This is a genomic window from Rubellimicrobium roseum (assembly GCF_006152145.1).
In the GTDB taxonomy this organism is placed as follows: Bacteria; Pseudomonadota; Alphaproteobacteria; order Rhodobacterales; family Rhodobacteraceae; genus Rubellimicrobium; species Rubellimicrobium roseum.
In genome coordinates this window covers 1-43,821 of the sequence record NZ_VDFV01000032.1, presented here as the reverse complement: position 1 = coordinate 43,821, position 43,821 = coordinate 1, and the positions used below count along the sequence as shown (strand labels likewise).

Sequence of the window (43,821 nt, the reverse complement as noted above, 5' to 3'; positions counted from 1 at the left end):
GATGCTGCCCGCCCTTGTCATGATCACCGTTGGTCCGGTCGTTATCCGTTACATGCGATATTTCGGCGGGTAACACCGATTGGATCTGCATGGCGTTCAATTCCATGAATATTTCGCTCAATAATTCTCCCCTGAGTTGTAAATTGTGGCTACTGTAAGGAAATAGAGACATTTTCTTGACGGGATGTAGCGGTCCCGGCAGGTTGGACCCAGGGGAAGTCCGCAAGAGCCATCAGGAAACGTTTGGCGCGCCTTCGAGGGCTCGCTGCGGAGTATTCTTGCTTGGAGTGTGTGTAACATGTCGAACGCCGCCGTTGACGCGGGTCGTTTTCTGGGAAATCCGGCGGCTCCGGCCGCCAGCTTCAACTACATCGAGGCCATCGCGAAATGGTGCGAGGGTCTGCAAGGGCGCCAGCCCCTCGTGACGGCTCTCCGACAGGTGGCCATCGCGTTGGGTGCGCAGTCGGCGTGCCTGTCGCGCCACGCGCGCGCGCCCATCCGGGCCGCGCAGGTGGTGGCGTTCCAAGAGCCCGAGGTCTTCGCCTCCGGTCCGGAGGCAGGCCGGTCCTTCGCGCATTGCGTGCTGGGGGCCTATGTCGACCGGCCCCGACCGGCGTCGGTGTGGCTGTCCTCCCTGGCCGACGAGCGCAACGATCCGGCGCTGCTGGTCTTCCAGGAGAAGGCGGGAATCGCGGAAACCGTGATCATCGCCCTCGCGCTCGAGGAGAAGCGGATCGACTATCTGGAGCTTCACTTCCAGGCGGCCCTGGACGCGGCGACCATCGAGCTTCTCGACGCGGTCGCAAGCGCCCTGAGCCGGATCTGGATCACGCGGAAGCCGGGCCTCTTCGCCGAGGCGATCCTGTCGGGCCGCTCGAAGCGCGCGGTGTCCCCGGTGCAGGGACGGCTGCTTTCGACCGCGAACCCGGCGCGCCTGAGCCGGGCCGAGTTCCGCATCTGCCTGCTCCTCAGTCAGGGGCTCAATCAGGTGGGCATCTGCAACGAGCTGTCGATCAGCCCCGCGACCTATCGGACGCACCTGCGCAACGTCCTGAGAAAGACGGGCGTGTCGACGCTGCCCGAGCTGCTCTATGCGCTCCTATCGCCGGTGCGCCCGGAAGAAGATTTCGTCCCTCTGGCCCGATCGGCCTGAGCGATGCAGATGGTTCCCCTTCTGCTGGCGCTCCCGATCCTGCTCTGGATCGCCTGGACGGACGTGATGGCCCTGCGGATCCGCAACTCGGCCGTGGCGGCCGCGGTCGCGCTCTTCGTGGTGACCCTGCCCCTGGTGGGCTGGCCGGAGGCCGGATGGCGGCTCTTGGCGGCGGCGGTGGTCTTCCTGACCGGCTTCGCCCTGTTCGCGGCCCGGCTCATGGGCGGCGGGGACGTGAAGATGGGGGCGGCGTTGATGCTCTTCGTGCCCTCGGGCACGCATTCGCAGTTCGCCCTGCTCTTCTCCGCCGCCATGCTGATGGGCATCCTGGCCCTGGAGATGCTGCGCCGCCTGCCCGCCCTGCGACGGGCCGGGCCGGTGTCGCTGCGGGCCAGGGGCACCTTTCCCATGGGTCTGGCCTTCGCCCTAGGGGCCGTGCTGCACGTCCTGATGCTGGCCGCCTCGGCCTGAGGTCCGGCCCAGGCACCGGCGGCCCGTTGTCCGATCACGTCTTCGGGCCCGAACGCGTCCCGTGCGCCTTGGAGCGACGCCCGACGGAGTTCGCCGCCCTGTGCGAACATCGGCGGGAGCCCGGCGCAACGGTCATCGACGGCGCCGCCGGCGTGTCTGGCCCGGGCCCCTGCGCCGGGCCGGGTGGCATCAGCTCCGTCACCGGACTAGGTTCTGGATTCCGGCAGGCAGGCCGCGACGCTCGTCACCAGGACCGCCCATGCGCTACTACTTCGATCGGTTCGAGGACCGCATCCCCCCTGAGCCGCTGCCGTACTCTGCGGCGCGGGAGCTGCTGTACCAGTTCCTGGCCACGATCAGCCTCGTTCTCGGGGCCTGGTATCTCTGGTGGCGCTGGACCGAGAGCCTGAACCCCGAGGCGCTGTGGTTCGCCATCCCGCTGGTGCTGGCCGAGACGCTGGCATTCGTGGGGCTGATCCTCTTCACCGCGAATCTCTGGCTCACGCGCGACCCCGCCCTGCGGCCGCCCCCGGCGTCCCTGCGCGACTGCGTGGAAGGGTTCGACGCGCCCGATCGGCCCGTCGCCGTGGACGTGTTCTTCACGACCTACAACGAGGACGTGGAAATCGTGCGCCGCGGCGTGCGCGACGCCAAGGCGATGCGCTACCCCCATGCCATCGACCTGCAGATCCATGTCCTCGACGACGGCCGCCGCCCCGAGATGCGCGCCATGACTGAGGAGGAGGGCGTCGGCTACATCACCCGCGACAACAACGTGGGCTTCAAGGCCGGCAACCTGCGCAACGCCATGGAGAATAGCGCGGGCGACTTCATCATCATCTGCGACGCCGACACGCGCCCGATGCCGACCATGCTGGAGCGCTGCCTGGGTTACTTCCGTGACCCGGACGTGGCCTGGGTGCAGACGCCGCAGTGGTTCTACGACCTGCCCGAGGGCACGCCCTTGCCCGAGGCGATGGGCCGCCGCCTGGGCGGCATGGGGCGTGGGATCGGCCGTGCGGTGGAGGCGGTCTTCGGGCCCATCCGCGTGGGCGAGGACCCGTTCCTCAACGACCCCGAGATGTTCTACCAGATCATCCTGCGGCGGCGGAACTGGGCCAACGCGAGCTTCTGCTGCGGGGCGGGATCGATCCACCGGCGCGAGGCGGTGATGCAGGCGGCGCTGGGCGCCTACGCGGACGACGTGCTGCGCCGCGCGGGCGAGGACGCCGTCGCGGTGCGCAAGCTGACGCGCGAGAAGCAGCTCGGTCCCGAGGTGCAGTCGGCCCTGGTGGCCGGCGCCTTGGAGGAGCAGGAGTTCACGCCCTACAAGTTCCACGTGTCCGAGGACATTTACACCTCCATCGAGCTGCATGGCGACCCGGCCCGGCGCTGGAAGTCGGTCCTGCATCCCTGGGTCGAGTGCAGGATGCTCTCGCCCCAGGATCTGCTGAGCTGGACGGTGCAGCGCTTCAAGTACGCGGGCGGCAGCCTCGACATCCTGTTCCATGACAACCCGCTCTTCCGGGGCAGGATGTCGTTCTGGCAGCGCGTCATGTACGGCGCGACCTTCTGGTCCTACCTCGGCGCGATCTGGAACGTGGTCTTCCTGGTGGCGCCGCTCATCTACCTGCTCACCGGCATCGCCCCGGTCGCGGCCTACACGGCGGATTTCTACAAGCACATCCTGCCGTTCCTGATCCTCAACGAGCTGGCGGCCATGGTGGGGACCTGGGGCATCTCGGGCTACCGCTCGAAGCTCTGGTACATCTCGTTCTTCCCCATCAACCTGCGTGCGCTCTGGACGGTCCTCCGGGGCGAGAAGATCAAGTTCCCCGTCACTCCCAAGGTGCGCCAGTCGGGCAACTTCGCCCGCCTCGTGTGGCCGCAGATGGCGGTGGTGGGGCTGACGCTGTTGGCTCTTCTGTATGCCGTCACGTCCTATGCGCTGGGCTGGGGCGATCACACGGCTGGGGGGCTCGTCGCCAACGGCTTCTGGGCCGCCAATAACATCCTTGCCATGGGCGGCATGATCTTCGCCGCCTTCTGGAAGCCGGATGAGACCGAGGACGACCTGGAAGGAGTACCGGCATGACGACCCGCAACGGCTGGCGCAGCGCCCGGGGCCACATCGTCTTCCTCCTGGCGCTCGTGACCGCCTTCGCCATCGTCTATGCGCTGGAGCAGTGGGAGACGGGCGAGGACGCGGCGGCCTCGGCCTGGGTGGCCGATCCCGAGGCGCTGGCTCCGCCGCCGCCCTATGCGGCGCTGAGCGCCGGGCAGCGGGAGGACGCGCGCGCCGCCTGGGCCTACTTCCTGGGCAACACCCAGCCCGACACCGGGCTCGTGAACACGATCGCGGGCTATCCGGCGACCACGATGTGGGACACGGGCGGCTTCCTCCTGGCCGCCATCGCCGCCGAGCGCCTGAGCCTGCTGCCGCGCGACGAGTTCGACCGTCGCGTGGGGCAGGCGCTGGACAGCCTCGCGCGCCTGCCGCTCTATGACGGCAAGCTCCCGAACAAGTCCTACGACACGCGCACGCTCGCGATGACCGACTACGCCAACGAGCCGACCGAGACCGGGATCGGCTGGTCGGCGCTCGACATCGGGCGGCTGCTGGTGCCGCTCCATGTCCTTCTCACCCGCTACCCCGGGCAGGCCGAAGGCGTGCAGGCGGTGCTCGCCCACTGGGATCTCGGGGCGGCGGTGCAGGACGGGCGGATGGTCGGAGCCCTGCCGCTCGAGGACGGGGAGGGCCATGAACTCGTGCAGGAAGGGCGGCTGGGCTACGAGCAGTATGCCGCGCGGGGCTTCGAGCTTTTCGGCTTCGACATGGGCGAGGCCGACAGGGTCGAGGCCCAGCTCGACTGGGCCGAGGTCCATGGCGTCGAGGTGCCCGTCGACCGACGCGACCCCGAGGCGTTTGGAGCCCACAGCCATACCCTGAGCGAGCCCTACCTCCTCGCGGCGCTCGAATACGGCTGGGACACGCGCCTGCGGGACCTCGCCTGGCGCGTCTACCGGGCGCAGGAGCGGCGCTTCGAGGACACGGGCACGCTCACCGCCGTCACCGAGGACCACCTCGACCGCGCGCCCTTCTTCGTCTTCAGTTCGGTCGTCGCCAATGGCGAGCCCTGGGCGGTGCTGACCGACACCGGCGAGAACGTCGAGGCCTACCGCATCCTGAGCACCAAGGCGGCGCTGGGCTGGCATGCGCTCTACCGCACGGGCTACACGGAACGGCTGGCCGGGGCCGTGCAGGACCTGCGCACCCCGGACGGCTGGCAGGCCGGGCGCTACGAGAGCCTCGACGAGCCCGACGCGGCGCTCGCGGCCAACACCAACGCGGTCGTGCTGACGGCGCTGCACTACTGGGCCATGGGGCCTATGCTGCATCCCCGCACGGGCCGGCGGACGGACGAGGCCGCCGCAACCCCCTGAAGGAGGACCACGCCATGGATCAGGCCAGCCCCGGCATATCTGGACGTTCCGTGCCAGGGCCCGACCTGACCTCCCTCTACGGACGGCACGGCTATCCACCGACCCCCGGCGGGCGCGACCTGCGCTTCGACTTCCTGCGCGGCTTCGCCATGCTGTCGGTCGTGGCGGCGCACTTGGAGATGTTCTCGTGGTTCAACTTCCTGTTCTGGGAACGGCTGGGGATCATCTCGGCGGCCGAACTCTTCGTGGTCGCCTCGGGCCTTGTCCTCGGGCTCGTGAACCGGCGCGTCATCGACAAGGCCGGGCTTGAGGAGGCGGCGGTGCGTCTGCTGCGGCGGAGCTTCGTGCTCTGGCGCGCTCTTGTCGTCACGGTGGCCCTGATCGTCCTGATCGCGCGCCTGGGACTGATCGACATGACGGCGGTGACGACCTTCACCGATCGCTGGGCCGCCCAGACCTATTCCCTGATCCCCTCCGCGGACCTGCCCTGGAGGCGGCAGGTCGCGCTGGTCCTCACGATGCGCGCCTCGCCGCACCAGATCCAGATCCTGAGCCTCTACATCATCCTGCTGGCCTTGGCGCCGCTTCTTCTCTGGATGCTCGGGCGCCGCCTGTTCGGGGCCTACTTCGCCCTGACCTGGGTCCTTTACTTCCTGGGCAGCCTGCGGACGGAGGGCGACACCCGGCTCTTCGGGATGCAATTCGAGTACGCCTTCCCGATCCTCTACTGGCAGGTCTACTTCACGCACGCCCTTGCGGTGGGCTACTTCCGAGCCGAGATCGCGGGCTGGCTTGCGGATGCGGCCCGGCGGCGACTGGTGGTCGGGGCGGCCGTGGTCCTGGCTCTGGCTTTCTTCCTGTTCGCGCAGACCACGGCCAACAGCACCTTCCCCGCCTGGTCGCGCCTGAACCTCATCACGCCCGAGCGGTTCCAGGGCCTCTATGACGTCTACTTTCAGAAGGGCCGGCCCGGCCTGCCGCGCCTGCTGAACGTGGCCGTGTTCTTCATGGCCTTCTATGCGCTGCTGACCTACTTCTGGCAGCCCATCCACAAGGCGCTGGGCTGGCTGCTGATCCCGTTGGGCGAGGCCTCGCTCTACGTCTTCCTCATGCACCTCGTCTTCATCGTCCTCATCGACCAGATCCCCGGCTATTTCGACGTCATCCCCGACTGGCACGAGGTCTGGCCCGGTCGCATCTGGATCAACACGGCGCTCTATCTGGGCACCATCCTGGGCCTCTGGGCCTTGGTCAGGAACAAGGTGCTGTTCGAAGTGGTACCGCGCTGACCGCTGCGACTCTCTGTCTGCTGCGGGCGGGCGAGCCCGAGGAACCCGGCGGGCGGATCGTCTCGGACTGGCCTGCCGGCCAGTCCTCGTGCCTCGCCTGGTCGCCCGCGAACGTGCGTCCCGCGCCCGACGGCAGGATCGAGCTGCACCTGGGGCCTGCGCCCCCGGACGCCGACCGTCTTCGGCAAGGCGGCGAGGTGCAGTCCTGCGCGGTGGCGGCAGAGGGACTCTGGGAATGGGAGGCCCAGGCGCCGGCCCTGGTTCCAGGGGCGGTCTTTGGCCTGTTCGCCTACCGGGCCGACCACGCCGCCCAGCCCTGGCTGGAATTCGACATCGAGTTCGTGGGGCCCGACACCCGCCGGGCGCGACTCAACATACACATGCAGGCCTCTTCGGCAGCCCCCGTCACGCTGGAGGCGGCGCGGGGCGGTCCCGTCCTGGCGGAACTGGGCTTCGACGCCGCGCGGGGGCTGCACCGCTACGGCATCGCCGTGACCGGGCGGGAGGTCGTCTTCACCGCGGACGGGCGGGTGCTCGGCCGCTTCAGTCCTTCCGACATGCCCGGGCGGCTTTGGGCCGGGGGACTGCTCCGGGGCTTCGCCAACCTCTGGTGCGTGGACACTACCTTGGAGTCCTGGGCCGGGTCCTGGCGCGCGTCCGGCCAGCCACGCTGACTGCCCCGAAGGCGCTTGGGCCCGGCTGCGTCGTCGCCTCAGGGCGCCGGGATGACGGACAAGGGCAGGCGGCAGGTTCCCCCTTCGCCGTTCAGGGCCGGGCCGAGCGCCCCGGGGCGTGCCGTCCGGGGATAGAGCCGCCCGAAGCGCCGATGAGCGATGGCCTCTAGGACGAAGGCGTTCGTCAGGCTGGTACGGGTCGTCTCGTAGGCCCCGCTGCGCTCGTAGCGGCCCTCGTACCAGCCGAGCGTCGGGTCGTAGAGATCGCGGGTCAGGAGCATGAGGGTGTCCGCCAGCGGCCCGTCGAAGAAGGCGTCCAGCCCGAAGGCCGCCCGTGTCGAAACCAGCGCTAGGCTCGGCCGGGAGCCGCCGTCCGGCACGATGACGGTCCAGGGATAGCCGTTGGCCAGGATGGTGCCGTAGATGCTGAACGGCTCCTCCGAGCGACGGAAGTCGGCGCGCGCGGTCGGGATGCCTTCCTCGGCCATCCGCTGCGCCTGGAGGCCGTGGACGGCAAGCATCAGGTCGCGCGACGAGCGCCCGCCGGCCACGACCTCGTCCGAGACCGGCCCCAGCGTCAGGAAGTCGAACTCCAGTCCCATGTAGGCGGGCGGCGTGGTCATCACCGGGCCTTCGGCGGTGATGTCCTCGGCCAACGGAAAGCGCAGGCCGTCCACCTCGATCTCGAAGGGTGAAGGGCCTTCGACGGGAAGGGGAATGTCGAGCCCCCAAGCTCGGTAGCCCTGAACCGCATAGGCGTCGTAGCCGCGCGGCGTCTCGGAGGCGTAGTCGGGCCCCTCCTCGCCCGACCGGGCCAGCCGGAGCCGGCCGTCGGGGGACATGACGTCGCAGACGCTGAACCGGCCCACGGCGCTGCGGATATAGGAGGCGAACTGGGGATGCTCCTCGGCCGCGATCCTGAGCCAGACGAGCAGCCGCCCCATGTCCACCGCCGACCACCCGGCCAAGCCTTCCTGAAGGTCCTCGCCCAGCATCGCGCCCGTGGCGGTGCTATAGAACCGGTTGGGCAACGCGCCAAAGGCGAGCGGCGCGCTGTTGAGCCAGGCGACGAGGCGGGTCAGGCGCTGGTCGAGATCCCGGTCGTCGATGAGGCCGAGCCGGCGGGCCAGGACCGTCGCCGCGAGCTGGTCACCCACCGACCACATGGTGGCCACGGGCGACCCGGCCCGGAGCGGCACGAGGCCCGGCGGATTCGCAGGCGGCACAGGGGGCGGGGCCGGCGCATCGGTCCCGCCGTTCCGGCCCCCTGCGCCGCAGCAGCAGTCGCACCGCACGACCGGCGCGGGTGTCCGTGGCGGGGATGTCGACGGGGCGGCGGGCGGCCCTGCGAAATAGGCCCAGGCCGCCCGCGCCCATGCCAGCTCCTGCTCGGTCAGGGGCGGATCGAGGACCGGGCCGGTCGCGACCTCCGCCTGGGCGGGGACGAGCCGCGCCACGTCGGCGGGATCGGATGCCACGACCGCTCCGGCGCTCCACGGCCCCGAACGCGTCGCCACGGCCGACGCCGTCGGCAACTCGGCCACCGCCGGTGCCGCCGCAAGGAGAAGCCCCGTCAGGAGGACGCTTCGCCGGACTCGCCCGCCCAGGCCCGGAGGGCTTGCTTGTTCAGTCGCTGCCATGACCTATGCTCCTCGTCGGGCCGCGCGTGGTCCCATCCGGAACGGGCCTGTGGAACCTTCTGTCTTGAACAAGATCGTCTCTCCGCCGCTCGTGGCAATCGTTCTCGCGCTCGGGCCGGGTCCGGCCGCCCCGCCCCTGGCCGCCGAAGGGCACTGGCCGGACCGGCCCCTGTCCACCGTCGAGCCCGTCGCATCGCCCCGACGCGGCCCCCTGACCGAAGCCGAGATGGCGATGGCGCGCAATGCCTGGCGGTACTTCGAGGCGAACTGGCAGCCGGACACCGGCCTCACGAACGCCGTCAACGCCTTCCCCTCCACGACGCTCTGGGACACCGGGTCCTATATCGCCGCCCTCGTGTCGGTCCACGGGCTGGGAATCATCGAGGAGGACGAGGCGCGTGAGCGGCTCGACCTCCTGCTGGGCACGCTGTCGCATCTCCAGCTCTTCCGGACGGAATGCCCGAACAAGGTGTACCATACCCAGACGGCCTACCCGACCGACTACCGCAACGAGCCTGGCCAGATCGGCTGCTCGGCGCTCGACATCGCGCGGCTCATGGTCTGGCTCAAGGTGATCGAGCAGCGCTACCCCGAGTTCCAGCCGGACGTCCGCCGCACGCTGCGGCGCTGGAACTGGTGCAACCTCGTCACCGAGGCGGGCGTTCTCCAGGGCTCCGCGGTGGCCGAGGACGGCAGCACCCGCTACCTGCAGGAAGGGCGCCTGGGCTATGAGGAATACGGCGCGGCGGCCCTGGCGCTCTGGGGCTTCGGAGTCGAGGCGGCCTACGACCCCGAGCCCTACAGCACGATTTGGCTTTACGGCGTCGAGGTCCCCTATGACAGCCGCGACCCGCGCACCCTGGGGGCGCACAACTACGTCGTGACCGAAAGCTACGCCCTTCTCGGGTTGGAGTTCGGCTTCGCCGATCCGGAGGGCGCGGGCATCCCGGCCTGGATCGCCCGGGCGGCCCAGAACGTCTACGAGGCGCAGGCCCGTCGCTTCGACGCCACCGGCGTCCTGACCGCCCGCACCGAGCACCAGCTTCTGGAATCGCCCTACTTCGTCTACGACACGGTCTTCAGCGACGGCCGACCCTGGGCGACGATCACCGACACGGGCCGTTCGGTCCCCGAGCACGCCGCCGTGGCGCTCAAAGGCGCGCTCGGGCTCTGGGCGCTGTGGGACACCGCATACACCGACCGCCTCTTCGAGCACATCGCCCCGCAGTTCGATCCCGGGAAGGGCTATGTCGAAGGCATCTACGAGGACGGGCGGGGGCCCATCGCCCAGTACACGGCCAACAACAACGGCATCATGCTGGAAACGCTGTTCTTCAAGGTGAACGGCCCGATCCTCCAGCCCGTCGAGAACCCCGCCGCCTGGGTGGAGACCGCCGATTCGTCCCAGAACCGCTGCCTGCCGGGCACCGCCGAGCCCGTCGCTAGCGGGGGCTGACGCGGGGCAGGTCACCGAATTCCAGCCGGGCGATGATGCCCACCACCTCGTCCGCCAATTGCGCGAGTTCCGCCCGGTCGCCCGGCGAGAACTCCCTCGGGCGGACGTCCAGGACGCAGAGCGCACCCAGCCGTATCTCGCGCAGGTAGATGAGCGGCGCGCCGGCGTAGAAGCGCATGAACGGCTCCGCGATGACCAGCGGATGGTCGGCGAAGCGGGGATCGGCCTGCATGTCCGGAATCACGAAGACCTTATCGGTCCGGATCGTGTAGTCGCAGAAGGCGAGCGAGCGGGGCAGCTCCTCGGCGTCGCTGCCGGCGCGGCCCTTCACCACCAGCCGGTCGCGGTCCACCAGCGTGACAAAGGCGATGGGAACGTCGAACCGTTCCCGCGCGGCACGGCAGATCGCGTCGAGTTCGGGCGGGGGCGCTGCGGTCAGCAGTCCGGTGTCGAGCAGGGTCCGCAGGCGGGCGGCCTCGCGCTGGCCTTCGTCATCCGTCATCCGCGCACCCTGACCTTTCCGTTCGATCCATCCGCCTCCAGTCTGTAGCGAAATCGTCTAAGATCAGCTTAACGCGCGAAGGGGTGTGCCGGCCAGCCCGGGGCGGGTCGGCGCGGCAAACGCCCGTCGGGATGGAACCTCGGCCGCCCCCGAGCGGTTTGTCGCGACGGCACAGGGGGGCGCTTCCGGGCCGCCCTTCGACGATTGCCCCTTGATCACAGGCGAGGTTCGGGCCCCATCGCCGAATGAGCATCCGTCGGACCCTCATCACCCTGTTTCTCGCGCTTGGCGCAGCGCTCTGCCTCGCGGTCGCGGTGCAGCTCCGGTCCTCGCTGGGCGACTACCGGGAGGCGGTGGATCTTGCGCGCTCCAATCTCGCGCGCGAGCACATCAGCCGTGCCGCCTTGGCTCTCTACCAGGAGCGGACGGAAACCTACCTGGGCCTTCTCGGGGCCACCGGGGCCCCTGTTCATGCCAGGGAAAGCCGACGGCAGAGCGAGGCCGTGCTGGACGAGGCCGCTCGTGCCCTCGCGAGGCTGCGCGACAGGGATGCCCTCGCGGCCCTCGCAACGCTGCGCGACCGGGTGGCGGCGCTGCGCGGGCGGGCGGAAGCCGCCGAATCGGGCCCGGCCGGGGCCGCCGTCGCCGGCATCTTCGACGGCTACACCGCGGTGGTCAGCGATCTGCGCTCGCTTCGCCTCGTCCTGCTGGGGCGGGAGGCCGGCGCCGATCCCCAGACCAGCGGCGCCTTCCGGCTGCGCACCCATGTGGGCGTTCTGCTCGACGATCTCGCGGTCACCCGCGCCCTGATCGGCGGGCTTCTCCTGTCCGACTCCAGCGGGTCGCGGCCCAGCGCACTGGACCGGGCCTGGCGCAGCGCCAACCGTTCGGAACTGGCCGTCGAACTGCTCGAGAGCCATGCGCTGGCCGTGGACCAGCGGCTTCAGGGGCGCATCAACACGCTGACCTCGTTCTACCGCACCGCCTATCACCCGACGGAAACGCAGGTCCTGTCCCGCCTGGCCGACGGCTCCTCCACGGCATCGATCGACTCGCGCTGGAACGAGGGCGCCCGGCAGGTTGCCACCACGGCCGCCAACCTGCAGGAAACCCTGTTCGCCATCTCGCGCGACCGTCTGGACCTTCTCCGGCGCGACGCTCTGCGGATCATGATCCTCTGGGGCGGGCTGCTCCTGGCCGGCGTGGCGGCGGTCGCCGCGGGCTGGCGGGTGGTCGTCCACCAAGTCGTGGCCCCGCTGGAGCGGCTTCGAGGCGCCATGCTGGCCCTGGCCGAGGGCAACCTCGCCGCGCCGCTGCCCGAGACCGCGCGCCGGGACGAGATCGGCGTCATGGCCGACACGCTGCGCGTCTTCAAGGCCAACGCCATTCGCCGCGCCCGCCTGCAGGACGAGCGGCTCGCGCTCCACGAGCGGCTTCAGGAGACCTACCGGCTCCTGCGGCGCGATCTCGAATCGGCGGCGGCCGTGCAGGCGGCGCTCCTGCCCGCGCCGGCGCGCATCGGTGGCGTGCGCTTCCAGGGCCGGCTCAGGCCCTCGAACTTCATCTCGGGCGACACCTACGACGTGCTGCGCCAGCCTAACGGCCCGGTGCACTTCTTCGTCATCGACGTGGCGGGCCACGGCGCGGCGGCGGCGCTCGTGTCGGTGGCCTCGCATTACACGCTGACCCAGGCCATCCTGCGCCGGCGGGCGGGTGAGGGGCTGGCCGAGACGGTGGCCGGCCTCAACCGCGACTGGCCTGACCATCTGCCCTATTTCACAATGATCCTGGGCGAGCTCGACCCCGAGGCGGGGCAGGGCGCGCTGGTCCAGTCCGGCCATCCGCCGCCGCTCCTCCTGCGGCGGGGCGGCGCCGTCGAGCCCTTGGGCGAGGGGGGCCTGCCGATCGGCGTGCTGCCGGGGGCCAGCTTCGACGAGGTGCGCTTCACCTTCAGGCCCGGCGACCGGCTGCTGATCTACTCCGATGGCCTGTCCGAGGCCGAGGACCGGGAGGGGCATCCCTTCTCGGAGGAGCGGCTTCTGGAACTCGTGCGCGCGGGCGCCGGGCTCGGGCCCGAGGCGCTCCTGGGCTCGATCACCGAGGCGCTGCGCGGCTGGCGGGCTTCGGACGACCTCGACGACGACATGACACTGCTGATGCTGGAGGCGATCCAAGATGAACATGACCGAGGAGATGCGCGGTGAGGTGCTGGTGCTTCGGCTGGCCGAGGCGCGGCTGGACGCGAGCAAGGCGCCGGCCCTGCGCGAGGAGCTGATCCGGCGGGTCGAGGCGGGGCACGACCGGATCGTGCTGGACCTGTCGGCGACCGAGTTCATGGACAGCTCGGGCCTGGGCGCGCTGGTGTCGGGGCTCAAGCGGATGGGCGCGCGCGGCACGCTGGCCATCGCGGGGGCTCAGGGGGCGGTGGCGCGGCTCTTCCAGCTCACGCGGATGGATCGGGTCTTCGCCCTGCATCCTTCGACCGACGCGGCCCTGGCCCAGTTCGGCGTCTGAGGCGCGCGCCATGGGGGCCCTGCGAAGCTGGATTCTGGAGGGCGGCCTGGCCGACCTGACGCCCGTCGCGCTCGCGGTGCGGGCTCTGGCGGAGCCCGCGCTGGGCGAGGAGGGCGCCGGCGACGTGGAACTCGCGCTCGTGGAGGCGGTCACCAACGTCATCCGTCACGGCTATGGCCCCGAGGGGGGGCCCATCCGCGTCGAGGCGTCCGTAGCCCCGACCGAGCTGGTGCTCCGCCTCTTCGACTGGGGCCGCCCCATTCCCGGCGAGGCGCTGGCCGCCGCCGGGCTCAGCCGCTTCGACTTCGACCCGGCCGATCTCGACGCCCTCCCGGCGGGCGGCATGGGACTGTCGATCATCGCCGCAGTGATGGACGAAGTGAGCTACCGCAGCGACGAAGGCCAGAACGTCCTGACCCTGCTCCGCCGCCTTCGGGCGTGACGGACCTCAGGCGTCCGGCCCCCCGTCCAGCACCTCCCGGAGCCGCGCCTTCAGCGCCGGCCCGTAATCGGGATGCGCGAGGCCCATTTCCAGCGTGGCCTCCAGATACCCCATCTTGGAGCCGCAGTCGTAGCGCCGGCCCCGGTAGCGGTAGGCCTCGACGCCCGTGCCGGAGACGAGTTGGCGGATGGCGTCGGTGAGCTGGATCTCGCCCCCGCGCCCCGGCTCCTGCCGGGCAAGGATGCCCATGATCTCGGGCGTGAGGATGTAGCGCCCGACCACGGCGAGGTTGGAGGGTGCCTCGCCCTTGGGGGGCTTCTCCACCATGTCGCGGATGGCGGCCGAGCCGCCTTCGCCGGGGTCCTCGGCCGCCACGACGCCGTAGCTGCTGGCCTCCTCCTCCGGCACCGGGTTCACCGCCAGCACCGAGCGCCCTGTCGCGCGGTGGACCTCGGTCATCTGCGCGAGCACCGGCGGCTCGCCCTGCATCAGGTCGTCGGCCAAGAGCACCGCGAAGGGCTCGTCGTCGCCGATCAGCGGCGCCGCGCAGGCCACCGCATGGCCCAGGCCCAGCGCCTCGGGCTGGCGGATGTAGATGCAGGTCACCTGCGGCGGGATAATGCCGCGCAGCGCGTCCGCGACCTCGGCCTTGCCCTTGTCCCGCAGGAGCCGGTCGAGTTCGGGCGTGGCGTCGAAGTGGTCGGCGATGGCGCGCTTGGTGCGCCCCGTGACGAAGATGAGCTGCGTGACGCCGGCCGCGATCGCCTCCTCGACCGCGAACTGGATCAGGGGCTTGTCGATGACGGTCAGCATCTCCTTAGGCTGCGCCTTGGTAGCTGGCAGGAAGCGGGTCCCGAGCCCCGCCACGGGAAAGATCGCCTTGGTGACTGGCTTCATGCGCCGACCTCCTTCGTGTGATGGCGTGAACGAACTCGTCACCTGGCCCCCAGGTCCGCCCGGAGCCCACTCTCCACCGAGTATGCCGTGGAGCATGGCTCTGGCAATGGAGCACCGGAACCCGGCATGTCTCTGGCGCCAGCCCGAGCCAGGCCTAGGTCGCAGGGAACGACCCATCCCCAAGCCGGTCCGAGGATCATGCCACCCATGCCCAAGCCTTTCCCCCTTCCATGGCTCGCCCTTGCAGCGGCGCTGGCGGTTGCGCCCGCCGCGTCGCGGGCCGACGGCGAGTTCTGGGGCGTGGACGTCTCCGACAGCACCAACGGCGGCGTCCTGGCCGCGACGCGGGGCGCCTTGAACTTCGGCGCGGGCTACACCGACTACGGCGACGGCGTGAGCGCGAGCCTTTCGCTGACGCGGCGGCTCCCGTTCGATTTCGGGGTCCAGGGGCTGACCCTCACCGCGGGCCCGGCCCTGGGTTTCGGCGGCGGCGACCTGTCCGAGGTCGCGCTGGGTCTCAACCTCGGGACGTCGCGCTACATCCCCTTCGACTGGGGCGCGGTCTTCCTGCAGGCCAGCGGCGGCACGAACCGGCGCAACTTCTTCCTGCAGGCCCAACTCACCCTGTCCGACCCCGGCCTGACCTTCTCGGTCTCGCGCGGCGGGAGCCTCGACTACGACGAAACCAGCGTCGCCGTCAGCAGGTCTCTGGGCGACGGCCCGGTGAGCCTGCGCGCCGGATACCGCTTCATCGCCGAGGACATCTTCGTGGGCTTCTCGGTCAACACGTTCTGAACCGCCCGGCGTCCCTCTCCGGCCGGCCCCACCGGGTCGGCTCACGCGCGGGAAGCTGGTCCCGATGATCGTCGAACGGCGCGGGCGTTCCACCTGACAGGGCAGCGGCGCCTTGCGGGATCTGGCGAGCACCTCCGCCCGGCCGAGTTCTCGCCCATGCGTTCCGGCACCTGCGCGCCGATGGGCGTGCGGGTGACCGCAGGCCCGGAAGCGCGCAGTGGAGGGGCTTGCTCAGGCTTGCGCCGCTCCAAAGTCGGACGGGCGGCGGCGCGTCGCCCCGGATCCGCCGTGACGGATCGCCGATCGGACCCGGTCGGCGAGTTCGGAGCGCCGGTAAGGCTTGGCCAGGACATCAAGGCCCGGCCCGCGGACGCCCTGCACGAGATCCTCGTTGTAGCCTGTGGTCACCAGCACAGGCACCTGCGGCGCGTGCCGCTGGAGTTCCTCCGCCAGGGCAAGCCCATTGATCGAGCCGGGCATGATGAGGTCGGTGAAGAGGAGGTCGACCTCGTAGTTGACGCGCTGAAGAAGGGCCAGGGCCTCCTCGCCGTCGGATGCGGTCATCACGTGGTAGCCCAGCTCGGCAAGATGCTCGCGCGCGAGCGCCAGGACCTCGTCGCTGTCCTCGACGACGAGAACGACGGGCTGGGGTGCGCCTTGGGCTTCGGCAGCGGGCCTGTCCGGCTCGGACCTGCCTCGAAGCGGCTGCTCCTGGATGGCTTCGCCCACGTGGACCGGGAGGATCATCCGCACCGTGGTCCCGCGCCCGACCTCGCTGTCGATCTCGAGACGGCCGCGCGACTGCTGGAGAAAGCCATGAACCATAGCGAGCCCCAGGCCGGTCCCCTTCCCCTGTCCCTTGGTCGTGAAGAAGGGCTCCACCGCCCGGGTGACCACCGAGGGCGGCATGCCGGTTCCCTCATCCGAGACCGCCAGGACCACGTATTCCCCGGGGGGAAGCTCACGGGCCGGCGGATCGCCGTTCAGATGCACCCGCGAGGTCGCCACCGTCACGGTGCCGCCGTTGGGCATGGCGTCGCGCGCGTTGAGCACGATGTTGAGGAGCGCCGTCTCCAGATGCGTCAGGTCCACGTAGCAGGGTGGCAGCCGATGGCGCAGGTTGAGCTGGAGGTCGACGCGCGGGCCGGCCGTGGTGGCCAGGAGGTCGGCGAACCCCGTCACCGCCGCGGACAGGTCCACAGGCTTGGGATCGAGCCGCGTCTTGCGGGCGAAGGCCAGGAGCTGGCGCGTGAGCTTGGCCGCGCGCTCGGCCGCGAGCTGCGCATTCTCCAGCCGCCGACGGAGCTCGGGCGCCTCGATCTGGCCCAGGAGCCGCTCGTGGTTGCCCTGGATCGCCTGCAGGAGGTTGTTGAAATCGTGGGCCAGCCCGGCCGTGAGCTGGCCCACGGCCTCCATCTTCTGGGCCTGCCGGTACTTCTCCTCGGACTCGCGCCGCCGGGTCACGTCAAGCTGGCTGGCGAAGAAGTAGACAAGCTCCCCATCGGGGCTGGTGACCGGTCCGATGAACACGGCGTTCCAGAAGGGCGTGCCGTCCCGCTTGTAGTTCAGGATCTCCAGGCTCACCGGCTGGTGCCCCTCGACGGCCTCGCGCAGCTGGCGCACCGTGTCGCGATCCGTGCGCGGGCCCTGAAGGAAGCGGCAGTTCCGCCCCAGAACCTCGGGTTCCTCGTAACCCGTGAGATCGAGAAAGGCCTTGTTGGCAAAGACGATCGGGTTGTCGGGCAGTCGCGGATTGGTCAGGATCATGGGCATGCGCGTCATCTCGACGGCGGCGAAGAACACGCCGCCGCGGTCCGACAGGTCGTCGTCCGTGATGGTGCTCTCGCGCCAGTGCCGCCCCTGATGATGGCCGGTCAGCGTGATGGAGCCGTCCGGGAGGAGGTCACCAGCCGGCCGGCCTTCCGAGCCGCCCGCTTCGGGGCCGCCGCCCTCCTGCTCAAGCCGGTCCTCTGGGCCGCGCTCCATCGGGCGCTCCCGGTCATCGGTGGTCATAAGTAGTCCGCTCCAGAAATGCGCCTCGTCGCCCATCTGTGCCGAACCGGTCCGGTCGGCAAGGCTCGCTGTTCGTTTCCGCGCGGGCCTGCTTCTCGGGGCAGGACGGTTCCTGGCCGGAGCCCTTGCGGGATGAACCGACGGCTGGGGGCGGGAAAGACGGCAGGATCGGCGCCCTGCCTGCCGCACGAGCACGATCCGGGCATCCGGCCCTTTTCCGGTGCCGACGATTTCCGGCCCATGCACGTTCTCACGCCCATAGGGTGGGGGATGCTCCTCGTAGACAGAATCGTCGGTGCGCCTTTCGCGGTTTTTCGTTCGCCGAAGGCGCCCTCTCCGTCCCCTTGTCGAAGAAGGTGAACGCGGATGCGATGTCCGCCATGGTTGTCATCATCGCGGTCCTATGGAACGCCTCCGTCGGACGCCCGCGAAACGTGCTGCACCGGATGCACGACCGCGGAGGGCCTCGGCGACCTGGCCGGGCCGTTCCGGTGCCGAGGCCGACCGTATCGCGCCACCAAGCCGGCCTTACAGGGAAGCTGCCGGCTTTATCCCGCTCGCTCCTCGATCATCGCGCGAATGCGGAGCATCAGGGCATCCACCGAGAACGGCTTGGTCATCATGCCCATTCCGGGCTCCAGGAAGCCGCCCGCCTGCGTGGTGTTCTCGGCATAGCCGGTGATGAACAGCACCTTGAGGTCGGGGCGCGCCAGACGCGCCTGATCCGCGAGCTGCCGCCCATTGAGGCCGGGCAGGCCAACGTCGGTGACAAGAAGGTCGATGCGCTGGCGCGACTGGGCGAGCCGAAGCCCTGACGGCCCGTCCGCGGCCTCAATGGCCCGATAGCCCAGGTCCCTCAGGACCTCGACGATGAGCGCGCGCACCACGGGCTCGTCCTCCACCACGAGAACCGTCTCGCCGGCTTCCGCGCGCGGCACCGGGACGAGGCCCATCCTCTCGTCGTCGTCGCTGGCCTCTCCCCGATGACGGGGCAGGTAGAGCTTCACGGTCGTGCCTTGGCCCTCCCGGGAGATCACGCGCACGTGGCCCTCGGACTGCTTGGCGAAGCCGTAGACCATGGACAGGCCCAGCCCCGTTCCCTGCCCGATGGGCTTGGTGGTGAAGAAGGGATCGAACGCCCGCTCCAAGACCTGGGGCGACATGCCGGCCCCGGTGTCGGTGACGCTGACCGTCACATAGGAGCCGGGCCTCATGTCGTGCTGCGCCACGCAAGCCTCCTCCAGATGGAGATTGGCCGTTTCGATGGTGAGCATGCCCCCTTCCGGCATGGCATCACGGGCATTGAGGCAGAGGTTGAGGATGGCGCTCTCGAGCTGCACCGGATCGCAGAGCGTGCGCCACAGATTGCCCGCCAGCTTCATCTCCAGCGTGATCCCCGGGCCGTGCGTGCGCTGGAGCAGGTCCTCCATGCCGGCCAGCAGCCGATTGGCCTCCACGGGCTTGGGATCGAGCGGCTGGCGGCGCGAGAAGGCCAGCAGCCGATGCGTGAGAGCGGCCGCCCGCTGGGCGGAGGTCATCGCCGCGCCGATGTAGCGCTCGAGGTCCGCCGTCCGGCCCTGCCGCAGGCGGTTGCCCATGAGGTCGAGCGAGCCCGTGATCCCGGTCAGCAGGTTGTTGAAGTCGTGCGCGAGGCCGCCCGTGAGCTGGCCTACGGCCTCCATCTTCTGGCTCTGGCGCAGGGCCTCCTCGGCGTGGGCGCGCTCGGCGAGCGCCTGGGCCACGCGCATCTCCAGGGTCTCGTTCAGCTCGCGCAGCTCGGCCTCGCGGACCCGTCGATCGGTGATGTCGGTGTGGATGCCCACCCACTCGCGCACCTCGCCCATATCATCGCGGGCGGGAATGGCCCGGACAGAGAACAGGCGCCACACGCCGTCCTGGCGGCGGACCCGGTGTTCGTAGAAGAAGGGGCGCCGCTCCGCGACAGCGGCGCGCCATGCCTCGACCGTGGGGTGAACGTCGTCGGGATGAACCGCGCCGGTCCAGCCATAGCCCTGGTACTCGTCGAACGACTGCCCGGTCAGAGCGGCCCAGCCCGGCTGGTCACCCACCATCTGGCCCGTGTCGTCATTGGTCCAGAGCCGTCCCTGCATGGCCTCGACGGCGGCGCGGAAGCGCGCCTCGCTGAGCCGGAGCGCCTTCTCCGCTTCCTTGCGCGCCGTGATGTCGAGGACAAACTCCACCACCTCGTCGCCGACCCGCCGCGCCGCGAAGAGCCCCCACCAGCGCGAGCCGTCCTTGCGATAGTACTGCTTCTCGTAAGGCGTGGTCTCGCCGAGCGTGGTCACCTCGCCGACGGCCTTCCAGGACGCCTCATGGAACTCCGGGGGAGTCAGCTCCTGCCACGTCTTGCCCAGCGCCTCTTCCCGCGTGAACCCGGTCATGCGCAGAAAGGCCTCGTTCATGTCGGTCAGGCCGAAGCCTTCGCCCCAGAACATCACGCCCACGGTCCTGATCGTCAGGACGTTGCGCAACCGCTCCTCGCTGCGCCTCACGGCGTCCTGCGCCTGGTGCTCCGCCGTGATGTCCCGCGAAACGGCCAGGAGCTTTTCGGGGCGTCCGTCGGGCCCGTGGATCGGGGTGACGACCACGTCCCACCAGCGAGGCGTGCCCTTGGCCGTGAGGGCGTGGCCTCGGAAGCGGGCTTCGTGGCCCGACCTGGCGGAGGCCAGCGCGGCCTCGGCCGTCTCCCGGTCCTCGCCCGTCCAGAGATCCACGAAGGACCGGCCCCGGAGGGTCTCGAAGTCGTCGAGCTCCATGACCGTGTGTCCGCCCGGGCTCATGAACTGGAGCCGAGCCTCGAGGTCGAGCACCTTGATGCAGTCGCTGGAGGCCGCGAGGATGCGGTCATTGATCTCGGCGCCGGCCCGGAGCTCCTCCTTGAAGCGGTCGAGACTCTCATCGGCATCAGGCCCATGCGCGGCCAGGCCGGCCCGAAGGCGGGTGTTCTCGGCCTCGAGGGCTGCGATGCGGCGCTCAAGTCGCTCCAGTCGATCGACATGCTGAGTGGTCAAGGGCGCGTCTCCTCGCGTGGCCTCAATCCTGGGCAGGGCTGCGCCTTAGGCAATTCCGGGGCCTGCGTCGACGGTTTTGGACGCCGGAACGGGGGGCTGCGGCACGCGGACGCGGCCGGTCGGCCATGCCTCGCAGGATGGCGGCGTCCATGTCCGGGTCCGGAAGGCAAGCGGACACCGTTGGCGAGATCAGGACGATCTATCGAGCGCGCCGAGGCAGGCCGCTCCGGCCCGGGCGCGAAGGCCCGATCCGGTCGATGCCGCGCGCTGGCGGGCCGCGGCGAGATGCCCGGCGCTGGTATGGGCCGCCTCAGCCATGTGCTTGGCCAAGCCCCTGTCGGCGAGTGCGGCCGCATCGCCTCGGCAGGCCTAGCCGCGCGGACGTTGGCCGGCACCGTGTCGGCGTGCAGCACCGACCGTGGCGCTCCGGCATCGCAGCTGTTGATGACGTGGGACATCCATGGCCTGACAGGGGCCGATGGACGCCGACGCTCGATCCGACAAGACCTGCGCCCCGCCCCAGCCGCCCGGGCGTGAGCGGAAGGTCATCCGCTCCGCAATTGCGCCGTCCGGCCTGTTCCGCGTTCCCTGCGCGATAGGGCAGGCCGGATGGGGCTCCGCGCCTTCGGAATCTCAGCTCCGGACCGAGAGGAAGCCCGAGGCCGGCTTCGGACGCCACCGTCAGCCGAGCCGAATGATCTCGCTGAACTTGCGATCGATCCTGGTCCGGACGTCGGACGCCTCCTCGGCCGAAAGGTGGACGGCGGCATGGCACCGCCGGCATTCGTAGCCACCGGTGGCCTCGACCTCCTGAAGGCCGATCCGGTTTGCCTCGCCGCAGACCGGGCAGGGCTGCTCGACCATGATGCGTTTCAGGTCCGGAAGGGGGCGCAGCGACATGTCGATCCTGCTCCTTGTTGCGGCATCCGAGTTCAGCCAACGCTTCTACGATCAGGAGTCATAGCCGGAACACGACCATGGCGGAAAGGGTCATGGCGGACGGGAGCATCCTGGAGCCTTGGCCGCGCCTGCGGGGATCGGCTGACCTTTCCCCGGCGGACATCCCGATGCGCTCCGGAGCAAGGTGATCCCATGGTGAAGCTAGGAGATCAGAAGAAGCTTCCTCAGCCGGCAGGACGCGACTTCATGCCGGAAGCCGTGGCCTCCGCGGGCCGCCCAAGACCTGCCGCTCGACCGCCGTGCGCTCCACGTGCTCGCGCAGGGAAGGAATGGCTTGCATGAGTTCCCGGAAGCGCCCCTCATCGAGGCAGAACAGATTCGCGTAACTGATCGCCCGGACCTCCGAACGGCGTGGACGCCGCCCCAGGACGGCCATCTCCCCGAACATCTCTCCTCGACCGAGGCGGAGCTTGCGATGTCCCATATCCACCTCCACCGCGCCGGACGCGATGAAGTAGACGGATTCCGGGGGGTCACCCCGACGGATGAGCACGTCGCCGGGCGCGGCGAAGACCGTCACCAGGGCCTCGGCCACCCTGTCGACCGCGGCCTGGTCCGCATCGTGGAACAGGGCTGACGTGCGAAGGATCTCGCGATTCTTCATGGCCAGGTCGAGGGGCAGGCGCTGGTCCTCCTTCCGCCGCTCGGCCGACAGGCTGCGCATCAGGCTCCGGTGCAGCTCGGGCCCGATGAGGCGGTCCTCGTAAAGGCGCTGGTATTCGAGCTCCTCGCGGCGCAGCGCCGTCTTTCGGATGAACCGGCGCTCCAGTTCCTCGGCATAGCCGGGATACTGAAGCCGCAGGGCGTCCAGGGCCTGCTCGACCTGCTCCTCCCGGCGCGAGACGATCTCGTGGATCAGCTCCGACACCCGCTCGCCGTGAATGGGACGGACGCGCTGATCCGTGAACCCGTGGAGCTCGCGAAGGATGATGCGGGTGGTGACCAGCAGCTGGAACCGCTGCGCCATCTGGCGCTGAAGGGGCCCCGTCACCCCCAGGCGCCGCTGGAGAAGGTGGGCCAGGCGGAAGGAGGACGGATAGGCCAGGGCGCGGGCGGCGGATCGGTTGTACTCGCTGCGACCGCCTGCGCGGGTCCGATCGATCAGGCGGCTGGCGTCGGCCAGCATCCGGTCGACCAGGCGCAGGGAGATCAGGCGCTCGCGGAACTGCTCCAGCACGATGTCGTGCTCCCGGCCCGCGAGCGTCAGCAGGCCCAGGGTGATGCGGTCACGATCCAGGATGTCGCTTCCATCCTCGGCCCGCCGGATCGCAGCCTCGAGCCGCTCGCCGAACCGCTTGGCTTCCGCGCGCACGTTCGGCTGGGCCAGCCCGTAGGATTTGGCCGTCTCCGCCACGCCCTCGCGCACGTTCTGGAGCGCGATGGCGATCACGTGGTTGCGCAGGGCCGCATCCAGGGGACTCAGGCGATCGAGCCCGAGCCTGCGGATGACCCGGCGCAGGGTCGTTCCCTGCACCAGCAGGGTGAACAGCACGAAGCCCGTGGCCAGAACGGCGACGAAGCGCTTGTCGTCCGCCGGAAGGAACGGGTTCTCGGTGACCGACAGGGCCAGCGCGAGCGTCACCGATCCGCGCAGCCCGCCCCACATGATCACGAGCTTGTAGGGCCCGCTGACGCTGGGGCTGAGCCTGGCATAGGTCAGGAGCGGCAGGACGCCGAACAGGACGATCGCGCGCGCGGCCAGGGCCGCCACGACCACCACCGCGATAAGGCCGATCTCGAGAAGCGTCACTTCGCCCAAGAGGCGGGGCACCAGAAGGGCCGCCAGGGTGAAGACGAGGGTTCCGGCCCAGAAGGCGAGCTGGTCCCAGGTGGCCGTCAGGTAGTCCCAGTCCTCGGGGCGCAGCCGCGCCGGCCCCATCAGGTTGAGCGTGAGCCCGCCGAACACCACCGCGATGACGCCGGAGACGCCGATGATCTGCTCGGCCAGGATGTAGATGACGTAAGGGATGGCCAGCGAGATCGACATCTCGGCTAGGCGGTACTCCCGCACGATGCCAAGCAGGAACAGGCCCGCGCGCGTGGCGAGATAGCCGAACGCGCATCCTCCGGCCAGCGTGAGGAGGAAGTTGCCGATGACGGCCAGCACTCCGACCTGGGTCTGGTGGGTGGCCAGGCCGACGAAGACCGAGAAGAGCGCGATGGCTGTGGCGTCGTTCAGCAGGCTCTCGCCCTCGATCAGCCGTCCCAGGCGGCCCGGCGCGCTGATGTCGCGAAAGATGCTGACCACGGCGGACGGGTCGGTGGTCGCGACGATGGAGGCCACGATCAGGCAGACGATCAGCGGCTGCACCCCGAAGGGAGCCAAGGCCAGGCCGATCACGAAGGTGGCGATGACCACGGCTAGGATGGCCAGGACGAAGATCGGTACCCAGTCGTCGAGCAGGCGGCGCACTTCGAGCGTCAGCGCTGTCTGGAAGAGAAGCGTGGGCAGGAAGACGTAAAGGAACACCTCCGACCCGATCGGCAGGTCGAGGATGGCCAGCGCCAGATCGTTGAAGGCGTTGGTGAGGGGGGTCCGGAGCAGGAAGGTCGCACCGGCCCCGAGAACGATCCCCACCACGGCCAGGACCACGGTGAGAGGCAGCCTGAGCCGGTTGGCCAGCGGCTGCATCAGGCCGATGATGGTGAGGAACACCGCAAGGACCAGGAGGAAGACGATAAGGCTCATGCCCCCGGGCCTAGTCCTTTCATCCGGTTCGGATCAAGGTGGGCCTGAGCCGGATCGCCGGCGCCTCTACGTATCGCCGCGCCCCAGGCCGCGAGCCACGCTCCGTCCCCACCCTCACCTGCACGAGCACGAACCTGTGGCCGGGCGTCCGCCTCACCGGCCCTCTCCAGTCCCAGGATCACGACCTCGTCGCCGTGCCGACGAGACCGGCCGCAGGGCGAACGAAGTGCGGTCGGCCGGGCAGGCCGCGAGGCGATGGAGGTCGAGCCGCCCGGCGCTGCTCGTCGCGGTCGCATCGAACCTTCGCCATAGTTTCTCCTTGATGCACAATCATATCGCTTTCACTGAAATAAGCCAGGCGAGGCATGTTCCGAGCCCCGACCTCGGCCCCAAGACTCCTGTCCGGCCAAGGCCCCCGACCTCAGTGAAAGGATCTGCTCAATGATCAAGACCGCATCCGCCGCACTGCTGGCCGTGGGCCTGACCGCGACTCTGGCGTCTCCGGCCGCGGCCGCCGACGAGCCCTGGCCGGAGCGCCCGCTGGCCACCTCGACCCCGATCGCCTCGCCGCGTCACGGCCCGCTGACCGAGGAGGAGTTGGCGATGGCCCGCCAGGCGTGGCGGTACTTCGAGGTCAACTGGCAGCCGGACACCGGCCTGGCGAACTCCGTTATGGGCTATCCCGTGGCCACGCTCTGGGACACGGCGTCCTACCTCGCGGCGATCGTGGCCGCCTCCGAGTTCGAGATCATCACCATGCAGGAGGCGGACGAGCGTCTTGAGCTCCTGCTGACCACTTTGGCCCATCTTGAGCTCTACCGGCAGGACTGCCCGAACAAGGCCTACGACACCCGCACGGCCTTTCCGACGGACTACAACAACAATCCCGGCGAGATCGGGTGCTCCGCTCTCGACATGGGGCGGCTCATGGTCTGGCTGAAGATCGTGGAGCAGCGCCACCACGAGTTCGAGCCGCTGGTCCGCCGCACGCTTCGGCGTTGGAACTGGTGCGGCATCATGGGCGAGCCGGGCGTCATGCGCGGGGCCACGGTCGCCGAGGACGGGACCACCGTCTACCTCCAGGAAGGCCGGCTCGGCTACGAGGAGTATGCGGCCAGCGGCTTCGCCCTCTGGGGCTTCGGGGTCGATGACGCCCTCAAGCCCGAGCCCTTCGAGACGACATGGCTTCATGGCGTCGAGGTGCCCCATGACAGCCGCGACCTGAGCGACTACGGCGCCCACAACTCCGTCGTGACCGAAGGCTACGCCCTCTACGGCATGGAGTTCGGCTGGAGCGAACTGGACGGCGACACCCTGTCCGCCTGGGTCGGGCGCGCTGCGCAGAACATCTACGAGGTGCAGCACCGGCGCCATCAGGCCACGGGCATCCTGACGGCGCGGAGCGAGCATCAGCTCCTCGACGACCCGTACTTCGTCTACGACAGCATCTTCAGCAATGACGAGCCCTGGGCCACCATCACGGAGGATGGTCGATCGGTGCCGGCGCACGCCGCCGTCTCGCTCAAGGGAGCCCTCGGTCTCTGGGCGCTCTGGGACACCCCCTATACGGACGAGCTCTTCGACGCGATCGCCACCCAGTTCGAGCCCGAGTTCGGCTTTCACGAGGGACTCTACGAGGACGGCCGCGGTCCCATCCTCCAGCAGACCGCGAACAACAACGGCATCATCCTCGAAACGTTGCTCTTCAAGGTCGAAGGCCCGCTGCTGAGGCCCGAGAGCGACCCGGCGGGCTGGCTTCGGACCAGCGACTCGGCCCTGAACCGCTGCCTGCCCGGAGCACCTCCGACCCCCTGGACGCCCGCCGACCAGCTCGGCATGGCGAACCCCGATCGGGTCTACGGAACCTGCGACGCTGGTGTCGAAGCGGATTGAACGTGACCGGGCGCTGAGAGGCGAGGCGCCGGCTCCGCGCCTGAACAAGGCGCGGCCCGCACCGGCAAGGCATCCGCGCTGCGCGAGGAGCTGATCCGGCAGGTCGAGGCCGGGCACGACCGGACCGCAGCCGAGCTCATGGACGGTCCAGGCTTGGGTACGCCGGGAGCCGGGCCGGCAGGAGCCTCGACGACCACAAGACCAGTGCCGTCGTCGGCAGGTCTCCGGGCGATAGCCCGGTGAGCCTGCGCGCCGGATACCGCTTCATCGCCGAGGACCTCTTCGTGGGCGTCTCGGTCAACACGTTCTGAACCACCCGGCGTTCCTCCGGCCGGTCCTCACCGGGCCGGCCCACGCGCGCGGGCCTCTTCCCGGTCATCATCAACAGCAGGCGCGGGCGTCACCAGACCTGCCGCCTTCGACACCTCGGCACGGCCTGCAGCCAGCACCGGACCAGCCGAGAAGCTGCCATCAGGCAGCTCGTCCATCGGTCATCACGTCAATGAAAAGTGGTGCCAGGAGAGGACCCAAAGCAGACATGCAAATTCCTGCTATTTATGAACCATTTCCTAGAAGCATTCAGAAATGCCCCCATAAAGGCCCCAGAATGATCACAGGCAGCGTCGGCGGATGTGTGAACTCCTAATGGCGTCAATGGCGCGACCCTTCCATGTGAGCGACTGCACCTGAGGTGTTGGAGATAACCAAGCTCCGGGGCCGCGACCTGCTGATGCCAGAGGAGGCTGATGCCAGAGGAGCCGGCGCGAGCTTGAGCGTTCCGAGGCCGCGCATCGGTCGACTCCAGCACTCGTGAGGAAATAGTAACCTCGTGCTCTGGTCTCACGCTGTTGCCTCAACTTGTTGTCCGTGGCTTACCACTGAACCGGCCTTAAGGGCGGCATCACTCCGAAGAGGCGGTCGCGCCCACGGCGGCGACCGAGGCCGCCAGCGACTCGGCCAGGCTCGGCCCGGCTGCCGTTTCGAGCGGACCGTCCCGGCTAAGCCGGGCGCCGATGAGCTGAACGATCTCAGGCGACTCGGCAAACTTCGTATGACTCAATCCGCCCACCTCGATCTCAGACAGGTCGATCACCGTCACACCAATGGCAGCGAGCGGTTCCACGTCGCCCGCGCCCACGCGTGGCACCCCTCCGGCCAGAAGGCGGGACACCCGCAGGGCGCCGTCATCGCGCGAGATCAGCACGAAGAATCGTCGCTCGTCGCGAGGAAATGGCTCGAGCTGTCGGCGAAAGAGGTCCACGTCCACATCCGGTGAGGCCAGGATGATGTAGCGAAGCCGGCCGGTCTCGTTGAAACGCCCGAGAAGCTGGGCCTGGCGCATCGCTTCCACGGTCAAGAGATTGCCCATGGAGTGTGCGACCACGTCCACGGCCGTTGTTTGCGTACGGGCCAGCACCTCGGCCGCGCGGATCAGGTCGTCACGCGCGGCCAGGACGCTGTTGAGGTCATAGACGTAATTGAGCAGGCGTCCGCCCGAGGCCCAACTGAACAGGATGGGGACGCCGGTGTAGCCCGAGTCCTCGACGAACTGGCCCAGCCGTAGAAGAGCCTCGGCCAAGGTCGTGTTGTAGCCATGCACGAAGACAAGCGCATGCCGATCGGACCTCGGGCGTGCCGCTAGGGCCGCATCGATCGCCGCGACAAAGCCGTCCTCGTTGTAGAGGAAAGGCTCGACCACGGTCATCTGTTGGCTGGGATCTGGAGGGAGACGGTCAGGCCGCTCGACACGGCCCGCCTGATGAGTCAGGGGGATCGTGACCGTGGCGGAGGCGAAGCTCAGGCCGTCCGAGCGCCGGCTGGAGAAGAGCACGGCCGGGTTCGGGTCCAAGGCCCGGGTGGTCACGACAAAGATGTCGTGGGTCGAGCGAGGACCGGCTTCTGCGCTTGTCGGCGCGCCTGCCACCCCGATGATGTCGTCGGGAACCGCGGCGCATCCTCCCAGCGCCAGCCCTCCAAGGAGCACCTGCCGCCGTCCCAGTACCAATGTCATGTGCCAGCCTCCGAGTTCTCGAAGGCCAAGGTGACGGAGCGCACGGGCCCCGTGGGGTACGTGCCGTTGTTCTCGGTCGTCCCGTCGGTGGCGAGATCGGCGGTCATCGCTTCCTGGGCCCAGACGGGCCCGGAGAGCAGCGCCAGGTCGAGCAGGGCTGGAACCAGGGACCGCTTATAGGCGGGTCTCATCGGTGCAACCTCCTCAGAACCGATAGGTTGCGCCCAGGATCGGGCCGGACAGGTCCACCTCGTAGTCCACGCCGTCGTTCTCGCGCTCGAAGCGAAGCTGGCGGTAGCCGCCCTGAATCGACCAGCGGTCGTTGACGCGGTAGCCCATCGTGGCGATCACCTGCCACGTCTCGTCGGACGCGTTACCCCATCCGAAGCCGCCGTAGTCCACTGTCAAGGCGCCGGTCCAGCGCTCGCCGAAGGTTCCCGTGGCCCGTGCGGCCAAGACCGGGTCGACCCAGGCGTCCTCGACCTCGAACGTGCCCAGCGTCGTGTCCTGCAACCGGAAGACCACGTCGAGGGTCGAGGAGATTCCGCGCAGGCCCGCCCCGACCTCTATTGCATAGGTTGGCCCCGAGACGACGGCGTAACTGCCGTAGATGCTGATGGCGGTCAGGGTCGTATCGGTCTCGATGTCGGTGAAGGCGAGGCCGGCCGACACCTCGTCCGTCGACTGGAGGTCGAGGTAGATGAGGTCGCCTGTCAGTGCCCAGGGGCCACGGCGCGAAATGACCGTGCCCATGATCCCGAACTCGAGGTCCTCAAGGGCGTCCTTGGCGCTGAGTTCGGTCTCGGCCGGGCCGAAGGGGGTCTGGACGGTCGAGGCGGTGGTGGGAAACCACAGATAGGTGGTGGCCTCAATGGTCCAGCCCTCCTGCGCGGCAGCAGGGAGCGCGGTATAGGCAAGGGCGACGGCCAGGACCGCTTCACGCCCATACCGTACCCCCAACATCGAAGGCCTGATCCGCCCACGTCTGTGCCGCGGCGAGAGCGGGTTCTTGTTGGACGAGTTCATCTGGGTTTCTCCATCGTCTCGATGGCAGGCGGCTGCCACGAGCCGTCCAGCGCCTCGGGTTTCGGAAGATACAGCCGCATCACCGCGGCCATGGGGCCGTCCGGCGCGGGAAGCCAATTGCTTTCCAGATCCGGACCCGGGCTCTCGTGCTGCAGGTAGATGACGATCTCGCCGGTGTCGTTCGCTTGCAGGTTGGGCAGCATCGGCGAGTTGATCAGGTAGCGATCGAGGGCATTGTCGACGAGGAAGCGGTTGCCATCGTACATGGTGACCGACCAGAACGCCCCCACCGGAGGCAGGCCCCCAGGCCCGAAGCGGAGCGCGTAGTTATTCCGCCCGGTGTCGAGCCGCTGCCCTTCACCGTCCACGAGGAAGCTGAAGTAGAGGGCTTCCTCCGGCGAGAGCCCGTAGAGGCCGCCCAAGGCCCCCAGGGCGCGCCCGACATAGTTGCCGCGCATCTCCTCGGGCGTGCCGAAGAGGCCCTTGGAGGACGTGATCGACAGAAGCTCTTCGTTGAGTTCCGCGAAGGCCGCATCGCCGGCCTCGATGACGGCAGCCTCGATCTCGGGGGCCAAGGGAGCCGCTGGCCAGGTTGCGGCGGGCGCCACGCCCACTTGGGCGAAGCGGGCCTGCATCTCCTTTTCCCATTCCAGAGGTGGCGCGAACTGAAGGAGGAAGTTGGCGAAGGACCAGAACTCGGTCTGCGCCGTCTCCCGGTTGATCGGTGGCCAGTCGACGGACGGGGCCGGAGCCGGCGCCTCGGTGCCGGCGTACTCCGATAGCGGTCGCACGGCGTAGCCGGCTTGGATCGCCCGCACTCTCTCGATGTCGGCAGGGTTGAAGAGTTGGGTGCGGAACATGGAGTACATGATCCTGGTGGGGATGCGGACAACGCGCCGGATGCCCTCTGGCGCTTCGCCCTCCCAGTCGGGTCCGGCGATCAGGAAGTCGCCGCCGTCATTGCCGTCCTTGCGGGTGCCGAGGAAGTCGACGTTATGGCTGTAGAGGTCGACCAGATGCAGCGAGTAGTAGCGCCCGTCCTCGATCGGGGGCAGCGTGACGACCATCGGCTCGGCGCGCAGGTCCATGATGAGGAAGGAGTAGGGCGTGTCCGAGTTCGGCGTGACGACGCCGGTGTCCTCGGGGGTGAACACGCGGTCCACGTTGCCGATGGCGTTGATCGGCGCCTTGTACTGGCTTCCCGCGGGGTCGAGGGCGTACTGATGGATGCTCAGGTAGTTCTCGACCATGGGGAAGGTGTAGATATAGGCCTCATGGGCGATCTCCCCCGCTTCCTCTGCAGTCATGCTTTGGGCGCGGACGGACGACGCGAGAGCGGTCATGGCCACGCTGGCCAGAAGGAAGGTCCTGCGGTTCATGACGCGATCTCCGCCTCGGGGAAGGTCCAGGTCCCATCAAGGATCTCTTGGGACGGGCGGTAGAGCCGGACCATGTAGTTCCAGTCGGGCGGCGTCGGCAGGCAGTTCGGCACCTCGCCCTCGCAGCCGCCGAACTGGACGGTGATGGAGCCGTCCTCGGCCTTTTCGGCCGTGATGTTGTTCAGGGAATAGGCGTCGAGCGGGTTGGGCTCGAAGTAGCCCTCGGCGTTGTAGACGCTGATCGACCAGAAGCCGTCGACCGGCACGTCCCCGACCGTCAGGCGATGCACCGTGGCGCCGTCGTTCGCCTCGGGCGTGACGTTCAGATAGACCGCTTCCTTAGGCGGGTTGGCGCCCCACCCCATCGGCGCGCCGATCTGGAAACGGATGGACTCGGCGTCCACCTCCTCCCGGCTGCCATACATCCGTTCGGTTTCGGGAAGCGTCGTCGCGAGTTCCAGAAGGGCGGTCCTGACCTTGTCCTGGCTGACCCGATCCCACTCCGGGATCTCGAAGGTGCCCTTGTCGGCCTGATCGATGAGGGTCGCGTCCTGAAGCGCATGGGCCTGTGCCAGATCCTCGGGATCGCTCGGGTCGACAAGCGTGCGGACGGCGGCGATGACGTAGCGGGTCCCGACCTCCTCGCGGGTCAGCGTTACCGGGCCGGGGTCGTAGAAGACGCCGTAGGTGTACTGGTCCTGATCGATGACCTGGAGGGACATGAAGCGGTCGCCGGCATCGGGCAGGGTGATCGTGACCGGGGCGGCGTCGAGGTCGAACACCGCCGCCGAGTAGAGCGTGTCGCGGTTCAGCCGGATGACCGTCTGCTGATCGAGCGGCGTCGGCTCCCGCGTATGGTCCCAGGCTCCGAACCCGCCCCGTTCAACGGTGCGGGAGAAGTAGAGGTCCGACTCGGCCCGCGCGAAGTTGTCGGGGTTCACGGGGACCGGGTCCGCCCATAGAGGCCCGGCCATCGCCAGCCCAATCGTCAGAAGCAGGAAGCGTGACATGATCTCGCCTTTCCTCTCATGGAGTTTGTTCGAACTTGCCGATCTCGGACTGTCGACGAGCCGGGTGATCTCGCGATCGGCCAGATCGCCTGGCCTGCTCAGTTTCCGCGGACCTCGATCTCCCGCTCGTAGACGACCTCCCCGTCTTCCACGACGACCGCGAGGACGGAGTTCACCATCGGCTTGAACCGGAGCGAGAGCCGCACGTTCTCGTGCGTGCCCGCCGCCAGGGGCATTGAACCCAAAACGAAGCCTTCGCCACGGTCCATGATGCTGCGGACCTGAAGCTCTCCATCCGCCTTGAGGGTCACGGACGGGAACACGACGAGTCCGTTGTTGTCCTGCGGAGGAACCATCGCGATGGCGTCCGTGGTCGCCTGAGCGTGCGCAAGTTCGGCTGCGCCGATCATGACCACGGCCGTCAGGATCATGAGCAGATAGCGTGACATGGTCTGATCCTTCTGGTTGGAGGGTTGACTTCGACTGTCCCGATGTTCCCGGGGCGATGCTCGGCACTCGGCTCGCCCGACCCGGCACGACAGGCCGCCTGTCGTTGAGGGATGCGGATGGAGGAGCCGCATGGCGACCGCTCCCCGCTCAGGAGGCCGGAGCACATGGAGGTTCGACTTGGCCCCGCCGAATTCTCCGGATTGACCGGTATCGCTTCCACCGTCAGGCTTGACCTAGGGGAATTAGCCATGGCGACTGAGACGAGGGGCCTTCTCAACGTCTTCCTTTCTCTTTTTCGGGGTCACGCCCGACAGGGGATCAGGCCGCCCTCGTTCCTAGTAGCGCCAGGAGGCAGGCCGCTGGGAGTTGGACGAAGTACCTACCCGCGTGCCGCAGTCTGCTTCTCGGCCTGCGTTACCTCTGCACGTGACCGCGGGAGGCCGCCCCCGAGGACCCGCCCGACCCGCCTGGGCCGGCCAGCAACCGTGTCAGCCGCCTTGGCTGTGGTCTTGGCTTTGCACGGGACAGTTGCCCTGGAGGTGAGCGCGCAGGGCGCCGACACACTCAAGAGAGTGCTGATCGTTCACAGCAACGACAGCACCCTTCCTGCCACCCGGGAAACCGCGGAAGGGATGCAGCGGGCCCTGTCCGGTTCGAAGGTTCCGCTGGAAGTGTATACAGAATACCTCGACCGGGGCCGGTTCTCCTCCGAGGAGTATGGAGCGCTCCTGAGCCAGTTCTTCGCCGAGAAGTATTTTGGCGTGCCGCTCGACGTCATCATCGCGCAAGGCCCGGGCTCCTTGAGCTTTGTGCTGGGGGCGCGAAATCTCTTCGCGCCCGGCACGCCCATGGTGGCCGGAGCGGTGACCGAGAGCGGACTGGCCGGCCTGGACCTTCCCGAGGACGTCTCGCTTCTCGTGAGCCAGTTCGATCTCCAGCGGACGGTGGATTTCGCGATTGAAATGCAGCCGGACGCGAGCCGGATCGTCGTGCTGACCGGCAGCGCGCCCTTCGACGAGCGTTGGGAGGCAACGGCTCGCGAAGTCCTCGGCGAGGTCTACGAGGGCCGCCCCGTCAGCCACATGACCGACCTAACCATCGCAGGGTTCCGTGATGCGGCGGCGGCCCTCGACCGCGACACCGTCCTCGTGTTCCTGACCGTCTTCGCTGACGCCGGAGGCGCCAAGCTCGTCCCCCTCGACGTCGCTGCTCAAATTGCGGAGGTCGCGGGCGCGCCGATGTACAGCGTCTACAGCACGCCGATCGGCGTCGGGGCGGTGGGCGGCTATGTGGAGACCTTCGGAGCCATCGGCGAGCGGACCGTAGAACTGGCTTTGCGGGTGATCGAGGATCCAGACGCCGCGCCCTTGCGGGTCGAGAACACCTCGGAACCGGTCGTGGACTGGCGAGCGCTCCGGCGGTGGGGAATCGACGAGGGTCTCTTGCCGGAGCAGACCCGGATCCTCTTCTACGAGCCTGGCCTGTGGGAGCGCTACTGGCTGGAGATCCTGGCGGTCTCCTCGGTCATTGTCCTGCAGAGCAGCACCATCGTGGGCCTGATCCTGAGCGAACGACGGCGGCGTCTCGTGTCGGCAGAACTGGCCGAGGGCCGGGTCGAGCTGGTCCGCCTATCGCGCCGACAGCAACTGGGCCAACTCACCGGAGCGATCGCGCACGAGTTGAACCAGCCCCTGACCGCGATCCTCGCCAATGCGGAAACCGGGCTGCGGCTAATGAGAAGGACCCGGCCGACCTGGACGAGATCCGGACGATCATGATGGACATCGTCGACGACGACCTGCGGGCGTCAGGCATCATCGCGCAGCTCCGACGCATGATGGTCCGGGGTCCGACCGAGTTCGAGGACTTGGATCTGAACGAGGCGGTGCGGTACACCACACGGCTGATCCACAGCGAGCTCGTCGCCCGCCACACCGCGCTGGATCTGCGCCTCGGTCCGCAAAAGCTCATGGTTCGCGGGAACGAGCCCCAGCTCCAGCAGATCGTCCTCAACCTCCTGCTCAACGCAGTCGAGGCGATGGGAGACCTGCCTCCGGACCGGCGGCGGATCTTGATTGAGACCGAGTTGGGTGACGACGGCTCCGCCCGTCTTGGCATCAGGGACTTCGGCCATGGGCTGAAGGACGAGGAGCTCGCAAAGGTGTTCCACCCCTTCCACAGCACCAAGCCCGGCGGTCTCGGTCTGGGGCTGTCCATCTGCCGGATGATCGCCGAGGCGCACGGCGGTCGCCTGGCGTTCGATCCGGGGGTCCGCGACGGCGCGCGCATCGTCCTCACCCTGCCCGGACCGTCGGGCGGCCCACGGCCATGACGCCCCTGGTCCACCTGATCGACGACGACGAGGCCGTGCTTCGCGCGACCGTCAGGCTGCTCCGATCGGCCGGCTATGAATGTGCCGGCTATGCCACCGCCGAGCTGTTCCTGAAGGGCCACGATCCGTCGCGCCCCGGCTGCGTGGTCCTCGACCTCGGCCTGCCCGACATGCATGGCCTGATTGTCCAAGACATCGTGGGGCCGGTCTATCCGGTGATCATCCTGACCGGAACGGCGGACGTCGCAGGAACCGTCCAGGCGATGAAGAAAGGACCGGTCGAGTTCCTCACCAAGCCGTTCTTGGCCGAGGATCTCCTCGAGGCGGTCCGGGTCGCGTTGGAGCGGGACGCAGTGATGCGCCTCGACCGGGACCGTCGAGAGGTGGCCCTCAAGCGGCTGTCCCTCCTCACCCCGAGGGAGCGGGAGGTCTTAGCCGGCGTGGTCGCGGGCAAGCTGAACAAGCAGATCGCCTGGCTCTTGGGAATGAGCGAGAAGACGGTGAAGGTCCACCGGGGGCGAGTGATGGACAAGCTGGAAGCCCGCAGCGTGCCGGACCTGCTGAGGACCCTGCGGGATGCCGGAGTCGATCCGGGGACGACGACATAGGCCCCAAGTCCGATGGCGGTTGCGTGCAGCAGCGCGTTAAGCTTGCGAGATGGAAGAAAGCTCCGCCCGAGTGGCCATCTTCGACGACGACGCAAGCGTGTTGAAAGCCCTGGCGAGGCTCGTGCAGTCACTGGGTTACATGGCCGTGCCTTGCTCGTCGCTCGCGGAGTTTCGGCGCCACCTAGCCGCGACGCCGCTCGACTGCGTCATCCTCGATGTCCATCTTCCGGACGGCTCAGGGCTGGAACTGCTACAGCAACTCCCCGCCCTGCTAGGTCTGCCCGTGATCATGGTCACGGCTGGCGACGATCCCGCCTTGCGCGCCGACTGCATGGCCGCGGGTGCTGTCGCCTACTTCGTGAAGCCCCTGCGGAGGTCAGAGCTCGAACTGGTGCTTTCCTCCTTGATCACTTTGGGCTGACTGGGTTCCTGACCAGCCAGTTCCATTTTGCCTCTCGCCAGCATATGACTCATCTGCTGGTCATTCTGCCCAACACCCTTTGGATAACCTCCATCTCCTCATGGCTGGCCACGCCCCCCGGCGGCGTCCTTTTCTTCCTTATCCCCCGAATGAGTTCGCCCTGCCGGTGCGTGGGCACCTAGCCGTAGCTGGTGAAGGTGGTGAGCACGTCCGAGTGGCCCAGGTTCTGCGACCAGGCCTTCATCTCCTCGGGGGAGAGCTCGAGGGCCATGGCGTGTCGCAGCAGCATGTCGCGGAAGGAGTGCGGGTTGTAGTAGGGCAGCCTCGCCGAGGTGCATGCCTTGCGGAAGATTTCGCGGGCGGGGTCGCTGGTGGCCCAGCCGCGCCGGGCGAGACCCACGGGCACGAAGCCCCCGTCCGGGCTCAGGCCGATCTCTGTCGCGGGGAAGAGCGGGTCGCATGGCGAAGGCGATGAGCGCCCGGTCGTGGCGCTCCATCGGTGTGCCGACCGGCATGGCCGCGAGCACGTGCCAGACCTGATCGAGGCTGGGCACCCGCTTCTCGCGCCGGGTGCGGGCCACCGCGATCTCCTTGTCCGAGAGGTTGAAATAGTCGGCGTTCGCATAAGCGATGTGGGCCTTGAAGCCGGGCAGGTGCGCCAGCCAGAAGAAGAACTCGCGCAGGTGCCGGAGCGTGGCGAGCACGGTGGACTTGCTCAGCCGCTCCCCCGTGCGCAGGCTTTGCGCCTCGGCCAGCTCGCGCTTGAACGCCACGACCTGCTCGCGGTGGAAGCGCTTGAACTCGCGCCCGCGGGTGGACGCCTCAAAGCGCGCGAGCGCTTTCGCGACCCCGCCGATGGTGGCCTCGTCCCGGCCCTTCGCCTCCCCGAGGTAGCGGAAGTAGTCGCGCTTGATCCGCTCGTTGGCCGGATTGGCCTTGGGGAGCTTGCAATCGCTGTGGCCGCCCGCACCGACGCCGGGACGGGCATCGGCTTGGCTCTGGGGACGGTCGTCAGGGTGGGCTTCGGCGCGGCTGCCGGGGTCCGCTTTGGGGCGATCAGGTTGTTGCTCTTGGTCCTCTCGGATTCATCTGCTCGAAGTGACAGTTCAGGGAGGGCTTGGTCCTCCCCTTCAAGCTTGAGGAGCGTGGCAGGAGCGCGGCTCTCACGTGCAGCCTTGTCGATGTACTCCTGCGCGACATCGCCAAAGGTGGTGCCGATGGCGATCCGAGCGGCGATGCGCTCGCGCCGCTTGGTGGCCGAGGGGTCCTCGCCGGTGCTGGCCGCCTCGCGGGCGGCGTCTCGGGCTTTGCGGGCCTCGCTCACCGTCATCTCGGGGTAGCGGCCCAGAGCCAGCTTCTTCTCGACGCCGTGGATGCGATACTTGAGCCGCCACAGCTTGCCCCCTGCGGGCGTGACCAGGAGGTAGGGCCCGCGCTATCGGCGAGCTTGTAGTCGCACCGTCACGTCCGTCAGCGCCAGGCCGATCCCCCTGCCAGCCCACCTGAGAGTAGGCCCCCAAAAGACCCCCAATTCGCGGTGGCTTTGGGCGGACACAGCCGCACAGCCACGAACGAAGTGGCTCAAAAACTACAAGAAATCAGGAGCTTTGTCGATCAACGCCGAACAGTGGCGGATGGAGTAGTGGTGCCCAGGAGAGGACTCATATCATGGTATATTTTGCTCTCGATCGATCCCATCGTGCTTGCAAAGCATTGACATGGCTTAAACTCCGCTGCTCATTTAGGACCATCCGAGACCACGCCACCTCAGTGCATCTCAGCATCTAGGGGTGGACAGAAGGGTGGATGATGGGGACTCAATCTCTGCACCGTTTGACTGCCGTTCAGGTTCGCTCCCTACCTCCCGGCAAGCATGCCGATGGCGGTGGCCTCTGGCTCTGGAAGCGGGAAGACGGCGGTGGCCAGTGGGTGCTGCGGGTGTCCATTCATGGACGGCGGCGGGAGATGGGCCTGGGCTCCTTGTCCGAGGTCAGTCTCAAGCAGGCCCGTGAGGCTGCGGCCCAGCAGCGCGCGCTTGTGCGGGAGAACAAAGACCCGATCAAGGAGCGGCAGAAGCAGCGGCGTGAGGCGGCCAAGAACCTGCACCTCCTTTCCGACGTGGCCGGCGACGCCTTCGAGAGCCGCAAGGCGGAGCTGAAAGGCGACGGGCTTGCGGGCCGCTGGTTTAGCCCTTTGGAGCTGCATGTCCTCCCCAAGCTCGGTCGCATGCCAGTAAGCGAGATCAGCCAGACCGACATTCGAGACGCCCTGGCTCCAATCTGGCACGCGAAGGCCGAGACCGCGCGAAAGGCGCTGAACCGCCTGTCCATATGCATGCAGCATGCGGCTGCGCTGGGCTTGGATGTCGACCTTCAGGCCTGTGACAAAGCCAAGGCGCTCCTGGGCAAGAGCCGGCACAAAGCCGAGAACATCCCAGCCATGCCGTGGGTGGAGGTGCCGGCCTTTTACGCGTCCCTCTCGGACGGCACCGTCACCCACTTGGCCCTACGGCTCCTCATCCTCACGGGCGTGCGCTCCGGGCCCCTACGCCATCTGCACCAGACCCAGATCCAGGGAGACGTTTGGACCATCCCTGGCGAGGCAATGAAGGGACGAAAGGGAGCCACCAGCGACTTCCGAGTGCCCCTCGCGCCAGAGGCGCTGGAGATCATCGATCAAGCCCGCCGGCACGCCCGAGGAGGCGACCTGTTCCCAAGCACCCAGCGGGGCGTCATCTCCGACATGACTATGTCCAAGCTGATGGAACGGCGCGGCCTGAAGGAGCGCCCGCACGGGTTTCGTAGTTCGCTGCGCAACTGGATTGCTGAGACCCTGCCCAGCACGCCTCATGAGGTGGCGGAAGCCTGCCTCGGGCATGTCACCGACAGCAAAGTCGTGCGCGCTTACCGCCGGACGGACTTCCTGGAGCAACGGCGGGCGGTAATGGAAGCGTGGGCGGGGTTCGTGGCGCAGAGTAGATAACTTGAAGAAGCGCCTGGGCAGGACAGGTGAAGACTTCGGCGGGGGATCAGTGGTGTTCTACAAACAAGGCTGGCTACCCATCACGCAGGTCTACATCGTCGCTTCATATGCGGCTGAGAGAAGGCTGGCCAAAACCGAAAACCGCCCCTTGTTTTTCACTCCCGACCGCCTTGGTCCAGCCACCAAGGAAGCCCTCGATATCATTAATCACGCCAGGAGGGTGGGAGTTCTCCTAGGGAACGGCGAAGTTGTCAGCGCAGATCCTGATCTTCTTCGCAATATTGGCCTCGGCTGGACGGCCAAGGAGATAGACCTCGGCATCGGCGTTCCTGTTGTAGAGAAATCTGCCCCACAGAACTTCCATGTTGATTTAGCCGTTGGCACCGTGGGTTCGGGCAGCGCAAGTAAACTGGGCAATCGTCGGCCGGAGGAGATAGAGGCTGCGCTTCGCCAACGTTACGGCCAAAAACTGGGCGGCCACATCGTTCTGGACGAGGTAGAGATCGTCCCCGAGATCGAGCGTCGCTTTGGCTATAGCTGGGGTTATCTTGTGGAACTCACGACTTGGATAACTCCTGTCAGTTTTGGCGACGAATATGAGGAAGTAGAGACAATCGACCAAACTGAGCCTCAGTCTAGCGGCGAGTCTGAAGGCTTAGCAGTGAAGTTAAGCGAGGCAGATACCCGCAATTCCTGCGAGCAACCCAATCAACTTCTTAAGCGCCGTCCCGGAATGCTGCCGAAACTAGATGAGACTGAACAGAAAAGGCTTCTAGAGAAGTTCCACGCGGAGTTCCCTTTCGGAGTTCCTTATCGTCAATCGCAAAACGTTGAGGCGGACTTCATAGATTGGGTTGAGGAAGAGTTCCAAAAAACTGTAAAGCGGTCCACCATACGCAAGTATCTTGGTCTCGGTCGCAAGGCAGGGACGAAGAAGTGACGAAAACTGTAGCAAGTTGACGAGAACTAACCTCGTCAAGAATGCCTGTTTCTCGTCATTTCACCCGCTTCCCAAACTGCTCCTCCGGCAGATAATCAGCCCGTCGCATTTGCGAGAAAGGCTGACCGATGTTTCCCATCTCCAATCCCCCCGCCCATCCCCGACCTCCTGACACCGGGACAAGTCGGGCAGTCGACTTGTTGCTGACCGACCGCGAGTCGGCTGCGCTTCTGCACGTCGCTGTCTCCACATTCCGCCGCTACGTGACCAAGGGCCTTGTGCCGCCGCCGATAAAGCTGGGCGGTGCGTCACGCTGGCCGCAGTCCGAAATCCTGGCCGTCATCGAGGCCGCCAAGGACGCCCGCGCCCGCTGAGCCGTCGCCGACCTGAGTAAACAGCTTGCCTTAGCGCAAGCGATGCAGCGGCTGGCTCGGCCGCTGCTCCTAATCCGACCTGCTTACCTTTCTGAACAAACGGAGCTCAGAATTATGCAAGTTCCTGACCCTAAGATCCCTAAGGCCTGGCCGGCACTCAAGGAGGTCCGCAAAGACACTTTGCCGAAGGAAGTGCGGCGGGCTACCAGAGAGGCGACCAAGACGACTTACAAGAAGTCTCAGAAGCTGGCAGCCTCAGGCAAAGCTGCCGACAAGAAGCAAGCCTCGTGGTTCGTGTTGAGGCACGTCTCCCTGCTTGGATGGGTGCTGCTGCAGCTTGACCAAGTCGCCGCTCTTCGTCGCCTCTTCCCGGAGGAGCCTCGCCGCCGTCGGGGCATTCCTTCCCTCGTGGAGAACCCCTTCTACTGGCTGCTGCTGCACACACTCTCGCTGGGCGACAACAAGACCAGCGAGGGGATCCTGCTCCGCAACGCCAACCTTCTCCTCTACGCGCATCGGCACAGCATCCCGCCCTACTTGGTGGTCGAGTTCATCAAGGGCATCAAAGATGCAAAGCGCATTAACGAGAAGGTGGCGAACGGGGAATATGAACCCTGGCACCCTCTCCACAAGAGGCCGGAAAGCGTCAGCGGCACGACAACAAAGGCGAAGGCGAGTTCAACGAAGCCGCAATCGGCCTTCGACAAAATACTAGCGAGAGACTGGAAGGCCCAGTTGGTTGACGACAGCCCGGGCGAGAAGGCTGACGATAGCGACGACGACCAGGACAGCGACCGCATCGAGTGACTTTGCTGGCTCCCGCGACCTGATCTGGGCTGCGGGGGCTCGCGCCAACTGCTGAGTGGCGAACTGTAAAGGCATTAGCAGCGCCACCAGCTCATCCCTGACAACTTGAACGCTTGGTGGCGCGTCCTCACGCAGCTATTCAACGGAGATACTATGAGCATTGTGCGCCCACTAAGGCGGAGCGCCACGTTTTGCGTGCCGCAATTCGACCTGACAAACGACGCGCTCTGCGCCCAGCTTAAGATGCCGCCGCTTCACGCGGCAGCCAAGCGCGAAGCCAAGATACAGAAAGCAGCCGATCAAGCCGGCCTTCGAGTCGGCAGTCCTCGGCTCTGCCTGCCCATCCGCCTCTGTGGCAACTGTGGCTGCCATCGCTGCCGTCGGATGTTCCAAGAGGCCTTCATCAGGACCTACGCGCCGTTCCTATACAGGGACGCGTGGCGTGAGTTGATAGCCAAACTCAAGAAGGCAAAGCGCCCAGTTGCCATCACGATTGTGCCGCTCTTCGGCAAGGTCCCGGTCGGCGGCTACGGCATGGACCTCAAGAAGTTCATCAACACGATACGCAAACTGCTCCGGCGGCTAGCACCGAAGGCGAAAGGCTTCTTCTTCGTGGACGTAAGTCAGAACGAGCCGAAGAGAGGCAAAAAGGGCTACTGGCAGGTCCATGTGCATGGCGTGATCTGGAAACTCAGCGAGAAGGCCAAATCTCGCCTGAAGGCTGCCCTTAAGAGCCTAGGCAAGTCAGTTCATAAACCGCTGCTCACCAAGCACATGGACGACCCGGTTGGATGGTTGGCTTACATGGCCAAGCCCAACTTTTTCCGGCGCATCAACACGGTCGAAGAGGATGGCGGTCGGAACATCACTGGCCGCCCCCTCCCGCCTGAGCAAGAGGTTTCCATTGCGCGTTGGCTCTCCCGCTACAAAGTTGGCGCACGTTTCTTCACCATCGGGCTGGGCCACGATCTCCCTACCTCAACATCCATCACCCTATAATGGGAGGTATATACCCCATGCTGGGTAATAGCCCATATAGAGGTTATATAACACTATATGCACATAATAAGCTAATAAATACAGCTATGTGGCATATGATTGCTGGTAACTGCACTGCCCAGCCTCGATCCTGATCGTCTGACCCTGATTGATGGACCTTCGCCTTTCCTGCTGAGGAAAGGTCCTCATCCTTTCGAGGCCGGGCGAGGTGCCAATCAACACTTATCGAGAGCGGGAAAGGTGACCTCTCCTGCTCTCGATAAGTCCACCAGCAGTGCCGACAGCACGGAGCAAGAGCCCTGCCTTTCCTAGCCAAGATAGGTGCCTCTGCCTGATCTCGGGAACACGGCCTTTGCCTGCAGCGGCCCTATAGCGCTGCAGCTTCATCATGGAGGTTTGATGGAAGCCCAGCTGGATAGGATTCGAAGCGTCGATCTGATCACTAGCCGACGTGAGGACCTGCACCAACGTCTCAGGAAGTGCAGGAGGATGAGGGACAGCAAGGCTCACACCCACCCGGACAGCGTTGTTAAGGTTGCGGCCTATGGCCTCGTGCGAGAGTTCCTGTCGGAGCGTAGCGATGCACGCTTCCTGCGGGCCGCTGAGAGGCTGGGCGTTACGCCGTCACCACTGACTACGCGGCTCGCGCTACGATGGAGGCTCCGCGCGTGGCCTCCTACACCACATCGAACGACCTTACCTATAAGCAGACCTCGCCACCCACGACCACACCGGCGACACTGCTTAGCTTTAAGATGTATGACCTCCAGACTCGAGCCTACCACCCGCAAAGCATGGAACCGTTCATCATCCAGCATGGCCGAAGTCTTGAATGCTCCATAGGTGCACTTGGCCGACCACGATGACACAACGCACCAAGATCCAGAATGAAGCACTCAACTGGCCTTCCCAATCAAGCGCCGATGGAGACAAGGTGCGTTCCGAAGGCCAGAGAGCCCGACAGCCTGCACTGAACCCACAAGAGAAATCCACCGCCGACGACAGCGGTCCGTCAGGAGAATACCATGGCCAATCGAAGCAACGAAAACAAAAGAGACGATGCACTTCATTTAGACCTATTTGAAGTCAAAGGTCTCTTCGGACAGTTCGACTACACCATTCCACTTAAGCGGCCAGAGCGGGTTACCGCCATAATATCTCCAAACGGGACTGGCAAGACTCTCTGCCTTAGACTCATCGCATCGTTGTTCAGTAAGAGTTGGTCGATTTTTATGACCGTCGACTTCGATTCGATACTGTATCGGTTCAGCCAGGGCGCAACTCTGGTAATTCACAAAAATGGACAGGTAAAGGAACCGCAGGAAGACACGGCTCTGACTCCGGTCGAAGGCTTTGATGACGATGAACGTCCGACTAAGATTACACTATCGCTTCGTAGGGCAGACCGAGATTCCATTGAATGGTCGCCTCGTCTCCATCCAGAAAGACGCCTCGAACATATAGATCGCTATCTCCCGTTTCTGACAAGGATAAACTCAAAGAGATGGCGCCACGACTACAGCGGAGATGTCCTAACTCTCGAAGACATAATAAACGATTATGGGAATCTTATCCCTGACAACATTAAAAGCGGAATATATGGCAAGATTCCGACCGAAATAGCCAGCCTGATAGACTCAATTCATTGCAGGCTCATAGAAACACAGCGGCTACTAGTCCTCAAAGACGAAGCAGTTGAACCGTATCCTGCTTCGCGAAGGAGACAGCACGCTCAACTCGCGATCACTCAGAAGTCGCGAAAAATTACAGAAATCATTGCGCAACAGATAACATCCTATGCGGCCCTTTCCCAATCTTTAGACCGATCCTTTCCGCAGCGCGTCATTGATCAATCGTTCCAGTATAGCCGCCAGCCATCGACGTTTGAGTCCAGCCCAACACTCTTGCTGGAACGACTTAAAGAACTTGATGCCGAGCGTGCGGAGTTGATGGAGGCAGGCATTCTTGACTCAGCTGCTGCAAACCCGGTTTCGCTTCGTGAGGAAACAATCGATGAGTCGCTTGCAAGAGTGCTCCAGGTGTATACTGAGGATACGGCCAGAAAGCTCCATTCCCTTTCGCCACTCTTAGCTCGCCTTAAGCTATTCAAGCAGCTGATCGATAGCCGGCTAGTCACAAAAGACGTCCAGATCAATCGCGAGAGGGGTATGTATGTTACAGCCCGGGGTTCTTCCCTGCCCTTAGATAAGCTCTCATCAGGAGAGCAGCACCAACTTGTTCTGTTCTTCGAGCTACTATTCGAAATTCGGGAGAATTCTCTCATTCTGATCGATGAACCGGAGCTCTCGCTCCACGTAGCTTGGCAGAAGAAATTCATCTCTGATCTGTTGAGTATAATCAGCCTTAACAGATTCGATGTCGTTCTCGCGACCCATTCCCCGCAGTTAATAAGTCGCTGGTCGGAACTCGTTGTGGAGCTTGGCGACGTGTATGATGGTGGTGATGAGACTGACTCAGACGAGATCGCTTTGCTGGGCGACGAGAGCGGCCTCTAAATGCTATCGATTCTGCAGCACATGGACGAATTGTTGATTTCCACCCGGATCTGAGCCGGGTTTTCCATCGAGAAGTGAGCCACCTCTGATTATGGTTTTCGG

General features: G+C 66.7%; 38 protein-coding genes. 22 read left to right on the top strand and 16 right to left on the bottom strand.

Going from position 1 to position 43,821, the window contains the following annotated elements; translation table 11 throughout:
* The first annotated feature begins 298 nt into the window (after positions 1 to 298).
* From FHG71_RS16510 to FHG71_RS16485, 6 genes are all read left to right on the top strand, one after another.
* The gene (locus FHG71_RS16510) at positions 299 to 1,153 is read left to right on the top strand and encodes a helix-turn-helix transcriptional regulator (RefSeq protein WP_139082804.1); all 855 of its coding nucleotides are present in this window, start codon (positions 299 to 301) and stop codon (positions 1,151 to 1,153) included.
* Between the two features lie 9 nt (positions 1,154 to 1,162).
* On the top strand, positions 1,163 to 1,624 hold the full coding sequence (locus FHG71_RS16505; RefSeq protein ID WP_176559464.1) for a prepilin peptidase: 462 nt from the start codon (positions 1,163 to 1,165) through the stop codon (positions 1,622 to 1,624).
* 259 nt (positions 1,625 to 1,883) lie between these two features.
* The gene (locus FHG71_RS16500; RefSeq protein ID WP_139082802.1) at positions 1,884 to 3,719 is read left to right on the top strand and encodes a glycosyltransferase; all 1,836 of its coding nucleotides are present in this window, start codon (positions 1,884 to 1,886) and stop codon (positions 3,717 to 3,719) included.
* Positions 3,716 to 5,068 (top strand): DUF3131 domain-containing protein, encoded by a 1,353-nt coding sequence (locus FHG71_RS16495; RefSeq protein WP_139082801.1) that lies wholly within the window; start codon positions 3,716 to 3,718, stop codon positions 5,066 to 5,068. Before FHG71_RS16500 ends, FHG71_RS16495 begins: the two co-directional genes overlap by 4 nt.
* Positions 5,069 to 5,082: 14 nt before the next feature.
* Positions 5,083 to 6,357 carry an OpgC domain-containing protein gene (gene opgC, locus FHG71_RS16490; protein ID WP_139082800.1) on the top strand — a complete coding sequence of 425 codons (1,275 nt, stop codon included), beginning with the start codon at positions 5,083 to 5,085 and terminating at the stop codon, positions 6,355 to 6,357.
* A gap of 113 nt (positions 6,358 to 6,470) precedes the next feature.
* The gene (locus FHG71_RS16485; RefSeq protein WP_176559463.1) at positions 6,471 to 7,031 is read left to right on the top strand and encodes a family 16 glycosylhydrolase; all 561 of its coding nucleotides are present in this window, start codon (positions 6,471 to 6,473) and stop codon (positions 7,029 to 7,031) included.
* A gap of 38 nt (positions 7,032 to 7,069) precedes the next feature.
* On the opposite strand, the gene FHG71_RS16480 is transcribed toward FHG71_RS16485, so the two are convergent.
* On the bottom strand, positions 7,070 to 8,671 hold the full coding sequence (locus FHG71_RS16480) for a DUF3131 domain-containing protein (RefSeq protein WP_139082798.1): 1,602 nt from the start codon (positions 8,669 to 8,671) through the stop codon (positions 7,070 to 7,072).
* 64 nt (positions 8,672 to 8,735) lie between these two features.
* On the opposite strand from FHG71_RS16480, the gene FHG71_RS16475 reads away from it, so the two are divergent.
* The gene (locus tag FHG71_RS16475; protein ID WP_176559462.1) at positions 8,736 to 10,127 is read left to right on the top strand and encodes a DUF3131 domain-containing protein; all 1,392 of its coding nucleotides are present in this window, start codon (positions 8,736 to 8,738) and stop codon (positions 10,125 to 10,127) included.
* On the opposite strand, the gene FHG71_RS16470 is transcribed toward FHG71_RS16475, so the two are convergent.
* Positions 10,114 to 10,629, bottom strand: a complete 516-nt coding sequence (locus FHG71_RS16470; protein ID WP_139082796.1) for a GAF domain-containing protein — start codon at positions 10,627 to 10,629, stop codon at positions 10,114 to 10,116. The genes FHG71_RS16475 and FHG71_RS16470 overlap by 14 nt on opposite strands.
* Before the next feature lie 245 nt (positions 10,630 to 10,874).
* Between FHG71_RS16470 and FHG71_RS16465 the strand changes: the two genes are divergently transcribed.
* From FHG71_RS16465 to FHG71_RS16455, 3 genes are read left to right on the top strand one after another with little or no spacing between them, the layout of a single operon-like run.
* Entirely contained in the window at positions 10,875 to 12,833 is a 1,959-nt protein-coding gene (locus tag FHG71_RS16465) for a PP2C family protein-serine/threonine phosphatase (RefSeq protein WP_139082795.1), read from the top strand.
* Positions 12,805 to 13,143: an STAS domain-containing protein gene (locus tag FHG71_RS16460; RefSeq protein WP_139082794.1), complete on the top strand. Its 339-nt coding sequence runs from the start codon at positions 12,805 to 12,807 to the stop codon at positions 13,141 to 13,143. The genes FHG71_RS16465 and FHG71_RS16460 overlap by 29 nt, the downstream gene beginning before the upstream one ends.
* Positions 13,144 to 13,153: 10 nt before the next feature.
* Complete coding sequence (locus tag FHG71_RS16455; RefSeq protein WP_139082793.1) at positions 13,154 to 13,585, top strand: ATP-binding protein; 432 nt, start codon at positions 13,154 to 13,156, stop codon at positions 13,583 to 13,585.
* Positions 13,586 to 13,591: 6 nt separating this feature from the next.
* Here the strand turns inward: FHG71_RS16455 and galU are convergent, their stop codons facing one another.
* The gene (galU, locus tag FHG71_RS16450; protein ID WP_139082792.1) at positions 13,592 to 14,482 is read right to left on the bottom strand and encodes a UTP--glucose-1-phosphate uridylyltransferase GalU; all 891 of its coding nucleotides are present in this window, start codon (positions 14,480 to 14,482) and stop codon (positions 13,592 to 13,594) included.
* A gap of 207 nt (positions 14,483 to 14,689) precedes the next feature.
* Between galU and FHG71_RS16445 the strand changes: the two genes are divergently transcribed.
* On the top strand, positions 14,690 to 15,277 hold the full coding sequence (locus FHG71_RS16445) for a hypothetical protein (protein ID WP_139082791.1): 588 nt from the start codon (positions 14,690 to 14,692) through the stop codon (positions 15,275 to 15,277).
* A 231-nt stretch (positions 15,278 to 15,508) separates the two neighbouring features.
* Here the strand turns inward: FHG71_RS16445 and FHG71_RS16440 are convergent, their stop codons facing one another.
* The 4 genes from FHG71_RS16440 to FHG71_RS16425 all read right to left on the bottom strand — a co-directional run bounded on the left by FHG71_RS16440 (position 15,509) and on the right by FHG71_RS16425 (position 23,971).
* On the bottom strand, positions 15,509 to 17,290 hold the full coding sequence (locus FHG71_RS16440; protein ID WP_218014125.1) for a histidine kinase famiy protein: 1,782 nt from the start codon (positions 17,288 to 17,290) through the stop codon (positions 15,509 to 15,511).
* Between the two features lie 548 nt (positions 17,291 to 17,838).
* Positions 17,839 to 20,322, bottom strand: a complete 2,484-nt coding sequence (locus FHG71_RS16435; RefSeq protein ID WP_139082790.1) for a PAS domain-containing sensor histidine kinase — start codon at positions 20,320 to 20,322, stop codon at positions 17,839 to 17,841.
* Positions 20,323 to 21,003: 681 nt separating this feature from the next.
* Positions 21,004 to 21,222, bottom strand: a complete 219-nt coding sequence (locus FHG71_RS16430) for a hypothetical protein (protein WP_139082789.1) — start codon at positions 21,220 to 21,222, stop codon at positions 21,004 to 21,006.
* Between the two features lie 244 nt (positions 21,223 to 21,466).
* Positions 21,467 to 23,971: a cation:proton antiporter gene (locus FHG71_RS16425; RefSeq protein ID WP_139082788.1), complete on the bottom strand. Its 2,505-nt coding sequence runs from the start codon at positions 23,969 to 23,971 to the stop codon at positions 21,467 to 21,469.
* A gap of 441 nt (positions 23,972 to 24,412) precedes the next feature.
* Between FHG71_RS16425 and FHG71_RS16420 the strand changes: the two genes are divergently transcribed.
* Positions 24,413 to 25,864 (top strand): DUF3131 domain-containing protein, encoded by a 1,452-nt coding sequence (locus FHG71_RS16420; protein WP_139082787.1) that lies wholly within the window; start codon positions 24,413 to 24,415, stop codon positions 25,862 to 25,864.
* 338 nt (positions 25,865 to 26,202) lie between these two features.
* Here FHG71_RS16420 and FHG71_RS23645 read toward each other — a convergent pair whose 3' ends face one another.
* The 7 genes from FHG71_RS23645 to FHG71_RS16390 form a co-directional block, all read right to left on the bottom strand.
* Positions 26,203 to 26,352 (bottom strand): hypothetical protein, encoded by a 150-nt coding sequence (locus tag FHG71_RS23645; RefSeq protein WP_176559461.1) that lies wholly within the window; start codon positions 26,350 to 26,352, stop codon positions 26,203 to 26,205.
* A 413-nt stretch (positions 26,353 to 26,765) separates the two neighbouring features.
* Positions 26,766 to 27,875: an alpha/beta hydrolase gene (locus FHG71_RS16415; RefSeq protein ID WP_139082786.1), complete on the bottom strand. Its 1,110-nt coding sequence runs from the start codon at positions 27,873 to 27,875 to the stop codon at positions 26,766 to 26,768.
* Positions 27,872 to 28,066 carry a hypothetical protein gene (locus tag FHG71_RS16410; RefSeq protein ID WP_139082785.1) on the bottom strand — a complete coding sequence of 65 codons (195 nt, stop codon included), beginning with the start codon at positions 28,064 to 28,066 and terminating at the stop codon, positions 27,872 to 27,874. The genes FHG71_RS16415 and FHG71_RS16410 overlap by 4 nt, the downstream gene beginning before the upstream one ends.
* Positions 28,067 to 28,079: 13 nt before the next feature.
* The gene (locus FHG71_RS16405; RefSeq protein ID WP_176559460.1) at positions 28,080 to 28,838 is read right to left on the bottom strand and encodes an outer membrane beta-barrel protein; all 759 of its coding nucleotides are present in this window, start codon (positions 28,836 to 28,838) and stop codon (positions 28,080 to 28,082) included.
* A 59-nt stretch (positions 28,839 to 28,897) separates the two neighbouring features.
* Positions 28,898 to 30,280 carry a DUF1254 domain-containing protein gene (locus FHG71_RS16400; protein ID WP_139082783.1) on the bottom strand — a complete coding sequence of 461 codons (1,383 nt, stop codon included), beginning with the start codon at positions 30,278 to 30,280 and terminating at the stop codon, positions 28,898 to 28,900.
* Positions 30,277 to 31,290, bottom strand: a complete 1,014-nt coding sequence (locus tag FHG71_RS16395; RefSeq protein ID WP_139082782.1) for a DUF1254 domain-containing protein — start codon at positions 31,288 to 31,290, stop codon at positions 30,277 to 30,279. Before FHG71_RS16395 ends, FHG71_RS16400 begins: the two co-directional genes overlap by 4 nt.
* A 98-nt stretch (positions 31,291 to 31,388) precedes the next feature.
* On the bottom strand, positions 31,389 to 31,739 hold the full coding sequence (locus FHG71_RS16390; RefSeq protein WP_139082781.1) for a hypothetical protein: 351 nt from the start codon (positions 31,737 to 31,739) through the stop codon (positions 31,389 to 31,391).
* A gap of 672 nt (positions 31,740 to 32,411) precedes the next feature.
* Between FHG71_RS16390 and FHG71_RS16385 the strand changes: the two genes are divergently transcribed.
* The 4 genes from FHG71_RS16385 to FHG71_RS16370 all read left to right on the top strand — a co-directional run bounded on the left by FHG71_RS16385 (position 32,412) and on the right by FHG71_RS16370 (position 35,101).
* On the top strand, positions 32,412 to 33,518 hold the full coding sequence (locus tag FHG71_RS16385; protein ID WP_218014124.1) for a histidine kinase dimerization/phospho-acceptor domain-containing protein: 1,107 nt from the start codon (positions 32,412 to 32,414) through the stop codon (positions 33,516 to 33,518).
* Positions 33,518 to 34,072 (top strand): sensor histidine kinase, encoded by a 555-nt coding sequence (locus tag FHG71_RS16380; protein WP_176559458.1) that lies wholly within the window; start codon positions 33,518 to 33,520, stop codon positions 34,070 to 34,072. The genes FHG71_RS16385 and FHG71_RS16380 overlap by 1 nt, the downstream gene beginning before the upstream one ends.
* On the top strand, positions 34,069 to 34,680 hold the full coding sequence (locus FHG71_RS16375) for a response regulator transcription factor (protein ID WP_139082778.1): 612 nt from the start codon (positions 34,069 to 34,071) through the stop codon (positions 34,678 to 34,680). Before FHG71_RS16380 ends, FHG71_RS16375 begins: the two co-directional genes overlap by 4 nt.
* A 70-nt stretch (positions 34,681 to 34,750) precedes the next feature.
* On the top strand, positions 34,751 to 35,101 hold the full coding sequence (locus FHG71_RS16370) for a response regulator (RefSeq protein ID WP_176559457.1): 351 nt from the start codon (positions 34,751 to 34,753) through the stop codon (positions 35,099 to 35,101).
* Positions 35,102 to 35,279: 178 nt separating this feature from the next.
* Here FHG71_RS16370 and FHG71_RS16365 read toward each other — a convergent pair whose 3' ends face one another.
* Positions 35,280 to 35,507 carry a site-specific integrase gene (locus tag FHG71_RS16365; RefSeq protein WP_139082776.1) on the bottom strand — a complete coding sequence of 76 codons (228 nt, stop codon included), beginning with the start codon at positions 35,505 to 35,507 and terminating at the stop codon, positions 35,280 to 35,282.
* A gap of 309 nt (positions 35,508 to 35,816) precedes the next feature.
* Entirely contained in the window at positions 35,817 to 36,476 is a 660-nt protein-coding gene (locus FHG71_RS24780) for an Arm DNA-binding domain-containing protein (RefSeq protein WP_425467368.1), read from the bottom strand.
* 434 nt (positions 36,477 to 36,910) lie between these two features.
* On the opposite strand from FHG71_RS24780, the gene FHG71_RS16355 reads away from it, so the two are divergent.
* From FHG71_RS16355 to FHG71_RS16330, 6 genes are all read left to right on the top strand, one after another.
* Entirely contained in the window at positions 36,911 to 38,083 is a 1,173-nt protein-coding gene (locus tag FHG71_RS16355; RefSeq protein WP_139082805.1) for a tyrosine-type recombinase/integrase, read from the top strand.
* A 1-nt stretch (position 38,084) separates the two neighbouring features.
* On the top strand, positions 38,085 to 39,023 hold the full coding sequence (locus FHG71_RS16350; RefSeq protein WP_139082775.1) for a hypothetical protein: 939 nt from the start codon (positions 38,085 to 38,087) through the stop codon (positions 39,021 to 39,023).
* A gap of 197 nt (positions 39,024 to 39,220) precedes the next feature.
* On the top strand, positions 39,221 to 39,397 hold the full coding sequence (locus FHG71_RS16345; RefSeq protein ID WP_246045486.1) for a helix-turn-helix transcriptional regulator: 177 nt from the start codon (positions 39,221 to 39,223) through the stop codon (positions 39,395 to 39,397).
* Between the two features lie 114 nt (positions 39,398 to 39,511).
* Positions 39,512 to 40,204 carry a hypothetical protein gene (locus FHG71_RS16340; RefSeq protein ID WP_139082773.1) on the top strand — a complete coding sequence of 231 codons (693 nt, stop codon included), beginning with the start codon at positions 39,512 to 39,514 and terminating at the stop codon, positions 40,202 to 40,204.
* Between the two features lie 153 nt (positions 40,205 to 40,357).
* Positions 40,358 to 41,203 (top strand): hypothetical protein, encoded by an 846-nt coding sequence (locus tag FHG71_RS16335; RefSeq protein WP_139082772.1) that lies wholly within the window; start codon positions 40,358 to 40,360, stop codon positions 41,201 to 41,203.
* Between the two features lie 1,025 nt (positions 41,204 to 42,228).
* Positions 42,229 to 43,719: an AAA family ATPase gene (locus tag FHG71_RS16330; protein ID WP_139082771.1), complete on the top strand. Its 1,491-nt coding sequence runs from the start codon at positions 42,229 to 42,231 to the stop codon at positions 43,717 to 43,719.
* The last annotated feature ends 102 nt before the right edge of the window (positions 43,720 to 43,821 follow it).

Bases quoted from the DNA above. Each gene is read 5' to 3' on its own strand.
- FHG71_RS16375 (WP_139082778.1), top strand. From the start codon at position 34,069: ATGACGCCCCTGGTCCACCTGATCGACGACGACGAGGCCGTGCTTCGC.
- FHG71_RS16460 (WP_139082794.1), top strand. From the start codon at position 12,805: ATGAACATGACCGAGGAGATGCGCGGTGAGGTGCTGGTGCTTCGGCTG.
- FHG71_RS23645 (WP_176559461.1), bottom strand. From the start codon at position 26,352: ATGGACGAGCTGCCTGATGGCAGCTTCTCGGCTGGTCCGGTGCTGGCT.
- FHG71_RS16415 (WP_139082786.1), bottom strand. From the start codon at position 27,875: ATGACATTGGTACTGGGACGGCGGCAGGTGCTCCTTGGAGGGCTGGCG.
- FHG71_RS16455 (WP_139082793.1), top strand. From the start codon at position 13,154: ATGGGGGCCCTGCGAAGCTGGATTCTGGAGGGCGGCCTGGCCGACCTG.
- FHG71_RS16500 (WP_139082802.1), top strand. From the start codon at position 1,884: ATGCGCTACTACTTCGATCGGTTCGAGGACCGCATCCCCCCTGAGCCG.
- galU (WP_139082792.1), bottom strand. From the start codon at position 14,482: ATGAAGCCAGTCACCAAGGCGATCTTTCCCGTGGCGGGGCTCGGGACC.
- FHG71_RS16420 (WP_139082787.1), top strand. From the start codon at position 24,413: ATGATCAAGACCGCATCCGCCGCACTGCTGGCCGTGGGCCTGACCGCG.
- FHG71_RS16405 (WP_176559460.1), bottom strand. From the start codon at position 28,838: ATGTTGGGGGTACGGTATGGGCGTGAAGCGGTCCTGGCCGTCGCCCTT.
- FHG71_RS16380 (WP_176559458.1), top strand. From the start codon at position 33,518: ATGGACATCGTCGACGACGACCTGCGGGCGTCAGGCATCATCGCGCAG.
- FHG71_RS16445 (WP_139082791.1), top strand. From the start codon at position 14,690: ATGCCCAAGCCTTTCCCCCTTCCATGGCTCGCCCTTGCAGCGGCGCTG.
- FHG71_RS16495 (WP_139082801.1), top strand. From the start codon at position 3,716: ATGACGACCCGCAACGGCTGGCGCAGCGCCCGGGGCCACATCGTCTTC.
- FHG71_RS16505 (WP_176559464.1), top strand. From the start codon at position 1,163: ATGGTTCCCCTTCTGCTGGCGCTCCCGATCCTGCTCTGGATCGCCTGG.
- FHG71_RS16465 (WP_139082795.1), top strand. From the start codon at position 10,875: ATGAGCATCCGTCGGACCCTCATCACCCTGTTTCTCGCGCTTGGCGCA.
- FHG71_RS16480 (WP_139082798.1), bottom strand. From the start codon at position 8,671: ATGGCAGCGACTGAACAAGCAAGCCCTCCGGGCCTGGGCGGGCGAGTC.
- FHG71_RS16335 (WP_139082772.1), top strand. From the start codon at position 40,358: ATGAGCATTGTGCGCCCACTAAGGCGGAGCGCCACGTTTTGCGTGCCG.
- FHG71_RS16410 (WP_139082785.1), bottom strand. From the start codon at position 28,066: ATGAGACCCGCCTATAAGCGGTCCCTGGTTCCAGCCCTGCTCGACCTG.
- FHG71_RS16355 (WP_139082805.1), top strand. From the start codon at position 36,911: ATGGGGACTCAATCTCTGCACCGTTTGACTGCCGTTCAGGTTCGCTCC.
- FHG71_RS16430 (WP_139082789.1), bottom strand. From the start codon at position 21,222: ATGTCGCTGCGCCCCCTTCCGGACCTGAAACGCATCATGGTCGAGCAG.
- FHG71_RS16395 (WP_139082782.1), bottom strand. From the start codon at position 31,290: ATGTCACGCTTCCTGCTTCTGACGATTGGGCTGGCGATGGCCGGGCCT.
- FHG71_RS16400 (WP_139082783.1), bottom strand. From the start codon at position 30,280: ATGAACCGCAGGACCTTCCTTCTGGCCAGCGTGGCCATGACCGCTCTC.
- opgC (WP_139082800.1), top strand. From the start codon at position 5,083: ATGGATCAGGCCAGCCCCGGCATATCTGGACGTTCCGTGCCAGGGCCC.
- FHG71_RS16440 (WP_218014125.1), bottom strand. From the start codon at position 17,290: ATGACCACCGATGACCGGGAGCGCCCGATGGAGCGCGGCCCAGAGGAC.
- FHG71_RS16425 (WP_139082788.1), bottom strand. From the start codon at position 23,971: ATGAGCCTTATCGTCTTCCTCCTGGTCCTTGCGGTGTTCCTCACCATC.
- FHG71_RS16340 (WP_139082773.1), top strand. From the start codon at position 39,512: ATGCAAGTTCCTGACCCTAAGATCCCTAAGGCCTGGCCGGCACTCAAG.
- FHG71_RS16390 (WP_139082781.1), bottom strand. From the start codon at position 31,739: ATGTCACGCTATCTGCTCATGATCCTGACGGCCGTGGTCATGATCGGC.
- FHG71_RS16470 (WP_139082796.1), bottom strand. From the start codon at position 10,629: ATGACGGATGACGAAGGCCAGCGCGAGGCCGCCCGCCTGCGGACCCTG.
- FHG71_RS16330 (WP_139082771.1), top strand. From the start codon at position 42,229: ATGGCCAATCGAAGCAACGAAAACAAAAGAGACGATGCACTTCATTTA.
- FHG71_RS16510 (WP_139082804.1), top strand. From the start codon at position 299: ATGTCGAACGCCGCCGTTGACGCGGGTCGTTTTCTGGGAAATCCGGCG.